Here is a 48,178-nt window from a genome sequence, read left to right as displayed (position 1 = left end):
TCAGGGCCTCGTCCATGTCGCGCGGGTGGCTGGTTGTATAGCGGATGCGGTCGAGTCCCTCGATGGCGGCCAGGCGCCGGACGAGCGCGGCAAGTCCACCCCCCTCTTTGGCATTTGGCCCCGCATAGGCGTTGACGTTCTGGCCCAGCAGCGTGACCTCGCGCACGCCTTGGGCGGTCAGGTCGCGGGCCTCGGCCTCGATGGCGTCGGGGCTGCGCGACCATTCCGGCCCGCGCGTATAGGGCACCACGCAGAAGGTGCAGAACTTGTCGCAGCCCTCCTGCACGGTGAGGAAGGCGGTGACGCCGCCCGGCCTGCGCGCCGCCGGCAGGGCGTCGAACTTCGCCTCCGGCGAAAAGTCGCAGGCCAGCCGCTCGCCGCGGGCGCGATGGGCGCGGGCGATCAGCTCCGGCAGCTGGTGATAGGCCTGCGGCCCGACCACCAGGTCGACGGCGGGCTGGCGGCGGCGGATCTCGGCCCCCTGCGCCTGGGCCACGCAGCCGGCGACCGCCACGGTCATCGTTGCGCCCTCCGCCTCCCGGGCCTGCTTCATCAGCCGGATCTGGCCAAGCTCGGAAAACACCTTCTCGGTGGCCCTGTCGCGGATATGGCAGGTGTTGAGGATCACCAGGTCGGCGTCCTGTGGGCTGCCGGTCTGCGCATAGCCCAGGGGCGCCAGCACGTCGGCCATGCGCTCGCTGTCATAGACGTTCATCTGACAGCCGTAGGTCTTGATGTAGAGGCGTTTGGCCGGCGGGGCGGACATGACGGCGGTTATGCGGCGCGAGCCGGCCCGGCGCAAGCGGGCCTACTCTTCGATCGGAACGCCATAAAGCTCCATCCGGTGGTCGATCAGCCGGTAGCCCAGCTTGCGGGCGATGGCGTTCTGCAGGGCCTCGATGTCGGCGTCCATGAACTCGATCACCCTGCCGGACTTGGTGTCGATCAGGTGGTCGTGGTGCGACTCGGGCGCCTCCTCATAGCGCGAGCGGCCGTCGCGGAAGTCGAGCCGGGCGATGATCCCGGACTCCTCGAACAGCCGCACCGTCCGGTAGACCGTGGCGATGGAGATGTGCGGATCGACGGCGTGGGAGCGGTGGTGGAGCTCCTCCACGTCCGGGTGGTCGTGCGCCTCCGACAGCACGCGGGCGATCACCCGCCGCTGGTCGGTCATCCGCATGCCTTTTTCGACGCAGAGCTTTTCGATGCGATCGGACACGGACGCTCTCCTGACTCAAGGGCTCCAGGGCGAGACTTAGGGTCTCGCGACCGGAAGGTCGAGGCGCATGGCGACGGCGTCGACCTGACCGGCCGCGCCGCGATCATAATAGGCGTTGCGCACGCCCGCCTTATGAAATCCTGCACGCGCGTAGAGCGCCAGGGCCGGCGCGTTGTCCACGGCGACCTCGAGGAACACCGCCGTGGCGCCGGCCGCCTTCGCCGCCGCGACCGAGGCCGCCACCAGGGCGGCGCCGACGCCGCGGCCGCGGACCGCGGGGTCCACCGCCAGCGTCAGCACCTCGGCGTCCTCCAGCATCGTCCGGCAGAGGATCATGCCCACCGGCCGGGCGGCCTCGAACACCAGGAAGCCGAACACGCCGGGGCCGTCGAACAGGGCGGCGATGTCCTCGGCCGGCCAGGCGGCGTCGAAGCCCAGGGCCTGGACCTGCGACAGCATCTCCGCGTCGGCCGCCGTGGCGCGGGCCAGCCTCATGCGGCCGGCAGGCGCGCGTCGGGCGCCCGCAGGTAGAGCGGCGCGGCGGCGGCGGGCGGGCGCCCGGCGGCCAGGCGCGCCACCCGCACGGGATCGGCGCCCTCGGCCGGAACGAGGCGCGCGCCCGGAACCGCCCCGGCGATCAGCGCCGCACCCGAGCCGACCAGGGTCGTGGGGGCGCCCGCGGCCAGCGCCGCCGCCCGGGCCAGGGCGACGTCCAGCGCCAGCGACTCGGGGCCGGCCAAAGGCGCGCCGTCCCGGAACGGCTGGAAGTAGACCTGGTCCCGGCGCGCATCGAGCACCGCCAGGGTCAGCCCCTGCGGCGCGCCCGCGGCCAGCGCCTCCAGCACGCCCACGCCCGCGAGCGGCCGGTCCAGCGCCGCGGCCAGGCCCTTGGCGAAGGCCAGGCCCACCCGCAGGCCGGTGAAGGAGCCCGGGCCGAGGGTGACGGCGATGCGGTCGAGATCGGCGAACCGCAGGCCGGCGGCGGCCATGACCTCCTGCACCAGCGTCGCCAGGCGCTCCTGGTGGCCGCGCGCCATGGGCTCGCTGGCGGCGGCCAGCACGCGCTCGCCGTCGATCACGGCGGCGCCGCAGGCGTTCAGGCAGGTGTCGAGCCCCAGCACGATCATGCGACGGCGCTACACGATCCCGGGCCGCGCTTAAAGCGTCTGCTCCACCCGGGTCACTTCCGGCACGTAATGCTTGAGCATGTTCTCGACCCCGGCCTTCAGGGTGGCGCTCGACGAGGGGCAGCCCGAGCAGGCGCCCTTCATGTGCAGGTAGACCACGCCGCTGTCCGGCTCGAAGCGGTCGAACAGGATGTCGCCGCCGTCCTGCGCCACCGCCGGGCGGATGCGGGTGTCCAGCAGGTCCTTGATCTCGGCGACGATCTGGGCGGTGTCGCCCTCATAGATCGTGTCGTCGTGGCCGGCGGACGCCTCCGCCGTGTCGAACAGCGGCTTTCCCGAGGTGAAGTGATCCATGATCGCGGCCAGGATCGGGGCCTTCAGCAGCGGCCAGTCCTGGCCCTCGGCCTTGCCGACGGTCAGGAAGTCGGAACCGAAATACACCCGCTCGACGCCGTCGATGGCGAACAGCTCCGCGGCCAGCGGCGAGGCCTGGGCGTCCTCCGCGTCGCGGAAGTCCCGCGAGCCGTCGGGGTACACGTCCCGCCCGGGCAGGAACTTGAGCACGCTGGGATTGGGCGTGAATTCGGTCTGGATGAACATGGACCAGATGTGGCGCCGCAGGAGGCGCGATGCAAGTTGCAGGCCCTTTCCGCCCCCCGTCCTCTGCCGGACAGGGGGCGGAAAAATGGCCGCGTGGGACGTTCACGCCAGGTCGGCGATCTCCTCGTCGGTCAGGTCGCCCGGCACCACCGTCACCGGCACCTTGCGCGCGCCCCAGTTGACGCCGTCCTTGGCGATGGAAGCCACCAGCGGCCCCGGGTCGCGGCCGCCGGCCGCCGCGGCCAGCACCAGGATCTTGATCGCCGGATCGTCGGAGATCACCGAGCGCAGGGCCGCGCGGGTGTTCTCGGCGTGCTCGATGATGAACTCCGGCGCCAGGCCGCTCGCGGCGACGACGAATTCCGCCAGCTTCTGCAGCACGGCCTCCGCCTCGTCGCGGGCCTGGCGCTCGATCTCCTCGCGCACGCCGGACCAGTGCTCGAAGACCGCCGGCTCGATCACCCGCAGCAGCGCCACGTGCCCGCCGGTGGAGCGTGCGCGGCGGCAGGCGAAGCGCAGCGCGGCCTCGAACTCCGGGCTGTCGTCGGCGATGACGAGGAACTTGCGCTGGCTCATCGCCCGAGCCTGAGCCGGGTCCCGGGCCAGCGCAAGTGTGCGGCCTCAGGCGCCGACGAAGCCCACGCGCCGCTTGGTCTCGGCCACCGTCACCGCCGCGATCGCCCGGGCCCGCTGGGCGCCGGCCGTCAGGATGCGGTCGATCTCGGCGGGATCGGCCATGTAGCGGCGCATGCGCTCCGTCACGGGACCCAGCGTCTCCACCGCCAGCTCGGCGAGCTTCGGCTTGAACGCCCCGAAGCCCTGGCCGGCGAACTCGGCCAGCACCTCGGCGGAGGACCGGCCGCCCAGGGCCGCATAGATCCCCACCAGGTTCGCCGCCTCCGGCCGGGCCTTCAGCGCCTCCGGGTCGTCGGGCAGCGGCTCGGGGTCGGTGCGCGCCTTGCGGATCTTCTGGGAAATGGCGTCGGCGTCGTCCAGCAGGTTGATCCGCGACAGGTCCGAGGGGTCCGACTTGGACATCTTGGCCTGGCCGTCGCGCAGCGACATCACCCGCGCGCCCGGCCCCTCGGTGAGCGCGTCGGGCAGCGGGAAGAAACCCGGGGCCCCGAAGTCGTGGTTGAACTTCGCGGCGATGTCGCGGGTCAGCTCCAGGTGCTGGCGCTGGTCCTCGCCCACCGGCACGTGGGTGGCCTTGTAGACCAGGATGTCGGCGGCCTGCAGCACCGGATAGGTGTAGAGGCCGACGCTGGCCCGCTCCTTGTGCTTGCCGGACTTCTCCTTGAACTGGGTCATCCGGTCGAGCCAGCCCAGGCGGGCCACGCAGTTGAAGATCCAGCCGAGCTCGGCGTGCTCGGGCACCATCGACTGCGGGAAGATGGTCGCCGTCTCCGGGTCCAGGCCCGAGGCCAGGTAGGCCGCGGCGATCTCGCGGGTCTGGCCGGCCAGCTTCGCCGGGTCCTGCCAGGCGGTGATGGCGTGCAGGTCGGCCACGAAGATGAAGGTGTCCATCTCGTGCTGCAGGCGGGTGAACTTCACCAGGGCCCCCAGGTAGTTGCCCAGGTGCAGGGCCCCGGAGGGCTGCACGCCGGAGAGCACGCGTCGCGGGCCCGAATAGGGGTGCGGGGAATCGTCAGTCATGGGGGCAGGCTTCTCGAAAAGGAGGGATGGCCGCGCGCAGGCGCGCGGATCGGCGCGGGATCAGGCGCGTCGCCATCGGGGGTCGAGGGGTCCTTGCAGAGCCATGGCGGCGCAATAGCCGCTCACCGGTCCTACGGCAAGTCGGCCGACGGCGCGGCGGCCTGGCCCCTGCCCCGCCGGAAGGCCGCGCGCACCTCCGAGGGCGTCACCCCGCCGAACGCGAACAGCAGCACCGGATAGAGCGCGCCCCCCGCCGCGGCCAGCAGCAGCACGCCGATCTCCTTGGCGTGCAGGCCGCCGAAGGACAAATGAGCCAGCGGCGCCTCGAGATGGGCGCGGAAGTGCGCCGCCACGGCCAGCAGCACGCCCATGACGACGCTGGCCGCCGCCACCCGGGTCATCTTGAACCAGGCCCGCGCCGAGGGGCGGTAGGCGTCCTGGCGGGCCAGCTTCACGGCCATCTGCGCGACGGTGATCCAGGTGGCCAGGCTGGTGGCGATGGCGATGCCCTGGAAACCCACGGTGTAGAACAGGCTGACCCCGAAGACGATGTTCAGCCCCACCGAGATCAGCGAGAACCGCATCGGGGTCCTGGTGTCCTGCCGGGCGAAGAACGCCGGCTGCAGGATCTTCACCAGCACGAAGGCCGGCAGGCCCCAGCCGTAGTGGAACAGGATCAGGGCGCTGGCCGCCGCGTCGTGGTGGGTGAAGGCCCCGCGGGCGAACAGGCCGTCCACCAGGTAGACCGGCATGGCCGTCAACGCCGCGGCCGCCGGCAGGCTGAGCGCCAGGGAGAACACCAGCCCCTGGTCCATGGCGGCCTGGGCGTCGGCGTGGTCGCCGCGCTGGAAGGCCTGGGAAAGCCTGGGCAGCAGCGCCACGCCGATGGCGGTCCCCACCAGGCTGAGCGGCAGCTGGTAGAACCGCTCGGCCACGTTCAGCCAGGCCCGCATGCCGGCCACCTGCGAGGCCAGGATCGCCGAGATGAACAGGTTGATCTGCACGGCGCTGTTGGCGAAGGCCGCCGGCACCGCCAGCCGGATCAGCGCCTTGATCTCCGGCGTCAGCCTGGGCCTCACCAACCGGATCCGCGTCCCGCTCCTGGACGCGCCCCACCAGCAGAGCGCCGCCTGCAGGACGCCGGCGACGATCACCCCGAACGAGGCCGCATAGGCCGCCCGCACCGGCTCGCGCTGCGGCAGCACCACCAGCAGCATCACCGCGTTCAGCAGGGTGGGATAGAGTCCGTAGACGATGAACCGCCCCCGGGCGGTGAGGATCCCGGAGAACAGGGCCGCGATCACCATGCACGGCAGGTAGGGCATGGTGATCTGGGTGAGCACGATGGCCAGCTTGAACTTGGCCGGATCGGACACGTAGCCGGGCGAATAGACGTACATCAGCCACGGCATGGCCAGCTGGATGACCAGGGTGAGCGCGATGGTGGCGACGGCGACCGTGGCCAGGGCGTCCTGGGCGAAGCGGTCGGCCGCGGCGGAGCCCTCCCCTTCCAGCTTGCGCGAATAGCTGGGCACGAAGGCCGCGGCGAAGGCGCCCTCGGCGAAGATCCGCCGGAACAGGTTCGGGAAGGTCAGCGCCGTGTAATAGGCGTCGGCCGCGATGGTCTGGCTGGCCCCCAGCTTGGCGGTGATCACCAGGTCCCGCGCCAGGCCCATGAACCGACTGACCAGCGTCAGGGCCGAATAGATCATCGACGAACGGATCAGGCCGACCTTGCGCGGCGCCGTGGCCGGCAGGTCGGTGGCGGGCGGCTGCGTTTCGGTCACGTCGGCGAGGTCGGGGGAAGGGGAGGGATTCGGGCGGGCAGCCTAGCGCGCCACGCTGGCCCGCGCGCGCTGCAAATTGGCGCGCGGCGGCGGCGCGGCGCCCGCGTCGTCCAGCGTCCCCAGCAGCGCGGTCTTCAGCGCCCCCATGCGGCGCGTGTCGGTGAGCTTCCCGCCGCCGGGACCCACCACATAGAAGGCGTCCACCGCCCGCTCGCCGTAGCCGTCGATGTGCGCCGAGAGGATCGAGAGGTCCGCGTCGGCGATCTTGCGCGCCAGGCCCTCCAGCAGCCCGGGCCGGTCGCGGCCGGAAGCCTCGACCACGGTGCAGGTCTCGGAGGCCTCGTTGTCCAGCGTGACCGTGGGCGTGATGGCGAAGGCGGCCGCGCGGCCCAGGTCCACGATCCGGCGGGCCTCGCTGCGGGGCGCCTCGCCCCGGCCCGCGGCGGCCAGGGCCTCGGCCAGCTTCGGCAGGTTGCCGGCGTTGTCCCAGCCGTAGGGCTGGCCGTTGATGTCCTGCACATAGAAGACGTCCAGCGCCTGGCCCCGGCGGGAGGTGAACACCCGGGCTCCGACGATGTTGGCGCCCGCCGCGCGGATCGCCCCGGCCAGGTCGGCGAACAGCCGTGGCCGGTCGCGGACCGCCACCATCACCTCGGCGGCGTTGGCGTCGGGGCGGATGCGGGCCCCGGCGGCGGCCCCGCCGCTCCTGGCCGCCCGGCGGGCCAGGGCGGCGTGCTCGATCATCTCCCGGTCGTCGAAGGAGGTGAAATAGGCGTCCTCCATCTCCCGGGTCCAGTCGCTGACGCCGGGATCGGCGGCGATCAGCCGGGCGCGGGCCTCGGCGGCGGCGCTCTCCTGGTGGCGGCGCACGGTGGCCACCCCGTCGGAACCGCGGCCGCCGCGGAACACCGCGTCGGTGGCGGCGTAGAGCTCGCGCAACAGCTGGCCCTTCCAGCCGTTCCACACGCCCGGGCCCACGGCGCGGATGTCGGCCACGGTCAGCACCAGCAGCAGGCGCAGCCGTTGCGGCGCCTGCACGATGCGGGCGAAATCGGCGACGGTGCGCGGGTCGCCCACGTCGCGCTTCTGGGCGTAGTCGCTCATCACCAGGTGATGCTCGACCAGCCAGGCCACCAGCTCGATCTTGGCCCGGTCGACCCCCATCCGCTCGCAGGCCGAGCGGGCGGCCCGCGCCCCGGCCTTCTCCTGCCCGCCGGCTCCGCCCTTGCCGGTGTCGTGCAGCAGCATGGCCAGGAACAGGGCCTCGCGGTCCTCGATGCGCGGCATGATCGCGGCGGCCAGCGGATGATCCTCGGTGAGCCGCCCCTGCGCGATCTGGGCGATCACGCCGACGGCCCGCAGCGTGTGCTCGTCCACCGTGTAGGAGTGGTACATGTTGAACTGCATCTGGGCGACGATGCGTGCGAACTCGGGGATATAGCGGCCCAGGACGCCGGCCTCGTTCATCAGGCCCAGGGTTCGCTGCGGGTCGCGCCCGCGGGCCAGGATGTCGAGGAACACCTTCGCCGCCAGGGGATCGCGCCGCACCTTCGAGGTGAACAGCGCCAGGCTGCGGGTCGCCGCGGTGAAGGCGTCCGGGTGCAGGTCGAGGTTGCGCTGGTCGGCGATCTTGAACAGGCGCAGCAGGTTGACCGGATCCTGGTCGAAAATCCCCGGCTCGATGGTCAGCCGTCCGCCCTCCTCCAGGAAGCCCGGCTCGTCGAGCGGCTTGCGCTTGGGCCCCGAGCGGCCGGGCAGGATGCGCGACAGCCCCTTGGGCGTGGTCTTGACCCGGTCGGCCTCCAGCTTGGCGGCGAACACCCGGGTGAGCGCGCCCACCTCCTTGGCGATCAGGAAATAGCGGCGCATGAACCGCTCCACCGCCGGCGCGTCGCCGCGGTCGCCGTAGCCCATCCGCCGGGCGATCTCCGGCTGCAGGTCGAAGCTCAGGCGCTCCTCCGGCCGGCCGGTGGCGAAGTGCAGGTGGCTGCGCACCGCCCACAGGAAGTCGAAGGCCCGGATGAAGGCCCGGATCTCGCGCCCGTTGAACATCTCGAGCGTGGGCACGACCGGCGCCGCCCCGTCGTTCCCGGTCAGCGGATGTAGGTACTGGGCGAGCCAGAACAGGGTGTTCAGGTCGCGCAGGCCGCCCTTGCCCTCCTTGACGTTGGGCTCGACCATGTAGCGGCTGGCGCCGGCCCGGGCGTGGCGCTCGTCGCGCTCGCGCAGCTTGGCGGTCACGAAGGCGGCCCCCGTCCCCTTGACCACTTCCGCGGCGAACCGCCGCTTCAGCTCCGCGGCCAGCCGCTCGTCGCCGGTCAGGCGCCGCGCCTCCAGCAGGGTGGTGCGGATGGTGAAGTCCTCGCGGCTGAGCCGGATGCATTCCTCGATGGTCCGCGAGGCGTGGCCCACCTTGAAGCCCAGGTCCCACAGCGCATAGAGCATGTACTCGATCACGCTCTCCACGTGGGCGGTCTGCTTGTAGGGCCGCAGGAACAGCAGATCGATGTCGGAGAAGGGCGCCAGCGTGCCCCGGCCGTAGCCGCCCACCGCCATCAGGCCCAGCCGCTCGCCCTCGGTGGGGTTGCGGGCGCGGAAGACGTGCACGGTGGTGAAGTCCCACAGCGCGCAGATCACCTCGTCGGAGACGCCGGACAGCAGGCGCGCGGTCTCGATGCCGCCGGCGCCGTTCTCCAGCCGCTCCTTGGCGATCATCCGTCCACGGAACAGGGCGGCCTTCAGGATCTCGATCGCGCGGCGGCGCTGCTCGGCCTCGTCGCCGATGGCCTCGAGGGCTGCGGCCGATAGCTGGGCGCGCAGCTTCACGCCGTCGACGACGTATTCCAGGCGGGTTGGGCGGAGGCGGGGCGGCATGGCGCTACGCATATAGGGCAATTGCTTAGAAATCGTCAGGCGTCGAAGCGGCGCATTACCGGCGTCCCGCAGAGGGCGGGAGTCCGGGACGGTTCGCGCCCGCACATCCCCGCGTAGCTGTGCGCTGAAAGCCTCTCCCCCTGGCGAGGACGTCAGCCCGTCAGCCCCTTCAGGCGGTAGAGCGCGTCCATCGCCTCGCGCGGGCTCATGCCGTCCGGGTCGAGGGCGCGGAGCGCCTCCTCCACGATGCTGGGCGCATGGCGTTCCGCCGGCGGCGCGGCGGCGGCGAACAGCGGCAGGTCCTCCAGGTGCGCCGGCGCGCCGGCCTCGCGCTCCAGCCGGTCCAGCACCTCGCGGGCGCGGGCCACCACCCGCGGCGGCACCCCGGCCAGCTTGGCCACCTGCACCCCGTAGGAGCGGTCGGCGGGCCCGGGCCCCGCCTCGTGCAGGAAGATCAGGTCGCCGTTCCACTCCTTGGCCTTCAGCGACAGGTTGGCCACATGCGCCAGCCGGCCCTCCAGCACCGCCAGCTCGTGGTAGTGGGTGGCGAACAGGCCGCGGCAGCGGTTGGTCTCGTGCAGCGCCTCGGCGCAGGCCCAGGCGATGGCCAGGCCGTCGTAGGTGGCGGTGCCCCGCCCGATCTCGTCGAGGATCACCAGCGAGCGCGGCGTCGCCTGGCTGAGGATGGCGGCGGTCTCCACCATCTCGGCCATGAAGGTCGACCGCCCGCGGGCCAGGTCGTCGCCGGCGCCCACCCGGCTGAACAGCCGATCGACCACGCCCAGCCGGAAGCGCCGGGCCGGCACGAAGCCGCCGGCCTGGGCCAGCACCGCCAGCAGCGCGTTCTGCCGCAGGAAGGTGGACTTGCCAGCCATGTTGGGCCCGGTGACGATGGCCAGCCGGGGGCCGCCCGCGCCGGCCCCGTCCAGCCGGCAGTCGTTAGGGGTGAAGGCGTCGCCGGCGCGCCTGACCGCCGCCTCCACCACCGGATGGCGCGCGCCCTCGGCCTCGAAGGCCACGGAGCGGTCGACCACCGGGCGCACGGCGCCCACGTCGTCGGCCCATTCGGCCAGGCCCGCGGCCACGTCCAGCCGGGCGGCGGCCTCGGCGGCGGCCTGGATGGGGGCGGCGACCGTGCAGGCCGCCGCGCGCCAGGCCTCGAAGGTCTCCAGCTCGATGGCCAGCGCCCGCTCGCCGGCCTGGGCGATGCGCGCGTCGAGCTCGGCCAGCTCCACGGTGGTGAAGCGCACCTGGCTGGCCATGGTCTGGCGGTGGATGAAGGTCGCCGACAAGGGCGGCTTCAGCAGCGGCTCGGCGGCCCTGGCGGTGGCCTCGACGAAATAGCCCAGCACGGCGTTGTGGCGGATCTTCAGCGCCACGCCGCTGGCCGCGGCGAGCTCGGCCTCCAGGCCGGCGATCACCCGGCGGCTGTCGTCGCGCAGAGCGCGGGCCTGGTCGAGCTCCGGCCGCACGCCGGGCGCCACGAACCCGCCGTCGCGCGCCTGGGCGGGCAGCTCCTGGCCCAGCCCCGCGTCCAGCAGCCGGCGGAAGGCGGCGATCTCGGCGTCCGCCTTGGGGGTCAGCGCCGCCAGCGCCTCGGCGATCTCCTCCGGCGGCGCGATCAGCGGCTCGGCCGCGGCGGCGAACAAGCCGGCCGCCGCCTCCCCCGCCGCCAGGCCGCCCTGCAGGCAGGCCAGGTCCCGCGGTCCCCCGCGTCCCAGGGCCAGCCGGGACAGCGCGCGGGCCATGTCGCCCACGCCCCGCAGGGCGTCGCGGGTCCTTTGCCGCAGCGGCCGGCGCTCGCAGAACCAGGCCACCGCGTCCAGCCGCCGGTCGATGGCGGGAGGATCGAGCAGCGGCCGCGCCAGCCGCGCCGCCAGCAGGCGCGCGCCCGGCGCGGTGACGGTGCGGTCGATGGCCGCCAGCAGCGAGCCTTCCCGGCCGCCGGACTGGGCCCGCTCGATCTCCAGGCTGGCCCGGGTGGCCGGGTCGATGGCCATCACGTCGGCCTCGCCCAGCCGGCGCGGGGCGGAGAGCGCCGGCGCCCGGCCCGCCTGGGTGGTCTCCAGGTGCGCGGCGATCAGGCCCAGCGCCGCCACCTCGGCCCCCGACAGCGCCCCGAAGCCGTCCAGCGTCTCGACGCCGTAGAGCCGCTTCAGCCGGCCTTCCGAGGCGGCCGGCTCGGCCAGCGCCTGGGGCATGGGCTGCACGAAGCCGCCGCCGGCCTTCAGCGCGGCGCTCACCACCTCGTCGGCGAACAGCCGGTCGGGAACCAGGATCTCCGAGGGGCCGATCGCCGCCAGCGCCGAGGCCAGGCCCTCGCGCGAGGTGGTCAGGCACTCCACCTCGCCGGTGGACAGCTCGACGCTGGCCACCGCCGCCTGCCCCCCGCGCACCGCCACCGCGGCCAGGCGGTTGGCGCCGCGGGCCTCCAGCAGGCCGTCCTCGGTGAGGGTGCCGGGCGTCACCACCCGCACCAGGTCGCGGCGCACGATGGACTTGCCGCCGCGCTTGCGCGCCTCGGACGGGTCCTCGACCTGCTCGCAGACCGCCACCTTGAAGCCGGCGCGGATCAGCTTGGCCAGGTAGGCCTCGGCCGCATGGGCCGGGACGCCGCACATGGGGATCGGCTGGCCGGCGTGGGCGCCGCGGGCGGTCAGCGTGATGCCCAGGGCCGCGGCGGCCTTCTCGGCGTCCTCGAAGAACAGCTCGTAGAAGTCGCCCATGCGGAAGAACACCAGCGCGTCGGGCTGGCGGGCCTTGGCCTCGAAGAACTGCGCCATCACCGGCGTCGCGCCCGCGGCGGCCGGCGTGGCGGCGTCGGTCGGGTCGGGTTTCGCGGGCGCGTTCATGCGGGGGGAAGCTAGCGGGCGGGCGGGCCCGCGTCAGCCCTTGAAGCGGAGCCTGCGGCTCCTAAGGTTGGATATGAACCTTCGGGAGCGACCCCCTTTGCGTTTCGTGATCTTTCCCGCCGGCCCGGCCGACGCCGACGACCTGGCCAGGGTGCATGTGGCCTCCTGGCGCGAGACCTACCGCGGCCTGCTGCCGGAGGCCTATCTGGCGCGGATGTCGGTCGAGGCCCACGCCCGGCGCTGGCGCTGGGCCCTGACCCACCCCGGCGAGGAGGAGGTCACCCTGGCGGCGGCGGACCGCGGCGGCCTGGTGGGCTACGCCTCCGGCGGCCCTTCCCGCACGGGACGCCCCGGCGAGGGGGAGATCCACACCCTCTACGTGCTGCGCGGCGTCCAGGGCCACGGGCTCGGCCGCAGGCTGGCGCGGGACGCGGCCCGGGCGCTGGCCGCGACAGGCGCGCGGGCCCTGCGGATCTCGGTGCTGCGCGACAACGCCAACGCCCGGCGTTTCTACGAGCACCTGGGCGGCATGCCCGAGCCGCCCCGGCAGGAGCCGGGTCCGGCGGGCGTGATGTTCGAGGTGGCGTACCTGTGGCCGGACATCGGCGTCCTGACCGAGGGCGGGTCCTGATGTTTCGGGGAGAAGGAAGAACGACGCCGCATCCCCAGGCGCGCAAGCTGGCGCCGGCTGCGGATACTACCCCTTGCGCGGCCAGGTGAGGTCGCGCGACCGTGTCGCCGCATGCAGGCGGCTGTAGCCTGGCGGGCCCTGTCGGCGCATCAGGAGGTCCAGGATCTGGCGGCCGTCGAGGTGGGGGGCGGGCGGCTCACCGTAAAGCTCGATCCACAGCGACCGGGCTTCCTCCTTTATATGTTCGGCTTTCGACACGACGCGCACCTCTGCCAGCGCCAACCCTGGCGCCGGCCTATGGTTCCGAAACTCCCGTTAAATTAACCCTAAGCGCGGCTGTGAAATCGCCGCGCAGCGGCCGGCCCCTCGCTTTTCGGCCGCCCAAACGCATTGCCCCGGCCTCTGTTTAAGAGGCCGGGGCGCCGGGCGGCTCGCAAGTCGGGGGGGCGTTTGAGCCGCCTTGCGTGAAGAACTCGCAACCCCTGGTCCGGTTCCCGCAATAGGCGAACGGCCCGGCGATTATTTCCGCGTCCAGGGGCCGCCGGGGGTCCGGTAATATTCGCCGGGCTTGATGCGGGCCCTGATCACGTTCTCGAAGGCCGAGGCGCCGGCCGCCTCGGGCGTGACGCCGTTGCGGGCGGCGGCCTCGCGGTAGACCTGGGCGCGCCCGGCGTTGATCTCGTCCACCGCCGCCTTCAGGCCCGGGTCGGAGGGCGGCTTCACCAAGCCCAGGATGCCGTCGGTCTGCTCGCCGGCCAGGCCCGCGGCCTTGGCGGCGTCCACCACGGCCTTGGCCTGGGCGGCGTCGGCCAGGGCGGAGCCTGCGGCCAGGGTCGCGACCGCCGCGACGGCGCCCAGGGCGATGAATTTGCGCCGATGCATGACGGGGCTCCTCAGAACAGGTTCGGGTGCTGCTGGATGAGGGCCTTGACGTCCTCGTCCAGCCTGACGCGGACGTCGGCGTCCAGCTTGGCGTAGATGGTGATCGGCTTCACGTCGACGTGGATGGTCGGGGCGCAGGCGGCCAGCGCCAGGGCTGCGCCGCCCAGGCCGAGCGCCGCGGCCGCCTGGTTTTCCTTGTCCGTCATGGGGTCTTCTCCGCCGATGTCGGGACCGATGTCGGCCCGTTCGCCTGAACCGGGGCTGAACTGTGCAGCTTCTGGTAGCCGGCGAAGTCGCCGAGAAGTTGGTCCAGGTTCAGGCTGGTGTCCAACGTCAAGTCGACCTTGGTGCCGGAGGGCAGCGGCTGCGGCTTGTCGAGGAAGCTGCGGTTGATGAGGTCGCTCAGCCCCACCCTCAGCACCTGGCGCCTGGGCGGATCGCTCTTGCCCTTGATGTGGAACAGCACCCCCAGCCGCCCCTGCGGCAGGCTGTCGATCTCGGCCGACAGGCTGTCGAAGGCCAGGTTCTCCATGGCCTGGTAGGCGAAGTCGCTGAAGGCGTTGGGCGGGGCGGCCGGCGCCTGGGGCGCGCTCGGGGCGGCGGGGACGGGCTCGCCCCCGGTGGCGACCACGCCGGTGAGCGCCTCGCGCCGGATCGACAGCCGTCCGGGCGCGACCGCCGCCAGCTGGCCGCCGGAGATGCGCAGGCCCTCCGGCGTCACCCGGAACGGGACGTGGCCGGAGAGCCTGGCGTCCAGCTGCACCCGCTCGCCGAAGGGCGAGGCCTTGACCATGTCCGACACTTGCACGTCCTGCAGGTCCAGCGCGCCGCTCCAGGCCGCGCCGGGGGAGAAGGGCAGGCTGAACGGGGCCAGCCGCACCCGGCCGCCGCCGACCTGCGCCTCGCCGCCCTCGATCTTCAGGACCTCGGAGGCCAGGCCGAAGCTGAGCTCGGCGCCGGTGACGGGGGCGAAGGCGGCGATCTTCTCCGCCCGCAACCGCTGGCCGGGCGCGGCCTCCAGCGGCGCCAGGCTGGAGAAGGCGATCTCGCCCCGCAGGCCGCTGACCTGGCCCAAGGGGCTCACGAAGTCCAGCGAGGGCACGGTGAGCACCCCGTGGCCGGCCGCGCCCTCGTGCGACCAGGCGACATTGCCGGAGAAGCCGGCGTGGCCGCGGGCCGGCGAGCCCACGGCGGCCGCCAGCGGCGACAGCGCCGCCGGTTGCAGCCCACCCTCCTCGAAGGCCAGCGCGCCTGAGTCGAAGTCGAGCTCGCCCACGCCGCTGCGCACGTCGTGGCTGAGCTGCGCCTCGCCCAGCTTGCGGCCGGCGGGGTCGGTCCCCATCAGGGCCGCCTGCCAGATGCCCTCGCGCAGGATGGCCGGACCGCTGAGGCGCACCGGATAGAACCGCAGAGGCGCCGCCAGGTCATCGAGCCGCGCCCGCTCCAGGATGACCTGCGCGCCGAGCGCCCCGCGGGTCTGGCCGAAGGTCGCCATCCCGCGGCCCTCGGCCAGGCCGGCCTGCAGGAAGGGGATGCTGGCGGAGGCCTTGCCGATCCGGCCGCGGATGCGCCAGGAGGCCCCGGCGTAGCGGAACAGCGGCTCGGCCGTCGGGCAGAGCTCGGCCCGGGGCGCGATGACGTCGTTGTCGCCGAACTCCAGCCGCCCGGCGGCCAGCTGGACGCAGCCGCGACTGGCGAACTCCACCTTGCCGCCGGCGATGCGCAGGATCCCGGCCCCCTTGGCGACGCCGTCGCGCACCGGATCGAAGTTGCTGCGCACCGTCAGCTGCATCGGGGCCGTCAGGCCGCCGGGGAAGAACCTCAGGTCGCTGACGGAGGCGACGGCCGCCGGCAGCCCGCCGCCCCGCACCGCCAGTCCGAAGGCGCCGGCGCCGTTCTGGAAGGCCGGGCGTCCCGGCGCGCCCGCCAGCACCGCCTCGCCGCCGGACGCCGCGCGCAGGCGGATCGGGGCGGGCAGGGAGACGGCGAGCCGGTCGCCGTCCAGGTCGAGCTTGACGCCCGGTGCGGCGGCGGTGAACCCCGCCAGAGCGCGCTTGATCGCGGCCATTTCCGCCGGGTCGGCCCGCGCCGGCGCGCCCGCGCCGGTGATCTTGCCCCGGGCCGAGACGCCGCCGGCGGCGGACAGGCGGCGGACGCCGGCGCCGAAGCCGCCGGCGCCTTGGAAGCCCGCCTTGACGGCGGCGAGCCTGAGCGCGCCCCCGGCCAGGGTGGCGGCCGAGGCGTCGAGGCGCCCGTCGGCGGTGAGCCGCCGGCCGGCGCGGCTCCAGGCGACGGTGCGGGCGGCGAGGTTCGCCTGGGCGTCGCGGGCCTGCAGCCCGTCGGCGTCCACGGCGCCGGCGCGCGCCTCGGCGGCGCCGGAGCCGGCCAGGCTGAGGGTGTCGATCCAGCCGGCGACCCGGCCGTCGAACGCGCCGGTGAGGCGGGCGGCGCTCGCCCGCGCCGCGCCGGACTGCAAGCTGTCGGCGGCGGCGGCGAGGCGCAGGCTCAGCACCCCGTCGCCGCGGCGGCGCTTCAGGTCGGGATAGGGCCCCTGGCCGGTGAGCTGCACCCGGGCGCCCTCGAGCACGGCCAGGGGCGAGGCCAGGCGCGTGGCCGTGGCGTCGAGGCGGATGTCCACCCGGTCGCCGCGGGTGGTCAGGCTGAGGCTGGAGGCGCCGACGTCGGCGACCGTCGAGCCCAGGGCCAGGCGCGCCGGCGCCAGGCGGGCCTCGAGCCGCAGCAGCTTGCCGTCGTTCAGCAAGGCGTCGGCGTTCAGGTCGGCGCGGCCGTAGTCGGTGGCGAGCAGCAGCCGGCCGCCTTCGACCACCACCTGCGGCTGGCGCACGTCCGGCCGCGGGGGCCGCTTGCGCAGTTCGGCGATCACCGGGTCGAGGGCCCCGAAGCTCAGGGTCCCGTCATGCAGCCGGGCGTTCACCACTGGCCTGACGAGCCGCACGGAGCGGATCTGCAGGCCCAGGGGGTCGCCGCTCCAGAAGCCGGTCAGGCCGTAGGCGATCTCGCTGGTCTCCACCGAGAAGTCGGGATGGTCCGGCGGTCCCACCACGATGCGGCCGGTGACGCCGCCCAGGCCCAGGGCGCCGATGTCGGCCTGGGCCGGCACGCCGCGCGCGCGCAGCCAGCCCAGCAGCGCCTCGCGCGCGATCAGGTTGCGCGCGGCGTAGAGGCCGAGGAGGAGAACGAGCGCCGCCGCGCCGCAGCCCACCGCCAGCGACGCCGGCCGCCAGGCGCGCCGCCGCGGGGCGGGGACAGCTTGCGGATCAGGTGGAGGGGGTTCGGTATGGGTCACGGGCCGCTTCGCCGCGACCGTAAGTCATCCGCTTCGCGGGCAAAAGGGGCGCAATGCCCTTCTCCCGCAGGGGGAGAAGCGGAGGATACCCCCTACGCCGCGACCTTCCGCGGCACGAGCCGCTCGCTCTTCAGCGCTTCCTGCGCCCCGGAGACCCCGGCCTCGCCGTATTCGGCGTCCTCGTTGACCTGCCAGACGTCATAGAGCCGTTCGCCCGCGACGATGTTCTCCACCGTCAGCATGGCGGTCATCATGGCGTGGTCCTGGTTGTTGTACTTGTGCATCCCGTTGCGCCCCACCAGGTGCAGGGTCGGGAAGGTCCGCTCCAGGTCCAGGCGCACGGCCTCGACGTTGGCCTGGTAGGCGTCGTCGTAGATCGGATAGGCCTTGGCCTGGCGCACGACGCAGGCGTCGACCACGTCCTCGGGCTCGATCAGGCCGATGTGGGCGATCTCGCGCTTGGCGAGCTCGATCAGTTCCTCGTCCTCGGCGGCCCAGGTCCCGTCGCCCTCGAAGCAGAAGTATTCCAGGCCGAGGCAGGCGAGGTCCTGCGACGGCGCCATCTCCGGCGACCAGGAGAGGAAGTTCTGGATGCGCCCCACCTTCACGGCCGGGTCGTGGATGTAGATCCAGTTGTCCGGGAAGGCCTGCGAGTTCCTGGCGATCAGGGCGACGGTGAGGAAGTCGCGGTAGCGCAGCTCGCGGGCGTGCAGGCGGCTGATGGGCGTGGGCGACAGCGCGCCGGCCAGCTCGGCGATCGGCGCCGAGGAGATCACGTGGCGGGCGGTGACCACATGGGTCGCGCCCGCGGAGTCGGTGGCGGTGACGGTCCAGAGCTTGCGGGCCTCGTCCCAGGCCGCGGTCCGCATTTCGCGGTCCATCTGGATCACGCCGCCGGCGGCGCGGATCTTCGCAGCCGCGGCGTCCCACATCATGCCGGGCCCCTTGCGCGGGTACTGGAAGGTCTCGATCAGCGTCTTGACGCCGCCGGGCCCGCCCTTGGGCTTGATCCCCAGCGAGTTGGCGACGCCGTTCAGCACCGCGGTCATCAGGTCCAGGCCCTTGATCCGCTGGGCGGCCCAGTCGGCGGAGATCTCGTCGCAGGACATGCCCCACACCTTCTCGGTGTAGGTCTTGAAGAAGATCGAGAACAGCCGCTCGCCGAACTGGTTGCGCGTCCACTGGTGGAAGGTCTTCGGCGCCTTCACCGGGAAGGCCTTGGCGGCCGCGTAGGACAGCATGCAGGCCGCCGATTGGAACAGGCCCAGCTTGAACAGCGCCTCGAAGGCCTTCAGCGGATAGGCGAAGAACTTGCCGTTGTAATAGATGCGCGACAGGCGCGGCCGCTCGATGAAGTCGTCGGGCAGGATCTCCTTCCAGAGGTCGACGACCTCCTTGGCCTTGGAGAAGAAGCGGTGGCCGCCGATGTCGAACAGGAAGTCCTTGTAGTTCACCGTGCGGCTGATGCCGCCGACGTAGACCGGGTCCTTCTCCAGCACGGTGACCTCGCGGCCGCGCTTGGAGAGCAGGTAGCCCGCGGTCAGGCCGGCCGGCCCCGCGCCGATGATCAGGACGTCGGTGTCAGTCTGCACGGGATGGCTCTCTCTAGGCCGCACGCGCGGGCGCGGCGTTGAAGGTGAAGAAGCGCTGGCCGGTGTAGGAGAAGGCCGTCGCGGCGACGGCGGAGGCCAGCAGGAACGCCAGCGGCGGCACGTGCGGCGCCATGGCGCAGAGGCTGAGGAAGAGCACGTAGTTGAAGCCCTGGGCGCCCAGGGCCACCAGGCCGTAGCGGCCGAGCTCGGCGCGCCGCGAGCGGCCGCTGGCCTCGAAGGTGAAGAGCCGGTTCAGGGTCCAGGTCACCAGGGCGGCGGCCATCAGCGAGACCGCCCGCGCGCCGGGCTTGGCCAGGCCCTGGCCGTGCAGCAGCAGGAACAGGCCGGCGTCCGTCGCCAGTCCGCCGCAGCCGACCGCCAGGAACCGGAAGCCGCGGTTCAGCTCGGAAACGATCTGCTGAAATCTGACGTGGGTCATCGGATCCTTGGCGGCGTTCGGCGGCAGGCTGCCCGCACGCTCGCCGAATAAGCTTTAGAGCGCGTAAACCCCGTTCGCGCAGTGTCTTTTCCACAGTCGAAGCTTGGGGGCGTCCATGGATCCGCGCGGGGCGCAAACCGAGAAGCCGGGGCTTCCCCTGCCCGTCGTCGCCGCGGCCGTGGCGGCGATCGTCATCGCCACCATGCTGATCGCGGCGCGCGGGCGGCTCTCCACCACCCTGGGCGACACCGACGACGCCATGCGCCTGGTCATCGTGCGGGCGCTGATGAGCGGGGAGAACGGCTGGTTCCACCAGCACCTGCTGCGCCTGCAGCCGCCGCGGGGCCTGGACATGCACTGGTCGCGCCTGCTGGACGGCGGGATCGCCGGCATGATGCGGCTGTTCCGGCTGGTCCTGCCGCCGGAGCGGGCGGAGGCGGCGACGCGGCTCGTCTGGCCGCTGGCCTGGACCTTGCCGGCCATCTGGGCGGCGCTGGCCATGGCGCGGCGGCTGGGGGGCAAGGCGGCCGTGCTGCCGGCCGCGGGCTTCCTGGCGGTGAACATCCTGCTCTACGTGCAATGGTGGCCGGGACGGATCGACCACCACAACGTCCAGATCGCCCTGTCGCTGGCGGCCCTGGCCGGGGCGGTGGCGGGCGGCCTGGGCGGCGGCCTGCTGGCTGGGGCGGCGACGGGGCTGGGGCTGGCGGTGGGGCTGGAGGCCCTGCCCTTCCTGGCGCTGGCCGGCGTGGGCGTCGCCCTGCGCTTCCTGTTCGACCCGCAGGCGCAGGCCGGGGGCGCGCGGGCCTACGCCGCCACCCTGTTCGCGGCCACCGGCGCTTTCTACCTGGCCCAGACGCCACCGGGGCGCTGGGGCGCCTCGGTGTGCGACGCCCTGGCCGCCAACCTGTGGTGCGCCGTGATGGTGGCCGGCGCGGGCCTGCTGGCCACGACGGCCCTGACGCGGACCCGGTCCTTCGCGGTCAGGCTGGCGGCGCTGGCCGTGACCGGCGGCGCGGCGGCGGCGGTCTACCTGGCGCTGGACCCGGTCTGCCTGCACGGGCCGCTGGCGGCGGTGGACCCGCACCTGAAGCCGATCTGGATGGACCACATCACCGAGATGGCGCCGCTGGTCGGCAAGTTCTGGAGCAAGCGCTCCAACTTCGTGGTCTGCACCCTGGTGCTGTCGGCGCTCGGCGCGGCCTCGTGGCTGTGGCTGGGGATGCACAAGGACCGGCGGACACCCGGCTGGCTGATCCTGGGGGCGGCGCTGGCGCTGGCGTTCGCCACCGCGCTGGGGGCCGAGCGGATGGCCAGCTACGCCAACTGGTACGCCGTGCCGCTGATCGCCGCGGCGCTGGGCGACCTCACCGTCCGCTACGCCAGGGGCAGCCTGATCCCCACCATCCTGATCACCGCGGCGTTCAGCCAGCCGGCGCTGATCTACGCCCTGGACGCCGTTCCCGGCTGGGCGAAGCCGGCCGACAAGGCCAAGGGGGGCGACGCCGCCGAGCGCTGCATCGAGACCAAGGCCTTCGCGCGGCTGGCCGCGCTGCCGACCGGCCTGGTGCTGGGGGAGATCGACCTGGGCCCCCGCATCCTGGCGCAGACGCCGCATTCGGTGGTGGCCGCGCCCTATCACCGGATGGCCTGGGGCATCCTGGCCGCCCACCATGCGCTGTCCGCCGCCCCCGGCGAGGACGAGCGCGCGGCCCGCGCCCTGGGCGCGGCCTATGTGGTGACCTGCCCGGCGCGCGTCCGCCAGCTGAACCACACCGGGCTGGGGCCCCGCAGCCTGCAGATCCGGCTGGACCACGGACAGCCGCCCGCCTGGCTGCAGCGGCTTTCGGCGCCGGCCGAGCCGTTGCAGGTCTATCGGGTGCAGCCGCCCCCCGGCGGCTGATCTCGCGCAACTGCGATTTGGCGGGAGGGGAACGCCGGGCCTAGTCTGCGGGCGTCCCGGCCAGGAACAAGCTGATGGCGCGCCAAGCCCCCCAGGAACCCGACCCCGCCGTCGTCGACCTCGCCCGCTACAAGCGCGCCCGCCAGGCGCTGGCGAAGGGCAAGGGCAAGGCGAAACGTGCGCCGCGCGGCGGCGGCGAGCCGGTCCTGGGCGCGCGGCCCCGGGCGGGTCTGATCCTCAGCCTGATGATCCTGGCGATGCTGGCGCTGTGGGCGATGTCCAGTTTGCACTGAAATAGCCTCTTCCCTCGAGGGGGAAGGGCTCGCCCCCCTCAGTGCGCGTCGTCCCAGTTGGCCGCCGCCCGCGCCTCCACCACCAGCGGCACGCTCAGCGCCACCACCGGCTCGGCCGCCCGGCTCATCACCCGCTTGGCGACGGCGATCACCGCCTCGGCCTCGGCCTGCGGCGCCTCGAACACCAGTTCGTCGTGCACCTGCAGCAGCATCCTGGCGCTCAGCCCCTCGGCGGCCAGGGCGGCCGGCATCCGCACCATGGCCCGGCGGATCACGTCGGCCGCCGCGCCCTGGATCGGCGCGTTGATCGCCGCGCGGTCGGCGAAGGCCCGCTCGGCCGGCGTGCGGCCCTTGGCGGCGGGGATGTTCACCTTGCGGCCGAAGATGGTGCTGACGTAGCCCTGGGCGCGCACCGTCTGCTTGGCCTGGTCCATGTAGGCGCGGATGCCGGGGAAGCGCTCGAAATAGGTGCGGATGTAGGCCGCCGCCTCGTCCTGCGGGATCGACAGCTGGTTGGCCAGGCCGAAGCCCGAGATGCCGTAGATGATGCCGAAGTTGATCGCCTTGGCCCGGCGGCGCGTCTCCGCGGGCATCCCCTCCACCGGCACGCCGAACATCTCCGAGGCGGTCATGGCGTGGATGTCCAGCCCGTCGACGAAGGCGCGCTTCAGCTGCGGGATGTCGCCGATGTGGGCCAGCAGCCGCAGTTCGATCTGGCTGTAGTCGGCGCTGATCAGCACCTGCCCGGGCTCGGCGATGAACGCCCGGCGGATCTTGCGGCCCTCCTCCGTGCGGATCGGGATGTTCATCAGGTTGGGGTCGGAGGACGACAGCCGCCCGGTGGTGGTCGACGCCAGGGCGAACGAGGTGTGCACCCGGCGGGTGCGCTCGGCCACGGCGGCCACCAGGTTGTCGGTGTAGGTGCCCTTCAGCTTGGAGAGCTGGCGCCAGTCCAGCAGCACGCGGGGCAGCTCGTGGCCCTGCAGCGCCAGGTCCTCCAGCACCGAGGCGTCGGTGGAGGCCGCGCCGCCGCCGGTCTTGCGCCCCGACGACAGCCCCATCTCCTGGTACAGCACCTCGCCGATCTGCTTGGGGCTGCCCAGGTTGAACGGCCGCCCGGCCAGGGCATGGGCGCGGGCCTCCAGCTCGTTCATCCGCATGCCGAACTCGCCGGAGAGCTGGCGCAGGATGTCCGGGTCGATGCGCACGCCGGCGCATTCCATGTCGGCCAGCACCTGGGCCATCGGCCGCTCCAGGGTCTCGTAGACGCTGAGCAGGCCCTCGGCGGCCAGCCGCGGCCGCAGGTGCTCGTAGAGCCGCAAGGTGACGTCGGCGTCCTCGGCGGCGTAGCAGGTGGCCTCGGTCAGCGGCACGTGCTTGAAGCTCTTCTGCGCCTTGCCCACCCCGGCCACCTGCTTGAAGGCGATGGGCTCGTGGCCGAGCCACAGGCGCGACAGCTCGTCCATGCCGTGGTTGTGCAGGCCGGCTTCCAGCACGTAGGAGATCAGCATGGTGTCCTCGATCGGCGCCACGGTGACGCCGTAGCGCGAGAGCACCGCCAGGTCGTACTTGGCGTTCTGCGCCACCTTGAGGATCGAGGGGTCCTCCAGCAGCGGCTTCAGCGCCGCCATGGCCTCTTCCACCGGGATCTGCGTCAGGTCGGCCGGGGCTTCCAGCGCCAGGCCGTCCATCTCGCAATGGCCCACGGGGATGTAGCAGGCCTCGCCCGGCGCCACGGCCAGCGACAGGCCGCAGAGCCCGGCGTTGGCCGAGGACAGCGCGTCGGTCTCGGTGTCGAAGGCCACGATCCCGCGCGCGCGCGCGCGGGCGATCCAGGCCTCCAGCGTCGGCAGGTCGCGGACGCAGGCGTAGGCCCGGGTGTCGATCGGCCCGTGCTTCGGCGCGGCCTTGGCCCCGGGCGCCGGCGCCGCAACCGGAGACCTCCCGCCGGCCGCGTGCGCCTCGGCCACCCGCCGGGCCAGGGTGCGGAACTCCATGGCCTCCAGGAAGCTGCCCAGGGCCGCGGCGTCGAACTCGGCTATGGCCAGATCGTCCACCGGGGCCGGCAGCGGCGTGTCGCAGTCCAGCCGCACCAGCTCGCGCGACAGGCGGATCTGGTCGGCGTAGGCGATCAGCGTCTCGCGGCGCTTCTGCTGCTTCACCTCGCCGGCCCGGGCCAGCAGCGTATCCAGGTCGCCGTACTCGTTGATCAGCGCCGAGGCGGTCTTGATCCCGATGCCGGGCGCGCCGGGCACGTTGTCGACGGAATCGCCGCACAGCGCCTGCACGTCCACCACCCGCTCGGGCCCGACCCCGAACTTCTCCATCACCTGGTCCACGCCGATCGCCAGGTTCTTCATGGTGTCGAGCATCGAGACCTGCGGCCCCACCAGCTGCATCAGGTCCTTGTCGGAGGAGACGATCACCACCTCGCCGCCCATGTCGCGCACCTTGCAGGCGTAGGCGGCGATCAGATCGTCGGCCTCGTAGCCGGGCAGCTCGATGGACGGCAGGCCGAACGCCCGCGTGGCGTCGCGCACCAGCGGGAACTGCGGGATCAGGTCCTCCGGCGCCGGCGGCCGGTGGGCCTTGTACTCGGCATAAAGCTCATTGCGGAACGTCTTCTCCGAATGGTCGAAGATCACCGCCAGGTGGGTCGGCGCGTCCGGCTGCGCCCGCATGTCGACCAGCAGCTTCCACAACATGTTGCAGAACCCCGCCACCGCCCCCACCGGCAGCCCGTCCGACTTGCGGGTGAGCGGCGGCAGCGCGTGATAGGCCCGGAACAGATAGCTCGACCCGTCCACCAGATACAGCCGCACCCGCGGCCCGTCCTGGGTCGGCTCGCGGGGAATCTCGGCGAGGGTCTCTGGGTCGGGCGCGAGGGTGTCGGTCATGGAGGCGAAGATAGGCGCTGGAGGGGCGCGGGTCACGGGGGGACGGGAGCGAGATTTGGGAGGGCGGGGCGGCGGCCACCACCAGGCGCGGGTGCGGGCCTTGGGCCCGTTTCCTCGTCCCGCTTCGACCCGCGCTAGGCGCCCCAGCCGGGCTGGTTCGACGCCTGCAGGACCCAACTTGCGAAGAGTTCCCCGTCGAGTTCTTCGTCTTCGCGGATGTCGAGGTGCCGCACGTCCTTGCTCTTGGATTCGCCGGGCGGCGGCGGATGCAGCGACGCGCCGCGGAAGAACGTCACCTTGACGTAGTTCGTGAAGGTGTGGACGCCGAGGAACCAGCCCTGGCCCTCGACGCCGTACATCGGCGAGTTCCACCTGACCGCTTTGCGCACGCCGGGGACGGTGCGCACGACGAGCGCGTCGAGGCGGCGTCCGACGTCCCTCTTCCAGCCCGGCATGGCCGTGATGTAGGCCTGCACGGGGCCGTCGCCGTCGCCCTTCGCGATCTGCGGATTACCGCCTGAGAGCAGGGCCGGCTTGATCGAGCCCCGCTTGGCGCCGGCCTGTCTCGAGGCCGTCGTCGATTTGCCGGACGTCGTGCGGGCCATGACAGGCTCCCTCGAACTCAGATACGCTCGAGAGAATGAACGCTGATCAGGGCGTCGCAAGGACCATGACGAAAGGTTCCCCAACGAATCTTTTTAGACCGCTGTCGTGCCCGAACGCCGCTCCCCTGAAGCCCACGGCTCGGAGAAGTTCACTATTTGTTCCGAACGTGCTAGGTTCCGGATAGCCCTGTCCGCCCCCGCGCCACCTCCGACCCCTGCGTCGCCAACCCCGAAGCCGCCGCCCCCTCGGCATGCCCCCCGCAGCACCCGCCCCGCCGACTCCCGTCGATCCGCTGTTTACGACCCCTCAAAGCGCTGATGATGTGCGGGGCTGTAAGCGCTCAACCCCCCGCCGCCGGCGCGAACCGGCCCGCCGCGCCTCAGTGTCCGTGCGGGCCTTCGTACACCCCCGGCGCCAGGCGCTCGTCCTCCGGCCCCTCCTCGCCCGAGGGCAGGACGAATCTCCGGTCGCAGTAGGGGCATTCGACGAAGTGGGCCTCGCCCATCTCCAGCCAGACGCGCGGGTGGCCCAGCGCGCCGCCGACGCCGTCGCAGGCGATGCGGCGCGAGTGGACCGCGACCAGCTCCGGCGCCGGCAGCGGCGGCGTCAGCGCGGGCTCGGCCGGCATCGGCTCGGGCCGCAGCTGGGCGTCAGCGCCGCGGTTGCGGATAAGGCGGGCCATGGATCACCTCGTGGACCGCGCCGTGCTTGGCGGGGCGGCGTTGCGCGCCTAGGTATGCGACGCGGGCTCGGCCCGTCAATCGACTGGACGGTGAATGGACCTGCCCGATTTCGCCATCGAGGCCCGCGGCCTCTGCAAGACCTATGCGGCGACCAAGACCACGCCGGAAATGCACGCGCTGAAGGGCCTGGACCTGGCGATTCCCCGCGGTTCGATCTTCGGCCTGCTGGGCCCCAACGGGGCGGGCAAGTCGACCTTCATCAACATCCTGGCCGGGCTGTGCCGCAAGACCTCGGGCACGGTGGAGATCTGGGGCCGCGACATCGACCGGCGGCCCCGCGACGCGCGGGCCGCCATCGGGGTGGTGCCGCAGGAGATCGCCGCCGACCCGTTCTTCACCCCGCGCGAGGCGCTGGACGTGCAGGCCGGCATGTACGGGGTGCCGGCGCACGAGCGGCGCACCGACGAGCTGCTGGCCGCCGTGGGCCTGGCCGACAAGGGGAACGCCTATGTGCGCCAGCTGTCCGGCGGCATGAAGCGGCGGCTGATGGTGGCCAAGGCCATGGTGCACAACCCGCCGGTGCTGATCCTCGACGAGCCCACCGCCGGGGTGGACGTCGAGCTGCGCCGCCAGCTGTGGCGCTATGTGCTGGAGCTGAACGGCAAGGGGGTGACCATCGTGCTGACCACCCACTACCTGGAGGAGGCGCAGGAGCTCTGCGACCAGATCGCCATCGTCAACCACGGGGCGGTGGTGGCCTGCGAGCCCACCTCGACCATCCTGCAGCGCATCGACACCCGCAGCGTGGTGGTGACGCCGGAGGAGCCGCTGCTGGTGGCGCCGGTGCTGCCCGGCTTCGAGACCAGGGCGCGCGCCGAGGGCGCCTTCGCCGTCACCTACCGCACCGGCCAGTCGAGCGTCGAGCAGGTGCTGGCCGCCGTGCGCGCCGCGGGGCTGCACATCAGGGACATCGCCACCGAGGACCCGGACCTGGAGGACGTGTTCCTCGCCCTCACCTACGCGCCGCCGGCGCCGGCGGCGGCCTGACGAGACGGCGTTTGCCCGCGCGGCGCCTTTCCGCTAGACACGCCTTCCGCTGGAAGCCGCACCCGTAGCTCAGCTGGATAGAGCGTTGCCCTCCGAAGGCAAAGGTCACACGTTCGAATCGTGTCGGGTGCGCCAGCGAAATTTTGTAAGTTGCTGGTTTTGTTTGACTTCTTACTGCATCAGCGGCACACCACCCTAATATGTACCCTAATTTGGGAGATGGCTCTGGGCGGTGCTTACCGAACAATGGCGAACAATCGCCCCCATCGAACTGCGCATGGCAGCGCGCGCCATCCCTGTGACGCGGTCAAATTTGTGATTGAGCAACGGCAGCGCCAGTCCGCGAGCGCTATTCTCCGCCTTTACGACACGCTCTAGAAACGTCGCACCTTACTATCCCGCACGTGGAGCGCCGCCGGCGCGTGCCAGATGGTCCGGAAAATTCGTGGATGAATCTCATGACGCTAACAGACGGCGCGCTGGCGACATTCGTCGTCGGGCTCGTGACATTCGTCCAATGGTGGGTTTCCGAGCGCGCCCGCACCCGTCAACGCGACACCGAAATGGTTCATTGGGGTGGGGAGGTCATCGATCTAATGGCGGCGCTGGAGGCCCGATGCGAATTTCCAGAATTTGAAAGCGACGCCCCAACCTATTTTCAGCTTATCGTTAAGGCTTCCGCACTCATTGACCGTGGTCGGCTGTTTTTTCCAAATGTGATAACCAAATCCATAGCGACCACCGCAAAGCCCCCCGCCTATCGGGGCCACAGAGTGGCGCTATTGGACGAACTAGTGCGGACCTACCTTTTGGCGAAGCACTTGGCGGACCCCGCAAACGGGTTCGAGCCGATCTTCAAAAGGAAGATGCGCGAGGCGCGACGACGCTTCGTCTCCGGGCTACAAACTGAAATGGGTAGGACCCTTCGCCGCTCAAGTCGCGAGAAGGCAGGTGTCTCCATCCCCGCCGACCCACGCAAATGGTAGGGATGCACCTCGCACAGTGGCGGGTAAGGCGGACGGGGCGTCTGCCAATTGAGATTGAAAAAACGAAAGAATTTCCACTCCTCAACTAGCGATCCACAAACCAAGTCACAAACGCACCTAGCGGGCGGTGTTAGCGCCCCGCCAAGCGCTAGTATGCCGTTGTCCACCCCCTAACTCGGGCCGCGATCCGCCTCATGCAGCGGACTTAGTGAACGATTGTGGTGCAGGGTAAAGCAGTACATCCTTAAGTCGACAGGGGGCGCAAGATGCAGTGGCTAAAATCCGCTGGCAGCTTTCTTCTTGGGGCTGCCTTCCTCGCGCTAATGTTATTTGTTGGCGTGGTTATGTTCAGGGGGTTTTCCTGGCTCTTTATCCACGCTTACCCGTGGATTGTGAAGATAGAGACGATCCTTTTTGCGGCGTGCGTGTTCGTTCTACCGCTATCTATTTTTAATAAGACGAGAATGATATCGGCTTCCGTGCTTCTATTATCCGCCAACGTCTTTTGGCTCGGGTTATGGATGCTTGGCCTTTTGATCGTCTATCACCTGTGGGGGCTGGTGGGAGCAGTCCTTGGGCTTGCTCTCGGGGGCGTTGGGGTTGTTCCCCTCGCGGCCATCGCGGCCCTCACTAAGGGCGAATGGACTCTGCTTGGATCGCTCGGAAGCTCGTTCGTAGTGGCTCTCATGGCGAACGTCATCGGCGGTCTATTGGCCACTTGGCATGACCGGCAGACGAGGCAGGCGTGATCGAGAAGAGAAGTGGCGCAGGAATGCGAGGATCACTCCCGCAGCCGATTAGATATACGCTAGCGATTCTACTAGCGCCGGTCATCGGAGGTATTACTACGTCGATCCTCTTCAGTGCGATTAACAGCGCATTGGGTCGGCTGTTGTTCAATGGTGCACAACCCGTTTCACTCGTTACGTTGCCGATGATCCTACTCAACGGCTTTTACACTGGGTATCTCGCGGGCCTCATAGCTGGCAAGAGGGGGCGGCTAGTAGCAGCGCTTGCACCTATAGTTGTACTTACCTTGGCTGTCGCAATCTCGTTGAAGATTAATCGAGATTTAGCTGGCAATGGTGCGCTGGCAGATTGGACGTGGATTGGGTTGATTCCCGCGATAATCGGAGGCCATCTTGCCGCTCCCCACCAAAAGGTGGATCGAAAGCTGAAGGGTGTGGAAGACGTATTCAAGTAACCGTTCGATTGGCGTCTACTTTTAACTGAAACCTGTGCCGCATGGCGAGCCCGTGCGACTGATGGGCACCCTCGCCCAAGATGCGCTTGTAGCGCGCCACGGATTTGTCGCTACGAACTGATGCGGACTTAATCTTATAAACTCGTCTGCAACCTCGCCGAAGGTCGGGACGCTCATGTGCGCGCGCTTCGCTACTAGCGGATTGATTCCGTCGGCGACCATCGCGCGGGCCTCGGCAGCCCTCTGCCGCGCTCGCATCAGGCTCACTGCGTTGATCCCTCCAAGGCCCATCTCCTTTCGCTTCCCCCGCCAACGAAAGAGGAGAGTCCATTGCTTGGAGCCCGCCGCGGTCACACGCAGATAGAGCCCGGCCCCATCGGCATGCATGCCCGGTGTGTTCAGGGTCGCCACCTTTCGGGAAGACAGTCGGTTGATCTCGCGTGCCATGAACGCACAGCTACACCTCACGACAGCCGATTTATACCCTAATTATTACCCTAATATGTGACGCGCATTGCACCGCACGCTGGCGGACAATCCGGAACGCAGAATTCTGTAATAGCCTGATTAATAAGATGAATGTCCGAACACTAGCGAACAACGCCGTACGGCTAGATACCCTAATAGGGATCGTGTCGGGTGCGCCAGGCGTCAGTCGGATCGCGCCAGGGTGGAGGCGTAGGCGGCCATCCGCCATTGGCCGTTCGAGAGCACCCAGACCGCCAGGTAGAGGGTCTTGCTCGTCCGCAGGGGCCCGGCCGGCGGCGCGCGGTTGGTCATCGAGGCCAGGCCGTCGACCAGCGCCACCCCGCCATGCACCCGGACGCCGGCGAAGAGGCGCTCCATGGAGACGTACTCCACCTGGCGGTTGCGGACCCGCGCCACGTAGGCCGCGCGCCCCTCCCGGAAGCCGGTGTTGTGGGTGTAGGTGAAATCGGGGGTCAGCAGGGCCTCGAGGGCGTCGGCGTCGCCCGCCATGGTGGCGGCCCGCCGGCGGTCGTCGGCCTCCAGCACCGCCCGGGCGACGGATTGTTGCGCCTCGTCCGACATGGGAGCCTCCTTGCGGGACGACGCCGGGGCGCCGTCGGGTTGCGCGCGCGCCTGGCCGGCGGCGGCGATCAGCGCCGCCGCCGTCAGCGCCAGCATGGGCGTGGCCCGGAACGCACGCTTGAATCTCATGACGCCCGTCCCCGCTCACGCCGCAGCCCGGCCCACGCCGAAGGCATACGCCGCAGGAACTCCCCCGGCAAATCCGCATCGACCCCCATGTCGAGCGCCCGCGCCGGCGAGGCCGCCCGCGGCTCAATAGGAGCGCGGCAGGCCCAGCACGTGCTCGGCCAGGTACGACAGGATCAGGTTCGTGGACACCGGCGCCACCTGGTAGAGGCGGGTCTCGCGGAACTTGCGCTCCACGTCGTAGTCGGCGGCGAAGCCGAAGCCGCCGTGGGTCTGCAGGCACATGTCGGCGGCGGCCCAGGAGGCGTCGGCGGCCAGCATCTTGGCCATGTTGGCCTCGGCGCCGGCGTTGGCCCCGGTCTGGTAGAGGCCGGCGGCGTGGCGGACCATCAGGTCGGCGGCGCGCATCTGGGCGTAGGCCCGGGCGATGGGGAACTGGACCCCCTGGTTCTGGCCGATGGGCCGGCCGAACACCTGCCGCTCGCGGGCGTAGGCCGTGGCCTTCCCGATGAACCAGCGGGCGTCGCCGACGCATTCGGCGCCGATCAGGATGCGCTCGGCGTTCATGCCGGAGAGGATGTAGCGGAAGCCCTTGCCCTCCTCGCCGATGCGGTTCTCCGCCGGCACGGCCAGGTCGTCGAAGAACACCTCGGTGGTGGCGTGGTTCATCATGGTGCGGATCGGCCGGATGGTCAGGCCCTGGCCCACGGCCTCGCGCATGTCCACCAGGAATACCGACAGCCCCTCGGCCCTGGCGGCCGGGTCGCGCGGCGCGGTGCGGGCCAGGAGCAGCATCAGGTCGGAGTGCTCGGCCCGGGAGGTCCAGATCTTCTGGCCGTTGATCCGGTAGGCGTCGCCGTCGCGCACGGCGGTGGTGCGCAGCGCCAGGGTGTCCGTGCCGGAGGCGGGCTCGGTCACCGCGAAGGCCTGCAGCCGCAGCGCGCCCGAGGCGATCTGCGGCAGCCACCGGGCCTTTTGCGCCTCGGAGCCGTGGCGCAGCAGGGTGTTCATCACGTACATCTGCGCGTGGCAGGCCGAGCCGTTGGCGCCGGCGGCCTGGATCTCCTCCAGGATCGCCGCGGCGGCCTGCAGCGGCAGGCCGCCGCCGCCGTAGGCCTCCGGGATCAGGGCGGCCAGGTAGCCGGCCTCGGTCAGGGCCTGGACGAAGGCGGTGGGATAGGCGCCGTCGCGGTCCAGGCCCCGCCAGTACTCGCCGGGGAAGGCTTGGCAGAGCGCGCGGACGCCGGCGCGGATCTCGCCGAAGTCGGCGTCGTCCGTGGACGGAGCGGCCCCGCTCATCGCGCGCCGCCGGCGGCGCGGCGCGCCCAGCGCACGACGGCCTCGTCGATCATCTTGCCGTCCAGCACCGCCGCCGCCCCGTCGCCGCCGGCCGCCAGGATGCGGGCCGCCAGCGTCCGCTCCGCCTCGATGAGGGCGAAGGCCTGTTCGATCGGCCCGACCTGCGAGGGATGGATGGCGGCCTTGCCGGCGAAGCCCATGGCGCGGGCCATGGCGCAGTCGGCCTCGAGGCCCGCGGGGTCGGCGATGTCGAAGAACGGCGAGTCGATGGCCGCGACGCCGGCCATGGCTGCGGCGTTGACGATGCGGTCGCGGGCGAAGTCGGCGCGCCGGCCGCCGGCCTGCAGGCCGAGATCGGCCGCATAGTCCGCCGCCCCGAACATCAGGGCCGAGAGCCGCGCCGGCGCCTGCCCGGCGATGGATTCGACGCGGCCCACGCCGCGGGCGGATTCGACGAGGGCGATCAGGCTCGCCCGGGAGCCCGCCTGCTCCAGGGCCCGGGCGGCCTCGGCGAGCGGCTCTGCGGCCTCGACCTTGGGCAGCATCACGGCGTCGACGTCCAGGCCGCACAGGGCCTGCAGGTCGGCGCGGCCCTCCGCCCGCTCCAGGCGGTTGATGCGCACCACCCGGCCCGGCCCGCCGCTGCGTCCGGCGCCCAGGAACTGCGCCAGGGCGGCGCGCGCCCCGGCCTTGCCGGCCTCGGGCACGGAGTCCTCCAGGTCGAAGATCACCGCCTGGGCGCCGGCGGCGAGCGCCTTTGCGAACCGGTCGGGCCGCGAGGCGGGCGCGAACAGCAGGCTTACGAAGCCGCTCACGCCGCGGCCCCCAGGGCCAGGGTCCCGGTCATGGTGCGCCGGCCGTGCTGCTCCACCCAGATGTCGGCCCCCTCGCCGTGGCGGCGGCCGCAGACGGAGATCGGGTGCAGGTCGACGGCCGGCGTCATGGCCCGGTAGTCCAGCCTGGCGGGCGCGCCCAGCTTCCGCCCCGCCAGGCCGGTCATCAGCGTCGCCTGCAGCGGGCCGTGCACCACCAGGCCCTGGTAGCCCTCCTCCTCGACGGCGTAAGGCCGGTCGTAGTGGATGCGGTGGCTGTTGAGCGTGAGCGCCGAGAAGCGGAACAGCAGCACCGGCCCGGCGGCCTGCTCCTCCCGCCAGTCGGCGGGCTCGGGCTCCGCCGGCGGAGGCTGGGCGGCGGCGGGGGCGCCCCTGGGCGGGGCCTCGCGGTAGACCAGGTCCTGGCGCTCGCGGACCGCCAGGCCGCCCGACCCGTGCAGCTCGTGGCGGACGGTGACGAAGATCAGCGCCCCGGTGCGGCCGGACTTCTCCTGCACGTCGTCGATGGTGGAGAGCTTGCGGACCTCCTCGCCGAGGCGCAGCGGACGGACGAACTCCACCCGCCCGCCGGCCCACATGCGCCGGGGCAGGGCCACCGGCGGCAGGAAGCCGCCGCGGGCGGGGTGGCCGTCGGGCCCGGTCTCCGACGGCGGCTTGGGATCCCAGAAATGCAGCCAGTGGAACAGCGGCGGCATCACGTCGCCGTCGGCGAGGCCGGCGGGCTGTTCGAGGGCGGCGAGCAGGGCGTGGGTGCGGGCGGGCTCCAGCCGTTCGCGGCGCTCCTCCTGACGGCCGATCCAGGCCTTCAGATCCACGCTCATGCCGCCCGCTCCTCAATGCCAGGACACGCCGCGCGGCGACCCGTCGCGGCGCAACCTTCCTAGGCCACAGGGGGCCGCGGGCTTCAAGCTTTTCGGCGGCGGAGCGCCGGCCTCGAGCGGCCAGCCGCGCCCGCCGCCCTTAAGGTCAGCTCAGGTGCTTGCTGAAATACTTGTTCATTTCGAACATGTTGACTTTGGACTTGCCGTCGAACAGCTTCTTCAGCTTGTCGTCGGCGTTGATCTCGCGCTTGTTGGCGGGATCCTGCAGATTGTTCTTCTTGATGTAGTCCCACATCTTCGAGACGACCTCGCCCCGGGTGACGGGGCCGGCGCCGACGACGGCGGCCAGTTCCGCCGAAGGCTTCATCGGCTTTTGCAGGGCGTTGGTTTTCTTGGGAGTGGTTTCGGCCATTTGATCCTGCCTAATCAGAGATATGGATTTCCGCTGAGCCCCGGGAAAGTCGCGATTCGCGGATCGTCACCCTACGCATGGACATTATGGGCTGTCCACGCGCATCGCCGGGGAACCCACGGGCCCGGGGCACAAGGCGCGCTCAGGGGCCCGGCTCCGCCGCGGGTCCGGGTGGCGCGCGTCAGGCCTTCGGCGTCATCGCCTGCACCAGGCTGCCGGAATAGGCGGTGTGGCCCACGTGGGTGAGGCGCGACTGCATGTCGGCCCAGATCTCCCCGCCCAGGTCGCGCCAGCGCCGGCAGAAGGCGTAGTCCTCCGACAGGTACTGTCCGGTCTCCGGCTCGATCATGGTCTCGAAGATCATCACCGCCTCGGAGGCGGCCGAATCCGCCATGTCGCCCATCCTGGCCCGCAGTCCCGGATGGGCGTCGACGACGCGCTGCACCGCGCGGCGGGCGAGCATCAGGAAGCCCGTGCCCACATAGGCGACCTTCGCAAAGCCGTCCTCCACCTCGACGGAGCTGTCAGGCGTGGGAATGAAGCGCACCACATAACCCACCGCCGCGGCCTGCAGGTCCACCATGCCGGCGAGCGCCGCGGCGCGCGCCTTCTCCCAGTCCACGTGCTTCAGGGGATAGACGCCCCCGGCCACGTCATGGCCGGCGTCCAGCAGGCGGAAGACGTTCTCCGGCCGGAAGCCGATATCCGCATCGACGAACAGCAGGTGCGTCGCATCGCCGGCCAGGAACTGGGCCGCCAGGCGGCTGCGGCCGCGGGTGATCAGGGCGTCGCCGCCCATCAGGTCCACCTGCAGCTCCACGCCGCGCGCCTGGCAGGCGGCCTGCAGGTCGAGGACCGAACGCATGTAGAGGAGGTTGACCATCCCGCCGAAGCACGGCGTGGCCAGGTGGACCTTCGCCGGACCCACGGTCCCGGGATCGCCCATGCCTCACGCCTCCCTCGCCTGCGCGGCGCACGATAGGCGCCGCCGCGGCGGCGGCAATGGGAGAGGCGCTACGGGCGGGCGGGAATCTTTCCCGGCCAGGTCAGGTAGCCGTTGCGGTCGAAGCCCGCCGCGCCGACGCTGCTATCGCAGCAGCCGCCCGCGCCCCAGGTGCGGCGCTCCGACGAGGAGGATGAGCTGGACTCGATCGACCGCTCCTCCGAGCGATAGCTGCGGGTCCCGCCATAGCTGCGGCGCTCCCGGTAGCCGGAGGCCGAGCGCGCCTCGTCGCCCTCGCGGTCGTAGTCGTAGGTCGAGCCGCCGCGGCTGTAGCCGCCCTCGACGTGCGAACCGCCGCTTTCGCTGGAGCTGCGGCCCTCGGCGCCGTGCCGGTAATAGTAGCCGGACTCCGGCGGGGCGGGTTCGGCCGAGCGGTCCTCATAGCCGCGGTCGTCGTCATGGCGGCGATCGTCGGACCTGCGGTCTTCGTAGCGCGGGGCCGGCGGATAGGCCGGGCCATAGTGATAGCCGGAGCCGCCGTCCTCATGGCGCCGGACGTAGCCCGGCGGCACGCGGGCGTACTCGCGCCCCTGGCCGGGCTCCGGCGGGCCGCCGGCCAGGTCGCCGTAGCGGCGCCAGGCGTGCTTGCGGCCCGTGGCCGCCACCACGCGACGGCCCGCAGCGGCGTGCGCGGGCCGGTGGAGGACGGCGTGGCCGGAGCCGCGGGCCTGGGCCGACCTGGCGGGCGGGCAGACCGGCGCCGGGGCCTTCGGGCAGGCGGCGGCCGGGGCCGGCGAGGAGATCGCGGTGCGGGCGGCGCCGTCCGTCTTGCTGGCGGGCTGCCCATTGCATCCGACGAGCGCCAGCACGGCGGCGAAGGACAGGACGTGGCGGGGGCGCATGGAAGTCACCGGCGGTCGCTTCAAGAACAGAGGCGTCAGGATGGAGATCGGGGTCCGTTAACGCTGTAGCTTTCACCCTCCGCGCGAAGAAACGCTTCCACGAGGGGGTCGTAAAGCGCGAATCGCTTGTAGTTGCGGAAGGCCGGCGCGGCGCCGCGCCAGGCGCGCGCGAAGGCCGCCAGCCGGGCGGAATCTTCCGCCAGGACCTGCAACCGGTCCAGCCAGACGCGGATGGTGAAGAGGGCCGCGCCGGTTTCGGGCAGGCGGCGCAGGGTCTGGCGCTCGACCCGCAGGAAGAGGGCCTGGCTGGCGTCGGCCGGATCGATCGCCGGGATCTGCGCCCGCACGGGCGCGGCGTCGGGGGTGAAGGTCTCGCCGGAATTCACCACCGTCCAGTTGCGCCGCTCGAGCACCAGGCCGGGACGCAGGCCCTCGAACAGCCGCTCCACCCGGGCCAGGAAGCGCTCGGCGAAGCCGTCCACCGGGCCGTGCAGCTCGGCGAGGCTGAGGCCCAGCACGGCCTCGGCGGAGAAGAACGTGGGGGCGCAGAGGCTGAGCGCCGTGAGCCGCCAGGCGCCGTCGCGCTTCTCCATCAGGCAGAGGTCGTCCGGCACGCGCCGGGCCGCGGCCAGCAGCGGCGGCCGGCCTTGCGGGTCGATCGCCCGGCCGAGGGCGGCGGCGGCCATCGCCATCGCCTCCGCCTGGGCCGGCCTGGAGCCCTCGGTCTCGCCCCAGACGGTCTGCGGCCGCCCGGCGAGCAGCGGGTCCTTGCGGGCGGCGGGATCGGCCTCGCCGCCCTCCAGCCAGGCCGCCTCGGGGATCGGGCGCAGGCCGACGGCGAAGTCGGCGTTTTCCGCCCATGGGGCGTGGCGCGGGCTCATGTCCCCCCGCGGCGCGTCAGCCGGCGGACCAGCAGGTGGACCGCGGCGACCAGCAGGACGCCGACGGTGTTGGCCGCCGCGTCGCGCCAGTCGCCCTGGCGGCCGAAGCCCATGGCGGCCTGCAGGAACTCGATCAGCACCCCGAAGCCGACGCAGCCCAGGATGATCCGGCCGAGACGGCTCGGGAACATCAGGACGCAGGCCGTTGCCAGCACCGCATAGGCGATGGCGTGCTCGGACTTGTCCCACAGGTCGACGGTGGGCAGCTCGTCCGTGGGCGCCAGCGACAGCCAGGACAGCACGCCCAGGCAGACCGCCAGGACGGCGGCCTTCACGGGAAGCGGCAGGCGGCAGGGCGCGAACATGGCGCCTGATACCAGATCGGCGGCGGGCGCGCTCCCGCCCCGCTTGCGCCCGGCGCGCCGTCTCACTAGCGTCGCGACCGCAGGCGCAGGAGCGGCGATGGCGGTCGAGGCGGTGATCTGGGACTTCGGCGGGGTGTTCACCACCTCGCCGTTCGAGGCGTTCAACCGCTACGAGGCCGCGCGCGGCCTGCCCCGCGACCTGATCCGCCAGATCAACGCCGCCGACCCCGACGCCAACGCCTGGGCGCTGTTCGAGCGCTCGGAGATCGACGCGGCGGGGTTCGACGACCGGTTCCTGGCGGAGTCGACGGCGCGGGGCTGGCCCACGCCGGGGCGGGAGATCCTGCCGCTGCTTTCCGGCGCGGTGCGCCCGCGGATGGTGGCGGCGCTGAAGGCCTGCAAAACCCGGTTCAAGGTCGGCTGCATCACCAACAACATGGTCTCGCACCACAGCCCGGGCGAGGCGGCGTGGGGGGCCGGCGGGGCGGGCGCGATCCTGCCGCTGTTCGACGCGGTGATCGAAAGCTCCAAGGCGGGCGTGCGCAAGCCCGACCCGGAGATCTACCGGATGATGTGCCGCCTGCTGGGGGTGGAGCCCGCGGCTTGCGTCTACCTCGACGACCTGGGGATCAACTGCAAGCCGGCCGCCCGGCTCGGGATGCGCGCCATCAAGGTGGTGGACGTGGACCAGACCCTGGCCGAGCTGGCGCAGGCCACCGGCCTGACTTTCGAGGAGCAACCCGCATGAGCCGTCCGTCCCGCATCGGCGCGCCCGCGGCGCTGGCCCGCCTGCCCAGGTGGAGCGCCCTGTCCGGCGAACGCGACGCCATCGTCCGCACCTTCCGGTTCAAGGACTTCAACGCCGCCTTCGGCTTCATGACCCGCGCGGCGCTGCTGGCCGACAAGCTCGACCACCATCCGGAATGGTTCAACGTCTACAACCGCGTGGAGGTGACGCTGGCCACCCACGACGCCGACGGGGTGACGGAGCTGGACGTGACGCTGGCCAGCTTCATGGACGAGGCCGCCCTGGCCGGCGGCGCGGAGGCTTGACCGTGGCCGGCCGGGTCGCAGGCAAGAAGGCCTTCATCAGCGGCGCCGCCCAGGGACTGGGCGCGGCCATGGCCCGCAAGCTGGCCTCCGAGGGCGCCAAGGTCAGCCTGGCGGACCTCAACCACGCCGGCGCCCAGGCCGTCGCCGCGGAGATCGACGCCGCCTTCGGCGCGGGGACGGCCTTCGCCTTTCCCCTGGACGTCACCAAGGAAGACCAGTGGATCTTCGCCCTCGAAGAGGCGGACGCGGCGATGGGCGGCGTCTCGGTGCTGATCCACAACGCCGGCATCTCCATCCCGGGCAGCATCGAGGAGATGCCGTTCGAGGACTGGAAACGGGTGATGGAGGTCAACGTCGACTCGGTGTTCCTGGGGACCAAGCACGCGCTGAAGTACATGCGCCAGAACCAGCCGGGCTCGATCGTCAACATCTCGTCGATCGCCGGCCTGATCGCGGCGCACAACATGCCGCCCTACAATGCGTCGAAGGCGGCGGTCTGGATGCTGTCCAAGGGGATCGCCCTGCACTGCGCGCGACAGGGGCTGGATATCCGCAGCAACTCCATCCACCCGACCTTCATCGACACCCCGATCCTCGACAAGTACCGTGAGCAGTTCGGGGACGAAGGCGCGAAGGCCAAGCTGGGACGCCAGGTGCCCCTGGGCCACATCGGCGAGCCGGACGACGTGGCCAACGCCGCCCTCTACCTGGCCTCGGACGAGAGCAAGTTCGTCACGGGGGCGGAACTGAAGGTGGACGGCGGCATCTCGGCGATGTGACGAGGCCGGGCTCTCAGCTGACCAGGATGGCGCCCAGCAGCAGGCGCGCGCCCCTGCGGCCCAGCACCCGGTCGGTCTCGCGCTGCAGTTCGCGCGCCAGGAAGTCGGCGTTGGGCGGGGTGAGCGGCGCCAGGCCCGCGGCGTAGGTCTGCACCACCTGGACATAGGCCGCCCGCAGGCGCGGCAGGCTGGCTTCGCAGAAGGCCCTGAGGCCGCCGTCGGGGATGTCGACGCCGGTCTCCACCGTCAGGACGCCGCGGCGTCCGCCGGCGGCGTTGGTGGTGGCGGTGAGCGCCTGGATCTGGATGTAGGAGGCCCCGCCGCCCTTCTTCTTCTCGGCCTTCTCGGCGGCGTGGGCCGCCGGGGGTGCGGCCAGGGCCAGGGCCAGAGCGGGGGCGAGAGCGGAAAGGATCGCACGTCTGCGCATCCGCGTACTTCTGACGCATCAGGGTTAGCGCTCTCTTTACGCGGCGCGTCCAAGAGTCGGGCGGACGTCCACTCCTCATCGGAGTCTGAAGCCCTTGGGCCTGTTCGCACCGACCTCCCTCGACCTCGACGGCAAGGTCATCCTCGTCACCGGCGGCACCGGCTCCTTCGGGCGGCGGTTCGTGGATACGGTGCTGAGCCGCGCCCGGCCGCGGAAGCTGATCGTCTATTCCCGCGACGAGCTGAAGCAGAGCGAGATGCAGATCGACCTGCAGGAGCGGTTCGAGCCGGGGACGCTGGCCTGCATGCGCTTCTTCCTGGGCGACGTGCGCGACCGGGAGCGGCTGACGCTGGCCCTGCGCGGGGTCGACATCGTGATCCACGCCGCGGCCCTGAAGCAGGTGCCGGCCGCCGAGTACAACCCCTCGGAATGTATCCATACCAACGTGCTGGGCGCCGAGAACGTGGTCTGGGCCTCGCTGACCAACCGGATCAGGCAGGTGGTGGCGCTGTCCACCGACAAGGCCTGCAACCCGATCAACCTCTATGGGGCGACCAAGCTCGCCTCCGACAAGACCTTCGTGGCGGCCAACAACCTGTCGGGCGACATCGGCACGCGGTTCTCGGTGGTGCGCTACGGCAACGTGGTCGGATCCCGGGGATCGGTCGCGCCGCTGTTCCAGCGGCTGGTGGCCAAGGGGGCGACCGAACTGCCGATCACCGACACCCGGATGACCCGGTTCTGGATCACCCTCAACCAGGGGGTCGACTTCGTGCTGTCGTCATTGGACGTCATGCGCGGCGGCGAGATCTTCGTACCGAAGATCCCCTCGATGCGGATGACCGACCTGGCCGCGGCCATGGCGCCGGAGGCCGCCATCAAGGTGGTCGGCATCCGGCCCGGCGAGAAGCTGCACGAGATGATGATCTCGGCCGACGACGCCCGCTCCACCGTCGACCTCGGCGACCGCTACGCCATCGAGCCGGCGTTCGTGGAGTACGCCCGCCGCTCGTTCGCCCCGGAGCACCCGAAGCCGCCGGAGGACTTCTCCTACGCCAGCGACACCAACACCGAATGGCTCACCGGGCCGGCCCTGCTGGCCATGCTGAAGGACGTCTAACCAAGTGCTGCCCTATGGCCGCCAGACCATCGAGGACGACGACGTCGCGGCGGTGGCGACGGCCCTGCGCGACGACTTCCTGACCACCGGCCCGCGGGTCGAGGCCTTCGAGACCGCCTTCGCGGCCAGGGTGGGGGCGCGCCAGGCGGTGGCCTGCGCCAACGGCACGGCGGCGCTGCACCTGGCCATGCTGGCCCTGGACGTGCAGCCGGGCGAGGTCTGCATCGCGCCTTCGATCACCTTCCTGGCCACCGCCAACTGCGCCCGCTACGTGGGCGCCGAGGTGGTGTTCGCCGACGTGGACCCCGACAGCGGCCTGATGACGCCGCGGACGCTGGCCGAGGCCATCGGGCGCGTGGGCGGGCGCAGGCTGCGGGCGGTGCTGCCGGTGCACCTGCGGGGCGACGTGGCCGACCTGCCGGGACTGCAGGCCCTGGCCCAGGCGGCGGGCGCCGTGCTGGTCGAGGACGCGCCGCACGCGCTGGGCGGCGCGATGCGGTTCGGCAAGAAGAACGAGCGCGTCGGCGACTGCGCCCATTCGGCCATGGCCACCTTCTCCTTCCACCCGGTGAAGACCATCGCCACCGGCGAGGGCGGCATGGTGGCGACCAACGACGACCAGCTGGCGGCGCGGCTCAGGACCCTGCGCAGCCACGGCATGGTGCGGCCGGAGGGATGCGAGCCCTGGTGGTACGAGATGCCGGAGCTGGGGTTCAACTATCGCCTGCCGGACATCCTCTGCGCGCTCGGCCTGTCGCAGCTCGGCAAGCTGGACCGCTTCGCCGCCCGCCGCCGGGCCCTGGCGGCGCGCTACCACGACCGGCTGGCCCCTTTGGCGCCGCTGGTGCGGCCGGCCGCGTCGCCGGGCTGGAGCGATCCCGTCCTGCACCTGATGGTGACGCTGATCGATTTCCAGGCGGCGGGGCGCGGCCGGCGCGAGGTGATGGAGACGTTGCGGGCCCAGGGGGTGGGAACCCAGGTCCACTACATCCCCGTGCACCGCCAGCCCTACTACCGGGCGCGCTACGGCGAGCTCGATCTGCCCGGGGCCGAGGCCTGGTACGCGCGCTGCCTGTCGCTGCCGCTCTATCCGGGGATGGCGGACACGGACGTGGACCGGGTGACGGCGGCGCTGGGGGACGCGCTGGGCTGAGGCCGGCCCGTTCACGAAACCACAATCCCGCGCGCCGATGCTGGCGGCGAACGGCAGAGGGGGACCCGCCATGCTCGTCGTCACCACCGAGAACATCCCCGGCCACCGCGTGCTGGAGGTGAAGGGCCAGTGCTTCGGCGTGGTGGTCCGCAGCCGCGGCCTGGGCGGCAACATCGCCGCCTCGCTGCGCTCGATCATCGGCGGCGAGATCAAGGAATACACCCAGATGCTGGAGCAGGCCCGCCGCCACGCCCTCGACCGGATGGTGGAGAACGCCGCGGTGATGGGCGCCAACGCCGTGGTGATGATGCGCTTCGATTCCTCCGAGATCGCCGAATACATGAGCGAGATCGTCGCCTACGGCACGGCGGTCTACGTCCAGCCGGCCGTATAGCCGGTGATGCGGCCCGCCCTGATCGTCGCGAGCCTCCTGCTACTGGCCTTGGCGATCGGCCTGTTCGCCTGCAGCGGGGCGTTTCCGGGCGGGATCATGCTGCTGGTCTGGGCCGTCGTCACCGTGGCCGGCGTGGTCTGCGAGCGGACCCGCTACAAGCCGCTGCTGGACTCAGGCCCGGGGCCGGACTGGCGGCCGACGTCGGAGAAGTTCATCGACCCGACCAGCGGGGCGACCGTGGTGGTCCACGTCCAGGCCTCGACCGGGCGGCGGGCTTACGTGCGGGCCTAGACCAGGATTCGCTCAAGTTGATCCACTGGAGCGGGTTGAAATTGGGTTGATCCGCCTCCGCTCGTCCCGGCGAAGGCCCATAGGCGGTAACTTAAGGGCGACGGCGCCTTTTTCCTCCCCCGTCCTCTTCGGGACGGGGGAGGAAAAGCTCCCGGCGAACCCTGCAGCTCAACTTACCGTCCATGGGCGACGGCCGGGACCCGGCTTCAGCCTGAGCCTCTCGGGGTTTTCACCTGGGCCCCGGCCGGAGTTTATCTTCGGGCCGGCCGCCGGCCGGACCCCGGGGGCCGGGGGCCGGGGCGAGCGGGTTTTGAGCCGGCGATTCCGCCTGAAATCATCATGCTCCTAGCGCCGCAACATACGCGACACCCCGCCCCTGGAGGGAGAAACACCCGATCCCATGCGTGCGACCCGGTCAGGCGTTCTTATTATGTTCTTTGCGGGCGGCGGCGGCTGAGCTAAGCTCCGCAGGCCCCCGCCCGTATGCCCCAGGGCTAATCGTGTCTCTGGAGTTGGGCGCAACCCTGCGCCGCCGCGGCAAGGTGTTTACCGGTCAACACCCCAGGTGTTTACCGGCTTGGACCCGGTAACACCTGGGAGAACAGACAAACCCTTGAACACACGATCATTCCAGCAAAACGTAGGGGTGTTGTTCGCCGCCCGAAAACCTGTTTACCGACGTAAGGGCCGGCGCGGGAATCACCCCTGGCGGGATCGAGGGCTTTGCGCCCTAAGCCGCCTTGGCCGCCGCGGCCAGCAGGTCGCGGACCTGGCCCATGCGTTCGGGGGCGGCCTGGGCGAGCTCGGCGCGGGTCTCGTCGAGGCGGACGAGCTTCAGCGCCTCGGCGCGGGCGCGGTCGGCGGCCGGGCCCAGCGGCGCGGCTTCCCCGGTGGCCAGGCGCAGCAGCAGCGTCAGGCGGTGCAGGACGGGACCGCCGGCCTTGGCGACGGCGGCGGTGAGGCGGGCGTCGGCCTCCACCAGCCCGCCCAGGTCGCCGAAGGTCTGCTGGATCGGCTGGTAGTCCTCGGGCACCAGGCCGCAGCGGGCGACGTCGCGCTGCAGCTGGGCCAGGGCGGCCAGGCGGGCGGCGGGGCTGTCCGGGCCGTAGCGCATCTCCTTTTCGAAGCGCAGCGCGGTGACCACGCCGACCAGCCAGCGGCCGGCCCGGCGCTTGTTGGCCCCGCCGATGACGTTCTCCACCAGCCAGATCAGCGCCTCGGCCTCCTGGCGGGCGGAGCGGTCCCGGCCCAGGAAGGCCTCGACGAAGTCGCTGGTGATCAGGGTGTTGGAGCGGGCGGCGAAGGCCGCCTGCACGTCGTCGAGCGGCACCAGCCGGCCCGAGGCGGCGGTGAGCGCCATGGCCAGGCCGCGCAGGACGTCGATCTCGCCCTCGGCGCTGCCCGGGCGCAGGCGGCGCGGACCATTCAGCTCGCGCACCACGCGCCGGGCGATCGCCCCGCGCACGGCTTCGAAGTCGTCGGCGGCCAGCCAGTCGGCCAGGCGCTGGGCGGCAGGCTGCAGCACCGGCATCACCTTGGCCACCGAGGCGTTGGTGGCGATCAGGGGGTCGACCACGTCGGCCGCCGCCAGCCGGGTCATGGCCGCCAGGCTGCCGCCCAGGTCGAGGTCGACGCCACTGCCCAGGATCTCGTCGAGGCCGGCGCGGGAGCCCAGGATCTCGGCCAGGGGCTGTTCGATCACCGCCAGCGCCATGGCGCGGGGCGGACCGGCGACGGGCGCGGCGTCGGCCAGGTCGAGCAGGCGGGTGACCTTCTCGGTCCAGCCGGTTCCCTGCGCCAGGCAGGCGGCGACGCCCGCGCCCAGCAGGTAGGCGCGTTCCGGCTCGCGGGCCAGCCGTTCGGCGGCCGCGGCGAAGCCTTCCTTGTCGAGGTCGGGCAGCACTCCCTTGCGGTGGTCCTTGAGCAACCGTTCGATGGCCCGCTCGACCAGGCTCTGGAAGCTGCGGATCAGCTCGTGGACCGAGACGCCGCGGTCCTGGGACTCGGGGATGGCGATCTTCTGCAGGGCGTGCTGCAGGTCGGTGCCGGAGCTTTCCAGCTTTTCCACCAGGTCGGGGCGGTGCAGCAGCTCGAAGGGGGTGGCGCGGTTGCGCTCCAGCCAGTTGTCGAGCAGCCGGCCGATCCGCTCGCGGGCGTGGACGGTGTAGAGATCCTGCGGCATGACGCAGAGCGGCTCCAGGTCCTCGCGCACCTTCTTCTTGGGCGCCTGGCCGGCGTCGCCGAGGTTGAGGATGGTGACCGTGCGGAACTCGCGGGTCTCGGGGTCGAGGGTTTCCTTGGTGACCTTGACGGCCAGCGCCTTGCCCTCGGCCATGCGGGCCTCGCCGGCGGCCACGGCCGCGGCGCGGTCCTCGGTGGCCAGCTCCAGCGTCCAGTCCGCGCCCGCGCGCTTGCGGACGAACAACTCGAAATGCACCTGCGCGCCGTCCATGCGGTTCCCCTGTGGCGCAACGAAAGATGGGCGAACAAGCTTAAGAGGCTGTTGACCTCACAGGCGTGCGGGAAGCGCGCCCCATTGAGGCCACGCCGCCGGCGGAGTAAAGCCGACGCTTCGCAAGGAGATGCGACAATCAGATGGCCAAAATCACCCTGGTCGACGACGACGAGAACATCGTCACCTCCGTCGGCCTCGCCCTGGAAAGCCACGGGCATACCGTGAAGGCTTACTACGACGGGGCCACCGGCCTGGCCGCCCTGGAGAGCGACCCGCCGGACCTCGCGATCCTCGACGTCAAGATGCCCCGCATGGACGGGATGGAGGTGCTGCGCCGGCTGCGGCGCACCACCGACCTGCCGGTGATCATCCTGACCTCGAAGGACGAGGAGATCGACGAGATCCTCGGCTTCAACCTGGGCGCCGACGACTATATCCACAAGCCGTTCAGCCAGCGGCTGCTGATCGAGCGGGTCAAGGCGCTGCTGCGCCGGGTCGGCGCCGACGGGGAGGAACCGCCGCCGCCGGCCAACGAGGCCTCGCGGGCGATCAAGCGCGGCAAGCTGACCCTGGACCCGGCCCGTCACGACTGCCTGTGGGACAGCAAGCCGGTGAAGCTGACGGTCACGGAGTTCCTGCTGCTGCAGTCGCTCGCCCAGCGCCCGGGCTTCGTGAAGAGCCGCGACAACCTGATGGACGCCGCCTACGAGGATCAGGTCTACGTCGACGACCGGACGATCGACAGCCACATCAAGCGCATGCGCAAGAAATTCCGCGACGTCGACAACAGCTTCGACGCGATCGAAACCCTCTATGGCGTCGGATACCGATACCGAGAGACCTGACCGCAGGCGGCGGTCATCGTGGTTCCAATGGCTCCCGGGTTCGCGGCTCGGGCGGCTGATCATCGCCTTGAACCTGCTGGGGCTGGCGATCCTGGTCGTGGGCTCTCTGGTGCTGAACGAGTACCGCCGGGGGCTGATCATCGCCCGGCAGGACAGCCTGACCACCCAGGGCGAGCTGATCGCCAACATCATCGACCGGGCCGCCACGGTCGGCGAGCCGGTGCCGTCCATGGATCCGCAATACGCCAGCGAGATCCTGCAGATGCTGTCGAACCCGCGCTCCCAGCGGGCGCGGCTGTTCGACGCCCATGGCGCCATGGTGGCGGACTCCTACATGGTCGGCGACCGGGTGGAGTGGAAGGTGCTGCCTGCCGCCCACCCGCCGCCGGACGGGAACGGCTTCAGCCTGGACCTGCCGGGCTCCAGGCCGGCGCCGCCGCCGGAGAAGGCCGAGCAGTCGTCGCTGGCCGCCGAGGTGGCGCGGGCGCTGAAGGGCGAGCACCAGGCGGGCCTGAGGGTCGGCGACGACGGCCAGCAGGTGGTCTCGGTGTCGATCCCGATCCAGCACGTGCAGGCGGTGCTGGGCGTGCTGACCCTGGAGGCCAGCGACGTGGACGAGATCATCGGCCGCGAGCGCCGGGCGCTGATCCCGTTCATCCTGATCGCCGTCGGCGTGAACCTGGTGTCCTCCTTCCTGCTGAACAGGCTGATCGCCCGGCCGGTGCGGCGCCTGGCGCGGGCGGCGGACAGCGTGCGCCTGTCGCGGGCCCGGGCGATCTCGCTGCCCGACATCGCCCAGCGCGACGACGAGCTGGGGGATCTGACCCGCTCGCTGGAGGACATGACCCACGTGCTTTCCGAGCGGATGGACGCCATCGAAAGCTTCGCCGCCGACGTGGCGCATGAGATCCGCAACCCGCTCACCTCCCTGCGCTCGGCGGTGGAGACCCTGGACCTGGTGAAGGACCCGGCGGCGCGGGACCGGCTGCTGCGCATCCTGCAGCAGGACGTGCAACGACTGGACCGGCTGGTCACCGACATCTCCAACGCCTCGCGCCTGGACGCCGAGCTGTCGCGGGACTCGCCGCGCAACATGGACCTGGCGCACCTGCTGGCCGAGGTGGCGCACCTTTACCAGGCCATCGCCAAGCCGCAGGACATCCCGGTGCGCTACACGCCGCCACAGTCGCTGGAGCCGATCCGGGTGTCGGGGCGCGAAGGGCCGCTGGGGCAGGTGTTCCGCAACCTGGTCGACAACGCCCGCTCGTTCAGCCCGCGGGGCGGTGAGGTGCGGGTCTCGCTGGTCCAGGCGCGCGGCCAGGCGGTGGCGACGGTGGAGGACGACGGGCCGGGCATCCCGCCGGAGAACCTGGAGACGGTGTTCCAGCGGTTCTACACCTCCAGGCCGAAGGGGGCGGCGTTTGGCGGCAACTCCGGCCTCGGCCTCTCCATCGCCCGGCAGATCACCGAGGCGCACGGCGGGGTGATCCGGGCGGAGAACCGGCTGAACCCGGACGGGAGCGTGGCCGGGGCCCGCTTCGTGATCAGCCTGCCGGTCGCCAAGCCATGATCGTGCATGCGGGCCTCATCGCGCTGCGGATGGGCGGCGCCTGGCGGGGCGTGCTGATCGAGGGGCCGTCCGGGGCCGGCAAGACGGACCTGGCCCTGCGCTGCCTGGCGGATGGATTCCGCATGGTGGCCGACGACCGGACGCTGATCTGGCTCTCCGGCGGACGGGTGTTCGGCCGGGCGCCCGACGCGCTGGCCGGCCGGGTGGAGGTGCGCGGGCTGGACGTGGTGGAGGAGCCGGCTGCGCCCTTCGCCGAGGTGGCGCTGGTCGCCCGCTGCGAGCCGGCGGAGCGGATCCCGGAGCCGCAGTTCGAGGAGCGCCTGGGAATGGCGCTGCCCCTGCTTCGCGTGGCCCCCCTTGAAGCTTCGGCGCCGCAGAAGTTGCGTCGCGCACTGCACCATCTTGGACGCCGCCCGCAACAAGCGTATCAAACGGGCTCAGCGGCCCGCTTCTTGCCGTCCTGGGGTAGAAAAGTCCCATTGAGAGAGTCGGAATGATCGGCCTCGTGATCGTGACGCACGGGCGGCTGGCGGAGGAATTCGTCTTCGCCATGGAGCACGTGGTCGGACCGCAGACGGCGGTGGAGGCGATCTGCATCGGCGCCGAGGACGACATGGAGCGTCGGCGCCGCGACATCCTCGACGCCTGCGCGCGGGTGGATTCCGGGACTGGGGTGATCCTGCTCACCGACATGTTCGGGGGTACGCCGTCGAACCTGGCGATCTCGGTGATGGAGCAGACCAAGGCCGAGGTGATCGCCGGCCTGAACCTGCCGATGCTGATCAAGCTGGCGAGCGTGCGCACCCGCCAGGGCCTGGAGGACTGCGTCGCCTGCGCCCAGGAGGCGGGACGCAAATACATCTCCGTGGCCTCCTACGTGCTGGCCGGCGAGAAGTGAGCGAGAGTCTCGTCCGCACGGTCGAGATCGTCAACGAGCGCGGCCTGCACGCCCGCGCCTCGGCCAAGTTCGTCAAGCTGGCCTCGGGGTTCGACGCCGAGGTGCGGGTCTCCAAGGACGGCCAGACGGTGGACGCCCGCTCGATCATGGGCCTGATGATGCTGGCCGCGGGACCGGGCTGCTGTATCGACATCGAGGCCGACGGCGAGCAGGCGTCGGAGGCGCTGGACGCGCTGGCGGCCCTGGTGGCGGCGCGGTTCGACGAGGAGCGGTAGGCCGGGAACGGCGGGGCGGCGTTCAGCCCATCGTCATCGGGCGCATGCCGAGGTCGGCCAGCAGGGCGGCGTCGGTGTTCTTGTCCGGGTTGGACGTGGTCAGCAGCTGGGCGCCGATGAAGATCGAGTTGGCGCCGGCGAGGAAGGCCAGGGCCTGCAGCTCGCGGCTCATGTGCTCCCGCCCGGCGGAGAGACGGACCACCGACCTGGGGCAGACCAGGCGGGCGACGGCGATGGTGCGGACGAACTCCAGCCCGTCCACCGGCTCGGCTCCGGCCAGCGGCGTGCCCGGCACCGGCATCAGGTCGTTGATCGGCAGGCTGTCCGGATGCGCCGGCAGGGTGGCCAGCGTATGCAAGAGGCCCGCGCGGTCGCGCCGCGTCTCGCCCATGCCGACGATGCCGCCGCAACAGGTGTTGAGCCCCGCCGCGCGCACATGCTCCAGGGTGTCGAGGCGATCCTGGTAGGTGCGGGTGGTGATGACCCGCCCATAGTCCTCCGGCGCGGTGTCCAGGTTGTGATTGTAGTAGTCCAATCCCGCCGCCCGCAGCGCCGTGGCCTGGTGCGGCTCGAGCATGCCGAGCGTGGCGCAGGTCTCCAGGCCTAGCGCCTTCACGCCGGAGATCATGGCTTCCAGCTTGGGAAGGTCGCGGTCCTTCAGGTCGCGCCAGGCCGCGCCCATGCAGAAGCGTTGCGCCCCG

Annotated in this window: 50 protein-coding genes and 1 tRNA gene; 19 read left to right on the top strand and 32 right to left on the bottom strand. The window is 71.5% G+C overall.

Annotated elements, in window-relative coordinates; all coding sequences use genetic code 11:
* From VGL30_RS15805 to mutS, 10 genes are all read right to left on the bottom strand, one after another.
* A partial coding sequence (locus VGL30_RS15805; RefSeq protein ID WP_331540972.1) for a MiaB/RimO family radical SAM methylthiotransferase occupies nucleotides 1-766 on the bottom strand: 766 nt, incomplete at its 3' end.
* Nucleotides 767-808: 42 nt separating this feature from the next.
* Complete coding sequence (locus tag VGL30_RS15800; RefSeq protein ID WP_331540976.1) at nucleotides 809-1,180, bottom strand: Fur family transcriptional regulator; 372 nt, start codon at nucleotides 1,178-1,180, stop codon at nucleotides 809-811.
* Nucleotides 1,181-1,255: 75 nt separating this feature from the next.
* Nucleotides 1,256-1,714 (bottom strand): GNAT family N-acetyltransferase, encoded by a 459-nt coding sequence (locus VGL30_RS15795; RefSeq protein ID WP_331540971.1) that lies wholly within the window; start codon nucleotides 1,712-1,714, stop codon nucleotides 1,256-1,258.
* On the bottom strand, nucleotides 1,711-2,343 hold the full coding sequence (tsaB, locus tag VGL30_RS15790) for a tRNA (adenosine(37)-N6)-threonylcarbamoyltransferase complex dimerization subunit type 1 TsaB (protein WP_331540975.1): 633 nt from the start codon (nucleotides 2,341-2,343) through the stop codon (nucleotides 1,711-1,713). The genes VGL30_RS15795 and tsaB overlap by 4 nt, the downstream gene beginning before the upstream one ends.
* Before the next feature lie 33 nt (nucleotides 2,344-2,376).
* Complete coding sequence (locus tag VGL30_RS15785; protein ID WP_331540970.1) at nucleotides 2,377-2,946, bottom strand: NifU family protein; 570 nt, start codon at nucleotides 2,944-2,946, stop codon at nucleotides 2,377-2,379.
* Nucleotides 2,947-3,048: 102 nt separating this feature from the next.
* The gene (locus tag VGL30_RS15780; RefSeq protein ID WP_331540969.1) at nucleotides 3,049-3,522 is read right to left on the bottom strand and encodes a universal stress protein; all 474 of its coding nucleotides are present in this window, start codon (nucleotides 3,520-3,522) and stop codon (nucleotides 3,049-3,051) included.
* Nucleotides 3,523-3,567: 45 nt separating this feature from the next.
* Nucleotides 3,568-4,602 (bottom strand): tryptophan--tRNA ligase, encoded by a 1,035-nt coding sequence (trpS, locus tag VGL30_RS15775; protein WP_331540968.1) that lies wholly within the window; start codon nucleotides 4,600-4,602, stop codon nucleotides 3,568-3,570.
* Nucleotides 4,603-4,733: 131 nt separating this feature from the next.
* On the bottom strand, nucleotides 4,734-6,389 hold the full coding sequence (murJ, locus tag VGL30_RS15770; protein WP_331540967.1) for a murein biosynthesis integral membrane protein MurJ: 1,656 nt from the start codon (nucleotides 6,387-6,389) through the stop codon (nucleotides 4,734-4,736).
* A 42-nt stretch (nucleotides 6,390-6,431) separates the two neighbouring features.
* Nucleotides 6,432-9,263, bottom strand: coding sequence for a [protein-PII] uridylyltransferase (locus VGL30_RS15765; RefSeq protein ID WP_331540966.1), 2,832 nt, complete (start codon nucleotides 9,261-9,263; stop codon nucleotides 6,432-6,434).
* Nucleotides 9,264-9,415: 152 nt separating this feature from the next.
* Entirely contained in the window at nucleotides 9,416-12,115 is a 2,700-nt protein-coding gene (mutS, locus tag VGL30_RS15760) for a DNA mismatch repair protein MutS (protein WP_331540965.1), read from the bottom strand.
* A 106-nt stretch (nucleotides 12,116-12,221) separates the two neighbouring features.
* On the opposite strand from mutS, the gene VGL30_RS15755 reads away from it, so the two are divergent.
* Nucleotides 12,222-12,746, top strand: a complete 525-nt coding sequence (locus tag VGL30_RS15755) for a GNAT family N-acetyltransferase (RefSeq protein ID WP_331540974.1) — start codon at nucleotides 12,222-12,224, stop codon at nucleotides 12,744-12,746.
* 66 nt (nucleotides 12,747-12,812) lie between these two features.
* Here the strand turns inward: VGL30_RS15755 and VGL30_RS15750 are convergent, their stop codons facing one another.
* The 6 genes from VGL30_RS15750 to VGL30_RS15725 all read right to left on the bottom strand — a co-directional run bounded on the left by VGL30_RS15750 (nucleotide 12,813) and on the right by VGL30_RS15725 (nucleotide 18,966).
* Nucleotides 12,813-13,004 carry a hypothetical protein gene (locus VGL30_RS15750; RefSeq protein ID WP_331540964.1) on the bottom strand — a complete coding sequence of 64 codons (192 nt, stop codon included), beginning with the start codon at nucleotides 13,002-13,004 and terminating at the stop codon, nucleotides 12,813-12,815.
* Nucleotides 13,005-13,265: 261 nt separating this feature from the next.
* Nucleotides 13,266-13,628 carry a YdbL family protein gene (locus VGL30_RS15745; RefSeq protein WP_331540963.1) on the bottom strand — a complete coding sequence of 121 codons (363 nt, stop codon included), beginning with the start codon at nucleotides 13,626-13,628 and terminating at the stop codon, nucleotides 13,266-13,268.
* Between the two features lie 11 nt (nucleotides 13,629-13,639).
* Nucleotides 13,640-13,834: a YnbE family lipoprotein gene (locus tag VGL30_RS15740; RefSeq protein WP_331540962.1), complete on the bottom strand. Its 195-nt coding sequence runs from the start codon at nucleotides 13,832-13,834 to the stop codon at nucleotides 13,640-13,642.
* Complete coding sequence (locus tag VGL30_RS15735; RefSeq protein ID WP_331540960.1) at nucleotides 13,831-16,935, bottom strand: intermembrane phospholipid transport protein YdbH family protein; 3,105 nt, start codon at nucleotides 16,933-16,935, stop codon at nucleotides 13,831-13,833. Before VGL30_RS15735 ends, VGL30_RS15740 begins: the two co-directional genes overlap by 4 nt.
* Nucleotides 16,936-17,027: 92 nt before the next feature.
* Nucleotides 17,028-18,527: an NAD(P)/FAD-dependent oxidoreductase gene (locus VGL30_RS15730; protein ID WP_331540959.1), complete on the bottom strand. Its 1,500-nt coding sequence runs from the start codon at nucleotides 18,525-18,527 to the stop codon at nucleotides 17,028-17,030.
* 13 nt (nucleotides 18,528-18,540) lie between these two features.
* Entirely contained in the window at nucleotides 18,541-18,966 is a 426-nt protein-coding gene (locus VGL30_RS15725) for a GtrA family protein (protein ID WP_331540958.1), read from the bottom strand.
* A 115-nt stretch (nucleotides 18,967-19,081) separates the two neighbouring features.
* On the opposite strand from VGL30_RS15725, the gene VGL30_RS15720 reads away from it, so the two are divergent.
* Both VGL30_RS15720 and VGL30_RS15715 read left to right on the top strand, forming a co-directional pair.
* Nucleotides 19,082-20,869: a hypothetical protein gene (locus VGL30_RS15720; RefSeq protein WP_331540957.1), complete on the top strand. Its 1,788-nt coding sequence runs from the start codon at nucleotides 19,082-19,084 to the stop codon at nucleotides 20,867-20,869.
* A 74-nt stretch (nucleotides 20,870-20,943) separates the two neighbouring features.
* On the top strand, nucleotides 20,944-21,162 hold the full coding sequence (locus VGL30_RS15715) for a hypothetical protein (protein ID WP_331540956.1): 219 nt from the start codon (nucleotides 20,944-20,946) through the stop codon (nucleotides 21,160-21,162).
* A 38-nt stretch (nucleotides 21,163-21,200) separates the two neighbouring features.
* On the opposite strand, the gene polA is transcribed toward VGL30_RS15715, so the two are convergent.
* The 3 genes from polA to VGL30_RS15700 form a co-directional block, all read right to left on the bottom strand.
* On the bottom strand, nucleotides 21,201-24,059 hold the full coding sequence (gene polA, locus VGL30_RS15710) for a DNA polymerase I (protein WP_331540955.1): 2,859 nt from the start codon (nucleotides 24,057-24,059) through the stop codon (nucleotides 21,201-21,203).
* A 134-nt stretch (nucleotides 24,060-24,193) separates the two neighbouring features.
* On the bottom strand, nucleotides 24,194-24,664 hold the full coding sequence (locus VGL30_RS15705; RefSeq protein WP_331540954.1) for a DUF1801 domain-containing protein: 471 nt from the start codon (nucleotides 24,662-24,664) through the stop codon (nucleotides 24,194-24,196).
* Nucleotides 24,665-25,044: 380 nt separating this feature from the next.
* The gene (locus tag VGL30_RS15700) at nucleotides 25,045-25,347 is read right to left on the bottom strand and encodes a zinc-finger domain-containing protein (protein ID WP_414695026.1); all 303 of its coding nucleotides are present in this window, start codon (nucleotides 25,345-25,347) and stop codon (nucleotides 25,045-25,047) included.
* 94 nt (nucleotides 25,348-25,441) lie between these two features.
* Here VGL30_RS15700 and VGL30_RS15695 point away from each other — a divergent pair, with 94 nt between their 5' ends.
* The 4 genes from VGL30_RS15695 to VGL30_RS15680 all read left to right on the top strand — a co-directional run bounded on the left by VGL30_RS15695 (nucleotide 25,442) and on the right by VGL30_RS15680 (nucleotide 28,130).
* The gene (locus VGL30_RS15695) at nucleotides 25,442-26,395 is read left to right on the top strand and encodes an ABC transporter ATP-binding protein (protein WP_331540953.1); all 954 of its coding nucleotides are present in this window, start codon (nucleotides 25,442-25,444) and stop codon (nucleotides 26,393-26,395) included.
* A gap of 58 nt (nucleotides 26,396-26,453) precedes the next feature.
* Nucleotides 26,454-26,530, top strand: a tRNA-Arg gene (locus VGL30_RS15690).
* Between the two features lie 314 nt (nucleotides 26,531-26,844).
* Complete coding sequence (locus tag VGL30_RS15685) at nucleotides 26,845-27,381, top strand: hypothetical protein (protein WP_331540952.1); 537 nt, start codon at nucleotides 26,845-26,847, stop codon at nucleotides 27,379-27,381.
* 266 nt (nucleotides 27,382-27,647) lie between these two features.
* The gene (locus VGL30_RS15680) at nucleotides 27,648-28,130 is read left to right on the top strand and encodes a hypothetical protein (RefSeq protein ID WP_331540951.1); all 483 of its coding nucleotides are present in this window, start codon (nucleotides 27,648-27,650) and stop codon (nucleotides 28,128-28,130) included.
* Nucleotides 28,131-28,606: 476 nt separating this feature from the next.
* On the opposite strand, the gene VGL30_RS18865 is transcribed toward VGL30_RS15680, so the two are convergent.
* From VGL30_RS18865 to VGL30_RS15635, 10 genes are all read right to left on the bottom strand, one after another.
* Complete coding sequence (locus tag VGL30_RS18865) at nucleotides 28,607-29,032, bottom strand: Arm DNA-binding domain-containing protein (protein ID WP_414695025.1); 426 nt, start codon at nucleotides 29,030-29,032, stop codon at nucleotides 28,607-28,609.
* Nucleotides 29,033-29,236: 204 nt separating this feature from the next.
* A complete protein-coding gene (locus tag VGL30_RS15675; RefSeq protein WP_331540950.1) occupies nucleotides 29,237-29,764 on the bottom strand; it encodes a nuclear transport factor 2 family protein in 528 nt (175 codons plus the stop codon).
* Between the two features lie 123 nt (nucleotides 29,765-29,887).
* A complete protein-coding gene (locus tag VGL30_RS15670) occupies nucleotides 29,888-31,060 on the bottom strand; it encodes an acyl-CoA dehydrogenase family protein (RefSeq protein WP_331540949.1) in 1,173 nt (390 codons plus the stop codon).
* On the bottom strand, nucleotides 31,057-31,875 hold the full coding sequence (locus VGL30_RS15665) for an HpcH/HpaI aldolase/citrate lyase family protein (RefSeq protein ID WP_331540948.1): 819 nt from the start codon (nucleotides 31,873-31,875) through the stop codon (nucleotides 31,057-31,059). The genes VGL30_RS15670 and VGL30_RS15665 overlap by 4 nt, the downstream gene beginning before the upstream one ends.
* Entirely contained in the window at nucleotides 31,872-32,714 is an 843-nt protein-coding gene (locus VGL30_RS15660; protein WP_331540947.1) for an FAS1-like dehydratase domain-containing protein, read from the bottom strand. Before VGL30_RS15660 ends, VGL30_RS15665 begins: the two co-directional genes overlap by 4 nt.
* A gap of 145 nt (nucleotides 32,715-32,859) precedes the next feature.
* Nucleotides 32,860-33,126: an SWIB/MDM2 domain-containing protein gene (locus VGL30_RS15655; RefSeq protein WP_331540946.1), complete on the bottom strand. Its 267-nt coding sequence runs from the start codon at nucleotides 33,124-33,126 to the stop codon at nucleotides 32,860-32,862.
* Nucleotides 33,127-33,307: 181 nt separating this feature from the next.
* Complete coding sequence (locus VGL30_RS15650; RefSeq protein WP_331540945.1) at nucleotides 33,308-34,072, bottom strand: hypothetical protein; 765 nt, start codon at nucleotides 34,070-34,072, stop codon at nucleotides 33,308-33,310.
* Between the two features lie 68 nt (nucleotides 34,073-34,140).
* Entirely contained in the window at nucleotides 34,141-34,971 is an 831-nt protein-coding gene (locus tag VGL30_RS15645) for a hypothetical protein (protein ID WP_331540944.1), read from the bottom strand.
* Nucleotides 34,972-35,006: 35 nt separating this feature from the next.
* Entirely contained in the window at nucleotides 35,007-35,852 is an 846-nt protein-coding gene (locus VGL30_RS15640; RefSeq protein ID WP_331540943.1) for a DUF3445 domain-containing protein, read from the bottom strand.
* A complete protein-coding gene (locus tag VGL30_RS15635) occupies nucleotides 35,849-36,217 on the bottom strand; it encodes a VanZ family protein (protein ID WP_331540942.1) in 369 nt (122 codons plus the stop codon). The genes VGL30_RS15640 and VGL30_RS15635 overlap by 4 nt, the downstream gene beginning before the upstream one ends.
* Before the next feature lie 97 nt (nucleotides 36,218-36,314).
* Between VGL30_RS15635 and VGL30_RS15630 the strand changes: the two genes are divergently transcribed.
* From VGL30_RS15630 to VGL30_RS15620, 3 genes are read left to right on the top strand one after another with little or no spacing between them, the layout of a single operon-like run.
* A complete protein-coding gene (locus VGL30_RS15630) occupies nucleotides 36,315-36,965 on the top strand; it encodes an HAD-IA family hydrolase (protein ID WP_331540941.1) in 651 nt (216 codons plus the stop codon).
* The gene (locus tag VGL30_RS15625) at nucleotides 36,962-37,270 is read left to right on the top strand and encodes a 4a-hydroxytetrahydrobiopterin dehydratase (protein WP_331540940.1); all 309 of its coding nucleotides are present in this window, start codon (nucleotides 36,962-36,964) and stop codon (nucleotides 37,268-37,270) included. Before VGL30_RS15630 ends, VGL30_RS15625 begins: the two co-directional genes overlap by 4 nt.
* Nucleotides 37,267-38,049 (top strand): SDR family oxidoreductase, encoded by a 783-nt coding sequence (locus VGL30_RS15620; RefSeq protein WP_331540939.1) that lies wholly within the window; start codon nucleotides 37,267-37,269, stop codon nucleotides 38,047-38,049. Before VGL30_RS15625 ends, VGL30_RS15620 begins: the two co-directional genes overlap by 4 nt.
* Before the next feature lie 13 nt (nucleotides 38,050-38,062).
* Here VGL30_RS15620 and VGL30_RS15615 read toward each other — a convergent pair whose 3' ends face one another.
* Nucleotides 38,063-38,476 (bottom strand): hypothetical protein, encoded by a 414-nt coding sequence (locus tag VGL30_RS15615; protein WP_331540938.1) that lies wholly within the window; start codon nucleotides 38,474-38,476, stop codon nucleotides 38,063-38,065.
* A gap of 94 nt (nucleotides 38,477-38,570) precedes the next feature.
* On the opposite strand from VGL30_RS15615, the gene pseB reads away from it, so the two are divergent.
* The 4 genes from pseB (at nucleotide 38,571) to VGL30_RS15595 (ending at nucleotide 41,434) form a co-directional block, all read left to right on the top strand.
* Nucleotides 38,571-39,596 (top strand): UDP-N-acetylglucosamine 4,6-dehydratase (inverting), encoded by a 1,026-nt coding sequence (gene pseB / locus VGL30_RS15610; RefSeq protein WP_331540937.1) that lies wholly within the window; start codon nucleotides 38,571-38,573, stop codon nucleotides 39,594-39,596.
* A 4-nt stretch (nucleotides 39,597-39,600) separates the two neighbouring features.
* On the top strand, nucleotides 39,601-40,749 hold the full coding sequence (gene pseC, locus VGL30_RS15605; RefSeq protein WP_331540936.1) for a UDP-4-amino-4,6-dideoxy-N-acetyl-beta-L-altrosamine transaminase: 1,149 nt from the start codon (nucleotides 39,601-39,603) through the stop codon (nucleotides 40,747-40,749).
* Nucleotides 40,750-40,819: 70 nt separating this feature from the next.
* The gene (locus tag VGL30_RS15600) at nucleotides 40,820-41,143 is read left to right on the top strand and encodes a heavy metal-binding domain-containing protein (protein WP_331540935.1); all 324 of its coding nucleotides are present in this window, start codon (nucleotides 40,820-40,822) and stop codon (nucleotides 41,141-41,143) included.
* A 6-nt stretch (nucleotides 41,144-41,149) separates the two neighbouring features.
* Entirely contained in the window at nucleotides 41,150-41,434 is a 285-nt protein-coding gene (locus VGL30_RS15595; protein ID WP_331540934.1) for a hypothetical protein, read from the top strand.
* Nucleotides 41,435-42,164: 730 nt separating this feature from the next.
* Here the strand turns inward: VGL30_RS15595 and VGL30_RS15590 are convergent.
* On the bottom strand, nucleotides 42,165-43,886 hold the full coding sequence (locus VGL30_RS15590; protein ID WP_331540933.1) for a hypothetical protein: 1,722 nt from the start codon (nucleotides 43,884-43,886) through the stop codon (nucleotides 42,165-42,167).
* Nucleotides 43,887-44,029: 143 nt separating this feature from the next.
* On the opposite strand from VGL30_RS15590, the gene VGL30_RS15585 reads away from it, so the two are divergent.
* From VGL30_RS15585 to VGL30_RS15565, 5 genes are read left to right on the top strand one after another with little or no spacing between them, the layout of a single operon-like run.
* Nucleotides 44,030-44,734: a response regulator transcription factor gene (locus tag VGL30_RS15585; protein ID WP_331540932.1), complete on the top strand. Its 705-nt coding sequence runs from the start codon at nucleotides 44,030-44,032 to the stop codon at nucleotides 44,732-44,734.
* Nucleotides 44,703-46,304, top strand: coding sequence for a stimulus-sensing domain-containing protein (locus tag VGL30_RS15580; RefSeq protein WP_331540931.1), 1,602 nt, complete (start codon nucleotides 44,703-44,705; stop codon nucleotides 46,302-46,304). Before VGL30_RS15585 ends, VGL30_RS15580 begins: the two co-directional genes overlap by 32 nt.
* The gene (locus VGL30_RS15575; RefSeq protein WP_331540930.1) at nucleotides 46,301-46,801 is read left to right on the top strand and encodes an HPr kinase/phosphorylase; all 501 of its coding nucleotides are present in this window, start codon (nucleotides 46,301-46,303) and stop codon (nucleotides 46,799-46,801) included. The genes VGL30_RS15580 and VGL30_RS15575 overlap by 4 nt, the downstream gene beginning before the upstream one ends.
* A complete protein-coding gene (locus tag VGL30_RS15570) occupies nucleotides 46,798-47,202 on the top strand; it encodes a PTS sugar transporter subunit IIA (RefSeq protein WP_331540929.1) in 405 nt (134 codons plus the stop codon). The genes VGL30_RS15575 and VGL30_RS15570 overlap by 4 nt, the downstream gene beginning before the upstream one ends.
* Nucleotides 47,199-47,477, top strand: a complete 279-nt coding sequence (locus tag VGL30_RS15565) for an HPr family phosphocarrier protein (protein WP_331540928.1) — start codon at nucleotides 47,199-47,201, stop codon at nucleotides 47,475-47,477. Before VGL30_RS15570 ends, VGL30_RS15565 begins: the two co-directional genes overlap by 4 nt.
* 22 nt (nucleotides 47,478-47,499) lie before the next feature.
* Here the strand turns inward: VGL30_RS15565 and bioB are convergent.
* On the bottom strand, nucleotides 47,500-48,178 hold a 679-nt coding region (gene bioB / locus VGL30_RS15560; protein ID WP_331540927.1), incomplete at its 5' end, for a biotin synthase BioB.

This window comes from Phenylobacterium sp., from assembly GCF_036502675.1.
Lineage (GTDB): Bacteria > Pseudomonadota > Alphaproteobacteria > Caulobacterales > Caulobacteraceae > Phenylobacterium.
The sequence above is the reverse complement of the archived record's forward strand: the minus strand, read 5'-3'. Positions and strand labels throughout refer to the sequence as shown.

Coding starts and splice junctions, on each gene's coding strand:
- VGL30_RS15745 (WP_331540963.1), bottom strand. CDS start 13,628: ATGCATCGGCGCAAATTCATCGCCCTGGGCGCCGTCGCGGCGGTCGCG.
- VGL30_RS15635 (WP_331540942.1), bottom strand. CDS start 36,217: ATGTTCGCGCCCTGCCGCCTGCCGCTTCCCGTGAAGGCCGCCGTCCTG.
- VGL30_RS15570 (WP_331540929.1), top strand. CDS start 46,798: ATGATCGGCCTCGTGATCGTGACGCACGGGCGGCTGGCGGAGGAATTC.
- VGL30_RS18865 (WP_414695025.1), bottom strand. CDS start 29,032: ATGGCACGCGAGATCAACCGACTGTCTTCCCGAAAGGTGGCGACCCTG.
- VGL30_RS15655 (WP_331540946.1), bottom strand. CDS start 33,126: ATGGCCGAAACCACTCCCAAGAAAACCAACGCCCTGCAAAAGCCGATG.
- VGL30_RS15650 (WP_331540945.1), bottom strand. CDS start 34,072: ATGGGCGATCCCGGGACCGTGGGTCCGGCGAAGGTCCACCTGGCCACG.
- VGL30_RS15725 (WP_331540958.1), bottom strand. CDS start 18,966: ATGACCCACGTCAGATTTCAGCAGATCGTTTCCGAGCTGAACCGCGGC.
- VGL30_RS15765 (WP_331540966.1), bottom strand. CDS start 9,263: ATGCCGCCCCGCCTCCGCCCAACCCGCCTGGAATACGTCGTCGACGGC.
- VGL30_RS15695 (WP_331540953.1), top strand. CDS start 25,442: ATGGACCTGCCCGATTTCGCCATCGAGGCCCGCGGCCTCTGCAAGACC.
- VGL30_RS15590 (WP_331540933.1), bottom strand. CDS start 43,886: ATGGACGGCGCGCAGGTGCATTTCGAGTTGTTCGTCCGCAAGCGCGCG.
- VGL30_RS15795 (WP_331540971.1), bottom strand. CDS start 1,714: ATGAGGCTGGCCCGCGCCACGGCGGCCGACGCGGAGATGCTGTCGCAG.
- VGL30_RS15680 (WP_331540951.1), top strand. CDS start 27,648: ATGCAGTGGCTAAAATCCGCTGGCAGCTTTCTTCTTGGGGCTGCCTTC.
- VGL30_RS15630 (WP_331540941.1), top strand. CDS start 36,315: ATGGCGGTCGAGGCGGTGATCTGGGACTTCGGCGGGGTGTTCACCACC.
- VGL30_RS15705 (WP_331540954.1), bottom strand. CDS start 24,664: ATGGCCCGCACGACGTCCGGCAAATCGACGACGGCCTCGAGACAGGCC.
- VGL30_RS15645 (WP_331540944.1), bottom strand. CDS start 34,971: ATGCGCCCCCGCCACGTCCTGTCCTTCGCCGCCGTGCTGGCGCTCGTC.
- VGL30_RS15720 (WP_331540957.1), top strand. CDS start 19,082: ATGGATCCGCGCGGGGCGCAAACCGAGAAGCCGGGGCTTCCCCTGCCC.
- VGL30_RS15585 (WP_331540932.1), top strand. CDS start 44,030: ATGGCCAAAATCACCCTGGTCGACGACGACGAGAACATCGTCACCTCC.
- VGL30_RS15600 (WP_331540935.1), top strand. CDS start 40,820: ATGCTCGTCGTCACCACCGAGAACATCCCCGGCCACCGCGTGCTGGAG.
- VGL30_RS15780 (WP_331540969.1), bottom strand. CDS start 3,522: ATGAGCCAGCGCAAGTTCCTCGTCATCGCCGACGACAGCCCGGAGTTC.
- VGL30_RS15660 (WP_331540947.1), bottom strand. CDS start 32,714: ATGAGCGTGGATCTGAAGGCCTGGATCGGCCGTCAGGAGGAGCGCCGC.
- VGL30_RS15625 (WP_331540940.1), top strand. CDS start 36,962: ATGAGCCGTCCGTCCCGCATCGGCGCGCCCGCGGCGCTGGCCCGCCTG.
- VGL30_RS15595 (WP_331540934.1), top strand. CDS start 41,150: ATGCGGCCCGCCCTGATCGTCGCGAGCCTCCTGCTACTGGCCTTGGCG.
- VGL30_RS15785 (WP_331540970.1), bottom strand. CDS start 2,946: ATGTTCATCCAGACCGAATTCACGCCCAATCCCAGCGTGCTCAAGTTC.
- polA (WP_331540955.1), bottom strand. CDS start 24,059: ATGACCGACACCCTCGCGCCCGACCCAGAGACCCTCGCCGAGATTCCC.
- VGL30_RS15575 (WP_331540930.1), top strand. CDS start 46,301: ATGATCGTGCATGCGGGCCTCATCGCGCTGCGGATGGGCGGCGCCTGG.
- VGL30_RS15615 (WP_331540938.1), bottom strand. CDS start 38,476: ATGCGCAGACGTGCGATCCTTTCCGCTCTCGCCCCCGCTCTGGCCCTG.
- VGL30_RS15675 (WP_331540950.1), bottom strand. CDS start 29,764: ATGAGATTCAAGCGTGCGTTCCGGGCCACGCCCATGCTGGCGCTGACG.
- VGL30_RS15740 (WP_331540962.1), bottom strand. CDS start 13,834: ATGACGGACAAGGAAAACCAGGCGGCCGCGGCGCTCGGCCTGGGCGGC.
- VGL30_RS15670 (WP_331540949.1), bottom strand. CDS start 31,060: ATGAGCGGGGCCGCTCCGTCCACGGACGACGCCGACTTCGGCGAGATC.
- VGL30_RS15685 (WP_331540952.1), top strand. CDS start 26,845: ATGAATCTCATGACGCTAACAGACGGCGCGCTGGCGACATTCGTCGTC.
- VGL30_RS15580 (WP_331540931.1), top strand. CDS start 44,703: ATGGCGTCGGATACCGATACCGAGAGACCTGACCGCAGGCGGCGGTCA.
- VGL30_RS15700 (WP_414695026.1), bottom strand. CDS start 25,347: ATGGCCCGCCTTATCCGCAACCGCGGCGCTGACGCCCAGCTGCGGCCC.
- trpS (WP_331540968.1), bottom strand. CDS start 4,602: ATGACTGACGATTCCCCGCACCCCTATTCGGGCCCGCGACGCGTGCTC.
- VGL30_RS15800 (WP_331540976.1), bottom strand. CDS start 1,180: ATGCGGATGACCGACCAGCGGCGGGTGATCGCCCGCGTGCTGTCGGAG.
- mutS (WP_331540965.1), bottom strand. CDS start 12,115: ATGAACGCGCCCGCGAAACCCGACCCGACCGACGCCGCCACGCCGGCC.
- VGL30_RS15715 (WP_331540956.1), top strand. CDS start 20,944: ATGGCGCGCCAAGCCCCCCAGGAACCCGACCCCGCCGTCGTCGACCTC.
- VGL30_RS15640 (WP_331540943.1), bottom strand. CDS start 35,852: ATGAGCCCGCGCCACGCCCCATGGGCGGAAAACGCCGACTTCGCCGTC.